Below are 55653 nucleotides of genomic sequence, written 5' to 3'. Positions count from 1 at the left end.
TGAATTGACAGCTGGAGGCTTCCTAGACCCGTTGGCCACCATCACATCTCCACATGCCTTAGAGTACAGAGCATAAAACTTCATAGCCGGATCGATCGTTTGCCAGGGGTAATCATCCCGTGCTGCTGTATCCTTAACTATGTACACCCTTCTGTGCCTGCCGCCAGGCCCGATTAAGCTCCGCTACGCTCGCGTAGCGGTCCTGACGATGGGTCTGGACGGCCTTCGCTGCGACCTTGTAAAGCTTCTCCCCAGCTTCCCATTTCTCCAGGGAACGGTCATGTTCTCCGCCGAGCAGACCAAAAGCTACCGCGCCCATAACGAACACATTCGTTATCCCATCAATGGTGGCATCAAGCCGGAATTCTTCCGGAGCCATGAAACGGCTGGAGCCCCACAACCTGCCCATCCGATTCACAAATGCTCCCTTATGATACAAGTCTATATCACAAACCGTGGTCTTATTAGAACTGAAGTTGTAAAGGATACTGCCATCATAAAAATCCACGGCCACATATCCCTGACGCTCGACATGCTCGTGAAAATCAAAAATTTCATTCTCCGAACAGACTCTCTGCATGATCGGCAGCTGCTTATATCTGTAATAAGGGGAGTCTGGATGCTCCTACTTGGCAGGTGGAGGAAACGACCAATGCGGATGGAGATTCTCCCCTTCATTCCATTCGAACACGGCAGCGTATCCTTGACCGGCTGGTCCATGGCCGCACAGCTTGATTAAAGCAGGATGATCTAAATCCTCATACACCCTAACGGCCTGCTGAAGTCGGGCAACAGCCGCCTGAACATCTCCAGAATACGCTAGCGTGGGAGCTCCGGCGTATTTGATGAATTTGTTCCCGGATGGAGTCGTTACGCCAAACGACAAATTGCCGGAGTCCTGCTGGTCAAACACCGCAAACACCTTTCCCAAAGCCACCAGCCATGCAAAATCGTGGGGCGCCCTAAGCTGCCAGGAGACGCCGTCCATAGAGTAAGTTACCGTATGCACAGAATCCTTCAAAGAAACCACTCCTTATTGGGCTCAGCCATTTCCGTCTACAGACTGTAATCAATACTCACCCTCCGCCCTTCTGCGGAAGATAACAGCATCGCATCCATCACCAGCTGCACCTGATGACCTTCCAGGAAAGTGGGGACATCCCTCTGACCCGAAGTGTCCGTCTTCGCTCTGGTCAGCGCATGGTAGATTCCCTGGGCCATCTGGGATAATCCGTTATAATATAGATTTGCCGGTGAGGACAGAGACTTAGGAAGATGACAGGTGGGTACAGAAACCTCCCGGTAATCGCCGCCGGTACTGATCCAAATCTCCCGGTCGTTCTTCATATGCAATGTCCCTCGGGTGCCGAAGATCTCCATTGACCAACCGTTCCCCTGAACAGCCGGATAGAACAATTCCATGGCAAAAGACACTCCACTCTCAAATCGCCCTAAAGCGCTAAAAGCATCATCGGCATCCCGGATTTCGGTAGCGTTATTCCCTTCATATCTTGGGACATGCGTATTTAGCTCGGCGTAGACGGTAGTAATCCGCTCTTCCATCCACCACATCAGAGAGTCAATCATGTGTGAACCTATGGCATAGAGCATGCCGCCACCGGATGATCTCCTTGCCTCCCATCCTCGTGGGGCAAAGACCAGGCTCTGATATCCTGAGAAGCTCCCCTGATACTTGATGTGCTGAATCTCCCCCACAGCCTTCTGACTCAGCAGTTCCTTGATCCGCTGTCTCACCGGGGTCAGCCTCCATTGAAAGTTAACAAAGCCTTGCATTCCCGATTGATTCAGGCCTTGAAGCATGCTCTTGGTCTGGTCAGCGCTGAGTCCGAGAGGCTTCTCACACAGAATGTTGACCCCCTGTTGGAGGGCGGCCAAGGCCATTTCACAATGTCGGTCCGGCGCTGATGCAATGGTGACCAGATCCAGGTTCTCCTGCTCCAGCATTTGACGCCAGTCCGGATACAGCTTCACGGCCGCAAGGCCTCTTTCTGTCATGTCGGTGATTCCCCGGTGTACACTGGCCACCGATTTCACTTCAAAGCCTTCATGCAGGGCGAATATAGGAGCATGTACCGACGCTCCAAATCCTGTGCCTATGATACCAACCCGAATTTTAGCCATACGGTCTTCCCTCTCCTTCCACTTGAGCATTCTTACCTGACTGTACTCCGTCCCATACCAATGATCAGAGCAGCGTGGTTGTGACCAACCATGCACACAGACCAACAAGGAGCGCGATCCATCTCCTTTGCCAGGGAAATGAACGGTTAAACAGGAAGTATAATAAAGACAGCAGAAGCGAGAACACGTATATCGCGTAAACAAATAACATAAGAGGAAGGGACGCAAACAAGGTGAGTTCGCTGAGCAGTTTATTTTTAAATAGATTAAACCCCACGACCAGCACACTTCCGGACACAGACAGGATAAGAACAAGCTTATATAAAAGCTTGGCTCTGAACTCTTTAACCAGAGGATCCATAGTTCACCTCGTTCCTAATGGCGGTCAATACCCCTAATTTCCTAATCAGATGATGACGAGGAATCTGCGTTCCTGGCGTTCTAACGAGGTTTATTTCCGGCCAACTCATCCAGCTTATTCTCAATCCGCTCCTGCCTTTGGCTGCTATCTCTGGAGATCCTTGACCGATTTCTAAGGGTCCTGACTAAGACCACAATCAGTAAGGCAGCCAATACTAGGAAAATTAAGGTAATCACCGCGCTCTCCCAGACAAAGCTCATATCAAACCACCCTCCTCCTCAGACTCTTTTTCCAGTATGTTATGCTTGCTTAACTTGCCTACTCCCAGCCCTCGCTTACAAACCACATGGAGCTGTGATCTCTGCGCACTGCTTCAGCCACATAAGGTATGGTATCCACAGGAAGCTCATGAATGTTGAACCACCTAAGATCCTCGCATTTATGGGGCTCGCAGTTCATGATTTCTCCTTCCCAGGCGTGGACCTTGAGGTAAAAGTCCACCCACTCGGAGCTTCCATTGCGTCTGTGCATCACACCCACAACCTCGATCCCGGACGGGTCAATAACCACTCCGGCTTCCTCCTTCGCCTCGCGGACTGCCGCGACCTTTACCTCTTCTCCCCCATCCATTCTACCTGCAACAACACTCCACTGCCCATCGGCATACCCTGTTCCAGCCCGTTTGAGCAGAAGGACCTCCGTTCCCTCATTGCGATAAAACAGAAGCAGCACGGCTCCATAAATAATAGGTTCTGTCATCAAGCTCCTCCACCATTCCATAATGTATGTATAATTTCTTGTACGCCGCCGAATCCATTGTGCTTCACCGCCTAGTTACAGTAAGGCTTTGATAACAGCAAGATACTCCCGAATCAAATTCATCGGCTTTAAATATAGCGGGGACTCTCCAGCCAAGCCGTATACCTCGTTGTACCCTAACGATCTTGCGATATACTTCGCTCTGAACATGTGAAAATCACTAGTCACAATCAGAATCTTAAGGCTCTTCCCGCCCCGGCCCTGGATGATCGTTTTGGAGAACAATAGATTCTCCTTGGTGCTGGTAGAGCGGTCTTCCAGCAGAATGCGTTCTTCGGATATTCCCCTATCCACCAAATACCTCTTCATGGCCTCCGCTTCCGTGATGTCCTCCCCCGGTCCCCTTCCGCCCGATACAATCACCGGGACGGCCTTATGCTGGTTCAGATAGGGTAGACTGGCATCCAGACGCTGCTTCAGCGTTAACGACAACTCCGTTCCCTTCAGCCCTGAACCTAAGATAATCACATAATCCACTCCTCCCGCAGGCTCGTCATGTGTCCCAAACCCAGAAAAAACGAAAGCTTCCACGACTAGAAAAGAAACCGCCACGAGTACCGCTGATGCGGTCACTGCCCTCCGCAGAATCACATGCCGCTTCCAATCTATCATCCGCACGACCAACACAATTAGGGCAGCCACACAGATAAACGCGGCAGTGAAGTTCTCTCTGAACAGTACGGCAAGGATCAGACAGACGACCGCAAGGGGAACCTCGATGTACAAGTTCGGACGCGCATCTTCAGGCCAAAATTTCATCCTTATTCCCCTCCACACCGTGTTCATTCTGCTCTACGATAGCACACGACCCAGCCTGATTGGTCATCCTAGGCTGGGTCTTATAGTCACTTCCAATATTATACACCCCTCGATGCAAAAGAGGTAATTCCATAGGATTAGATAGCTAAAGCTTCATTAATTCACTCCGGTAGTTCAATATATTCAGAAACTCTCGATTTCAAAATCTCCACGAGCTCTTCATCCATGAATGGGTACTCGTCAGGAATATCCAATCGGATGACTTTTTTGCCGTAAAGCTCTGCCCCAAATTTCTCTTGAAGCCTACGGGCATGCTTTTTCTCCATGACAAAAATAAGATCAGCCCATCCAATGTGACCAGCCGTCACTCTGATTCTTGCACTCTCTTCCGTGCCCGCCGATCTGACCTGATACTGATCATGCCGGCTAAATATTTTCTCAGCTGTCAGGCTTCTCCACTTATTGCGACTGCAAACAAATAAAAGCTTAATTCCAATCAACTCCAATGAGTAGAAATTAGAGGAAGAGATCTTTCAGCTCCTGATCACTTGAATCGAACAACTCCAGCAGGGCTTGATAAGGGTCGCCGGATAGACCCAGCAGCTCAGCAAAAGCGGGTTCCGTCTTAACTCCCCCAGCCTTCAATCTTATCACATCTTGCTTAAAGTCCTCCCCGTATAGCCGCAGCATCCGGTGCTCAATAAGCATGTGCTTATATCCATTCTGCTGCCTGGTAGGCACAGGCTGCCCAAAAATCTCTACAGGCCAAGCCTCCACTTGAAAGTTTGCTTTTATCCGCTTAAGTCCGTTCACCGATCTTCTAGACAGAGTAAATCCGTGGTAATGCTGAAAGCTCTCCATCAGCTCTTGTTCAAACCGGTCAAGGTCATATATCTCGCAAATGATATCCAGATCACTGCCATCCACCTCGATCCCTAGCGGAATCGTGCCGACTAGAATAGGAGTATACTCTTCCAAAATTTTAAGAAATCGGCCAGTCTGCAGGATTTCATATACTTGTCTCTGATTCTCGCCACCCTGCCGCAGATAATCTAGATTTAGCCAGTTGATAGGCTCCGCCCGATTCACGTTAGATACCCCCTTTGCTCAAAGTATATAGATGTGTGTACACAGTACATTCAATGAGCAGCACATCCCGTGACCCTGCACCTTCGTGTTAATTCAGGGCCGGGCGTCTTTGAGCTTATTCCACATTTCATTGAAGAAATCAGCTCCTCCCAGGAGCCAGTAGCGCTGGGCCTTCGGGACCCTCTCCATGAAATCCTGGTACAGCCCAGTCCAGCCTTCAGGAATGTAGTGCTCAAAGGACATGGGTTCTGGGAACTGGGAGCAGAGCAGCCTTTCATCAAAATTTACATAAATCGCTGGGATAAACTCAAGCACTTCATCAAAGCTGGCAAAAGCCTCCCTCAACGCCTCCAGAGTCTGTGATAGTTCAAGGGAAGTTACACGGCAGTCATCGATCCGATTCAAGAATTGCTCCGCCGTTGTTTCGTCCAGCACTTTAATGCCGAAACGGTCTTCCATCTCCACGTTCAGGAACCAATACTCCCTCTCCGAGACATACCAGCCCCATGTTCCGTGAAATGTCACTCCCACAATAATTGTTTGTGCATACTCAGGCATCAGCTTCATGTTGTATCTCCTAACACAATGGTTTTCACCTACTGGACATCTGCTGAATATCTGCCGACAAGCTTTTCAGCGGCAACACCAGGACATTACCAAAACTGGTTAATAGTCCCCTACACTCTCGCACTCCCCTTGCCGCAAAAATTCATCCAGCGTATACCTCGTGGAACGATCCGAAGGGGTGGAGTCCGGACGAAGGCATTTGTGGTACCGGTTGCTGCCCGGCACGGCCTTCTCTTCCTCCTCCTTGGTCATTGGTACCTCTACCATAATGCTGTCAATCCGCTCAGGCACCTTCTTCTGCCACTCGTAGAGAGTTCTGAACGCCTGCTCCATGTCTGCCGGATTCTTGGAGGGGATGGCTACCCTGAGCTCCTGAACCATGCAGTCTTCACGGTGAGCGCAGCCATAGGCCCCAAAGAAGGAACTGCCAGAGCCTGAGCTGTAATCAATCCGGTCAGGGGCCTGGAAGTTCTGTGCCAGCAGCTCCTCCTTATATTTATCATGAAGGTTGTACATTTTGCTGTTAGTATAGGAACGCGGGAATTCAAAAGGATCGACTTCCCCGCTTCTATTATCTACTAGGACTCTAAATACAGTTTGGTAGGAGTCATGAAGATGTCCGGTGACCTCATAGGCGAGATATCCGCCATGCATGAACACCTTGTCGATTGTGACACTCTCGTGGTATTTCTCCTGAATGAAGGCTTGCGCCAGCTCTCCCGCCTTCTCCTCACTGACCGGGCTGTAGCTGTACCAGACGAAAAATCCGACGATGAGAAGCACGGGTATAGCAAGGATTACACCAGAAATAATGGTTATAGTTCTAATGGATTTCATAAGTTCAAAACCTCTATTCTTGCATGCATTGTACAGTTCTCTACTTGAACAAGCGCTTTTGCCCGCTCAGTTATTCTCTTATATCCATGATGGGATGCCCCATGCCTCGGTTTGCCGTCACTCGATTAACATGAACTCCCCGATCTCCAAAGTGTAAAGAAGCTGATACCATTCAAGCACAACCGGAGGGACCCGCTTAAACTTGGCGTCCACAAACAGCTGCAAGTCCGGGATCACCTGATTATACTGATCCTGGATGTAATCAACGATAGAGCTAAGCTGGGTATATGCATCTAGGCCCGAGAGATCAAATCCCTTGTCCGCCAAAGAGGCGAATACCGGCTCGCTCAACAGATACAGCTTGGAGAAGTCGACGGTCAGCTTCCGGTTGCTGACATCAAACTCCTCTTTTGCGTGTTTGAACCGGTTAAAATAATCGCCTATGCCCATATAGATCTGATGCCTATACCCTTCATCATCCGTACACCAGATTTCAGCACGGCACACATCACATATGATCAAGCCCACCCTCCCGTGTCTTGAACCCGTGTAATGATACATCCCTCCAATCTGGTTCCGGCAGGCCAAGCAGTAGGCCGGTGTAATCTCCGTGTCCACCACCACACGCCCATTATTATAGAATTTGACGTTCACATCCAGAGCAGCGATTTCATCTGGATCGGTTAGCTTGGAAATTCCCATGTTACCACCTTTTCATGATCAGGAACGAGACCTGACTTCTAATTTTCTTTCTAAAGAATCGGGCTGGCAGTTGGCTTCATAAGGGGCCGCCCAGCTCAGAGTGGATGTCCCGGAGCCTCCACCTACAGGAGCCCCAATACAGCTTGCTCACATGCCGCCAGCCACATCCCCATTAATGAGCTGATGCAGGGTTTGGAATAACATCCGGTAGTACTCCCGGGAATGGGGAGCAAGGTCTTCCCTACGGATAGTCCGGACAACGCTGGGCAGAGATGATGTATCCATGTCCACGATCCGTCCTTCCGAACGAATAGTGTCACGGCGCCCCTCCAGAAGCTCCTCCAGCTCGTTGACCTGAGCGAGGAACAGGGCTGATACTTCACTGAGCTGACAGCGGTATTGATCAAGGGGCTTGTCACATTCCAAGATATAGACACGGCTGAACTCCCGGTCGATCAGCTTATCCGAGATCAGACTCTCTTCGGCCGCAGACCCGCAGTACACCAGCTCTTGAAAAGAAACCTTCAAGCCCAGTTCTTCCTCCAGCTCACGAACCCCTTCCCGGGCGGTCTCACCTGCCATAAGATGCCCCGCACAAGAGATGTCAAGCATGTCCGGATAGGTATCCTTGTTCTTATGTCTTAACTGAAGCAGCAGAGCAGGACCTCCTTCGGCTGCCCTGTTCAATACCCAGCAGTGGAATGTCTGGTGCCACAGCCCTTCCTCATGGGCTTGTGTACGGCTCGCCGTTCCAAGATGGTTCATCTCTGCATCATAGATGTCCAGCATTTCATCGGCCATGGATAACCGCCCCAAGTCTGACCAGCACATCTTCCCAGCGGTGCTTCATTTCTTCCCGTGCTTCCATGCCGGGAAGCTTCTCTTGATGGAAGCTGATGGTCGTGTTCTCCCCCTTTGAGATCGTCCGAATCTGTAAGATGGAGGGATGGCTCCAGGCTTCTTTTTTCCAAGTCAAACGCAGGTTAACAAGCTCGTTCACTACACGAACTTCACCGGTTATTCCCTCATCGGTACGATACTTAGAGCCGGGGTGAAGATCAAGTTCCTGATCAATTCCCCCAAGCCAAATCTCCATCCCCTCCGGTGAAGCAATCAACGCCCAAGCCTCCTGAACCGGAAGCACAAACGTGCGTCTAACCCCCACTTGGAAACCGCTTGAAGCCGTCTGCCCTATAATCCGCTCACTCATTCATTTCCCTCCCATATTGATGTCTGACTTGCTGGCTGGGTGGTTGGTTGCCTTACCCTGCACAAGCTGACTCTCTAACGTCTCTCCATGTAAATAAACGGGACCTCCTGGCCATTCACCATACTGATAACGGTCCGTTTCGACTCAAACCCGCAGCGTTCGTATACCTTGATGGCTCTATGATTAAACTCCGCCACGGCTAATCTGAACCTCACCCCGTTCGGATTGACTTGCTTCCGTATGAACTCCAACCCTTCAGCCACAAATTCAACCCCAAGTCCAGCCCCCGTTAGGGAAGGCTTAAGTCCAAGTCCAATATCAACACATGTGTCATCTTCGTATATACCGGCCTTATATCCGCTAGAAAGCCTTGCGGACTCCCCGCTGCAGAAGAATCCGGCAGTCTGACCGTCTGGGCCGAGAACATGCCAGTACTCGCCGTTCATTAACTCGTCGATCGTCTCCTCACTGTACTCAAAATTATAGAAATCGTAGGGCGGCGGATACACCCACTTAGCCATCTGCTCCGCTGCAGCTTCATCCATCGGCTTGAATAGGTATGACATTCAGGTCCCCCCTCATGCTCTTGATTGAAAAACCAAGGTCTCAACGTGTAGCTCTGGTGCAAAATCAACATTATGGCCGAAATGCTTATACAACAAGGTTAATCCATTTTAGACTTCCAGTAAATAACTGTCATCCTAGGGCAGCGGCGTTGGGAACCGCCGGGCTCATGATTTCTGATCTGCAGCCTAACCCCCATATCAACTCGCCCGGTCCGTCGTCAAAGGTCAAATAAACTGTTCTGTTTTTGAACCACCGCTACAAAACAACAGCAAAAAAGCGCAGAACAACACCCGTTCTACGCTTAATCTAAAGCTATGCTTCCACCTATGTTTTCTACTTGGAAAGTCCCCGATACCTTGCGGTTCTCAGCTCCTGGGCATACTCCTTCAGCAGCGGCATCTGCACATCCGCCGCCTCCTGAATGGCCCGCTCGATATCATAAGGGACGCGAACCAACTGAACGCTGAACGGGGCGGTCTCCCGGCTTCCATATTCCCCCTCTAATATAGCGTACGAAGCTTGAGTCATATCAAGAGGGTTGCCCACGCTTCCTGTATTGAACAACATCCTTCCCTCCAGGTGCTGCAGATAGACATTATGGATATCGCCATACCCGACCACATCGGCATCCCGCGGGTCCTTGCACAATTCTGACCCCGAGAACAGCGATAGGCGGCTCTCGTAGCTGTCCCAAGGCTGAATGCGCTCATACAGGCTCCTCGGGGAGGCGTGGAACAGCCGGATATACCGCCCGCTCATCACAAATTCGATGGAAAAGGGCAGTGAGCCCAGATATTCAAGGCGTTCCCGGCCGAGCTGCTCCTGATGCCAGTTGAGGACGGGTTCCGAGGTTTCTTTTCCAATAAAATCATCCCAGTTCCCTTGAACCACCCGTTCACAGTTCTCACGCACCAGATCCACGGTCTCATGCCCGCTGGGCCCCTTGCCAATCAAGTCTCCCAAACAGTAAATAGCGCTGACCCCGCGCTGACGTATATCTTCCAAAACGGCCTTAAGGGCCGGTACATTCCCGTGTATATCGGATATAACCGCGATTTTGTTCATTTTGTCTACCTCCGCTGCTTGATAAGGCTCCTCACCGCTGGAGTCTTGAGAACTCCGGCCCGGACCGGGGCCCCATATAAATGTATACCCGATAGAACAGAATCAATAGACCGTGTTCTCAGTTCGTATCCCCCAAATACCGCGGCTCAGTCCGATGGTTCTTCAGCTGATCTGCCAGCGAGCGTGGATAAACCCGGATATCGCCCAATTGGTCAAGGTTTATCCATTCCACGCCAATTTGTGTGTCGTCGGGGATTGCCCCATTCGCCGGCTGATCCCCGCCTACGATGCCGCATCCGAAATAAAACTCCACTTGATGCAGGTCAGAATCCCATTTTGCGAACTCATGGTTCCGGCCGATATACTCCCGGACTGCAATCAGATCCCCGGCTTCAACACGGCACCCAATTTCTTCAAGGCACTCCCGGATCACCGCTGCTCGCAGGTCTTCGCCCTTCTCCTGACCCCCGCCAGGAAACAGATAATAGACTCCCATATGGTCCTGATTCTTGGTTAGAAGAACCCATTCCTGCTCCACAATAACGGCTCTTGCCGAATTTCGAATTGGCTTCATAGATCGTTCTCCTTGGGATAGTGTTTAATTTTGCTGTATAGATGAACTACCAATACGAATGCGCCGAGAAATACAGAATAAAAGTTCAATACGTGCAGTACGTAAAATGTTCCTACGATCGCTGTTGTTCTAGAGTTTCTGGATTAAACTATTTAGGTAGAAAACCTAAAACAAAGGCGACCACTGCCGTTTCTTCGGAATCATTTTACTTTCTTTACTGCAGACCCATAGACCTTGACAGACAGCCTCTATGACCCCGGTTGATGCGCCACAATATTAACGAGCTTGCCGAACGGGTCGCGGACATAGAATCTCCGCACACCCCAAGGCTCGTTGGCAGGGCCATACTCGATCTTGAACCCGGCTCTTTGCATACGGTCGTATGCGGTATCCACATCGTCTACCTCAATGGACAGATCCGGCGTGGGTGTATCCGATCCGCCCTGCGTGGCAATGTTCACCTGAATGCTCATCTCTCGCTCTGAACCATAGGTGGTGATCCAGCCATGATCCATAAGCACGTCCAGTCCGAGCACATTCCCGTAAAAGCTCTGGGCAGCGGCAAGCTCCTCCCCGTTCGCTGAAATATTGGCAACAATCCGCTTAACCTTCATTCTTCTCACCCCTAAAACTGGCTTTGAGCAGTACCGGCATACATCCTAAGGGTTATTAGCGATGACCCCTCATCACATATGATGTCTATCTATTATGCTATATAGACTGAACTAATGGGGAATCGTCTTACTTCACACTTTTGCCTAATGGTAATTCTTAAGTTCAACTTATATAGCCTTTTTGTCCAAGCTCACTTGTCCCCGGAAAAGGTAAGCCCCTTCTTCTCTAGAGCGGCACGGATCAGCTTCATAGCATTAGGCCCGATTCCGTGCAGCTACTTAATTTCATTCTCGCTTATTCTGCTGATCTGCTCAAGGTTCAGCAGTCCCGCACTGGTGAGCGCCCTAACAGCAGGCTTGGCCAAGCCTGCCGGGAGATCATTGGACACAGGTGCTTTATTCTCATTCATACGATTCAGCCCCCGCCTCTTCTTCGTATTGATCCTCATAAAATATTAGACGGTTCCCAAACGGGTCCGTTACACGGCACTCTAAGGCCTGCCACGGAGTGGATTCCAAGTCGGGCTTCGCATACTTGTATTCCTTTTCGACAAGGTGTTGTTGAAATGTCTTGATATCATCCACCTCAATCCTTAACGCGGCGCCAGGACAACCGTCCCCATGGTGCTCACTCAGATGCAGCTCAATGCCATCCTTAGAAATCTGCATGTACTGCGGGAACCCCGGCTCATACGCATATTTCCAATCCAAGGTGAAGCCCAGAAAATCTATGTAGAATTGCAGAGCCTTCTCCTCGTCGAATATCCGGAGAACAGGGATGATAGAATTCAAAGCCATTTTTAAAATACCTCCTTGTTATCTTTTGATCCATGTGGTTCTGATGTATCCTACCTTCATGCCTGCCTGCTCCATATTCCGGTGGCTTTGGGACAAGAAAGCGCATTGGCCCACCACAAGTCTGCAGCTGCTGCGGCAGCTTCCATAATCCTGGTTCTTAGCAGGCTCCCCTGCAGCCCCAAATTTCTGAACTCCGGCAAGGTTGCAGCCAAAGTAAGGGAGGCCACGTCCCCCTTTATATACATAACTCCCGCTGCGGCGGGAATGTCGTCCATATAAGCCAAATAAAATTTCCAGCCCGGCCGGGGATACAGCACTTTATTGTTGGCTGCCACAGGCGGAATGCCTTCCTCGGGCAGCCCAAAGCTGCGGCAGTGAATGGCTGCGTAAAGATCATATTGATCTTCCTTCAGTTCCTGCACCCGGATACGCGGGTTCTCGGGCGGCCCCGTCAAATCCGCCGGGTTCATATATAAAGAGGTGTGATATCCCGCAGGGTATAGTCCATGATCATGCAAACGCTTTAGAATCTCTTGATCCGCCAGGCCCGGGACAATCTCGAGCTGGATGTTGCGTTCCCGGGCCTGGTAGAATTCCAGGATCGGATCGATCAACTCTGCATCCGCCCCGTTATTCCTTTTACCGTATTAAAACTGCCCCAAGGCATGCTTCGGCTGTAGTAGCAGATGGCCTGGCCGAATTGTTGAATCTCAATGCCTTCCGGGTTACCAGGTCTGTCTTGTATAGCGGACATCCGGTCTGACATATAACGGATCTCGGATTGTTCTATCTCCTGAATCAAATCCAGTGAAGATCGAATGTGAAGCATTTGCGTCTCACCCCTCATGTTAGGTAGATAGGTCGCATACAGCGTACGAATGCAGGTGGTTTTCTACTTCAGTGTTTTAAAAGAAATAAGTCATGAGCTCCTCATCATATCCTTGTCCCTCATACATTAGAGCATTCTTCTCGATCCCATACGTAACAAATCCAAAATTTCTGTACAGCCTGATGGCCGCAGCATTCGTAGTAACGACGGCCAGATTAACTTGCTGTAAACCTTCCAGCCCGCTGATTCTATCAAACAGCTCCTTGAATAGCGCCGTGGCAAGTCCCTGGCCCCGGTAGTCCAGCGACACATATACACCCCAGATCATTCCTTTGTGCCGGAGCTTCATGCCCTGCTCTCTTTTGAAACCAACCATCCCTACCAGCTGATCTTGGTCATTGAATGCTCCTACGATAAGACTGCCCGCTATTCTCTGTTGAATTTCAGACTCGGACAGCTGGACAGCATCCTCATAGGAGGCTCCGAACGCTTCTGGATTCGATTTCAAAGCCTCCAGCCGGAGTGCCCAGAACGCCTTAGCATCTTCTAGTTCCACACTTCTAATATGAACCATGGGGTCGCTCCCTTCAATAAACCTCAACCGTATTCGCAGGCAGCTGCCGGATATGCTGAAGATATTCCGTCATCCTTGCAGCCTCTTGAGCAGGATAGACATATCCAAAATGCTAAGGCACCTCAGCAGCCAGCTCCGGAATAAATCCGTGGTCATAAACAAGGAAATCATTCCGGATACCGATCCACCAGTTAACCATTTGATCCAGCGAGGCCCAGCTCGTATGCTCAAAAATCAGCTTGGCGTAAGGCAGCTCATCCGGCAACCTGATCCTTACGGTCCGGCTCCTGAGCCACGAGCAGATCCCCGAACTTCTGTATCCACTATCTTCTTTCCTGGCCTGCTATAATCCTCCCTTAGAAGTAAAATAGCCCCTTCCATAGATAACTTCTATCTTAGGCTGGGGCATCTAATCTCGTGACTTTTTTTGGTTATGATGTAAGGACTAGCGCTTGTTCTAAAAATCTACAGCATATTTAAGCAAGGTATGTGTGGTTAATCCCGTCCTGTCTATACCATTTCTGCGCTTCTCATTCCGTACCTCCCCAAATTCCTAAGCTTTAGGTAATTGTAAGACTATACGCCTATTTTTGATTTGTCTTTTCGTCAAGATAAATATCAAGGGCCCGTATCCCCCGCTTGGCAAGCGCAATAAATAAAAAAATCGCATAAATTCCAGCCACGATCAGAACCAAATACAGACCAAGCATAATCAACGGCATCATCTCAAGTACTCTTATAGACTCATTCATTTGAACCAGCCTTTCTAGTGGGAGGTATTATTTTTCCTTTGGTTTATACTTAGCGCACTTATCGAGCCAAACACCCACACGAGAGCTAATGCAAACATGATCCTTGTTGAACTTCATCATGAATGATCATTAATCCAGAGACTACCGCGAAGCCAGCCAGTATCTGCACGTACTCCAGATATTTCCTAAACATAATAGGAAGAAAGAACAGGATGGCGCATCCTAAAAATATAAATGGCTCCACGGCCAAACTTCCCAACTGCTATCACTCCTTAAGATCCTCAATCTGCTTCATATGATGCCTGTCATGCCAAATGAAATCTTTTAAATAGCTCTCCACGCTGAACTTGTTTCCATCCGCATCCACATATTCCTCTGTGAATTTGGAGGGCTCCTGATCCCTAATTTCAGTCACAATAGATGATCTGAACTGTCTGGTCAGCTCAATAAGCTCTGGCTTGGTGAGCTTGCTGCCTGCCTCCACTGCCTTGCGGTTGAACTCGTTGTAATCCAAGTGACGTAAGGTCAGAGGCTGGCCCTCGGATATAGGCTTGATTGCTTCCTCCAGAAAATATTTATCCCACAGGTAGATGTGACACACCACATCATGAATGGTCCACTTCCCCTCTCCCAGGGACACATTCCAATCTTGATGGGCAATCCGGTCCACAAAGCCCGACCATTCCTCAAATTCCACCAGCAAATCATCTTTTAGAGTCATGCTATTTGCCTCGCTTTCTTTTTAATATAGATAACAGACTAAGCATGTATTCCATAGTTGCAAATAATAGAGATGCCGTAATTCCAAATGCCGAAAGAGACCTTACGCCCTCCCAATTCCAATCCACACCACCAGGTAACGTTACAGCAGCACAATATATACACGTTCCAAGGAATCCGGCGGCAGCATAAGCAAGGAGTACAGTAATTAGTTGCAGCGCCTTGCTTCTAATATAGAGACGGTTATACAATGCTCCCATTGCGACAGAAAAGGACAGCCCTATAAGAAGAATAGGTAAGGAGCTATAGATCAGACCCCCCTTAAAATAGAAGCTGAAGTCATACGTTTCATTCGCAAAATATAAACCTGCCATTAGCGAAAATATAATCGGAGTTAGGAATGCTGCGGCAAATTTTGTTTTAAGAGAGCTTGTCATCTTAATAACCCCTAGCCCTTCCTAGGGAACCCGTATGCCAGAATTACAAATCCAATTAAGAATAGGAACCATACGAAGAAGTTGTCGAAAAGACCAGGGTACTTCAGGGGAACATTAAAGATGCTTCCATGGGACGCATGAGCCGCAGCAATCAGCGACCAGGATATACTTGCCGTAATTCGCTCAATCGTGTACAAAATTGCACTTACCGCCATAAATATGGAACCTAATATTTTGTAAAAGTTATTGCCCATGTAGTAGGTTTCTCGCTCCTCCCTGAAGGTGATATGGTTGGTCCAAGGGTATAACAGCTACCAGAGCTTTATGTACCCCGCTTTTCTTAGGTAAAGCTCTGAAAATGGGTTCAAATCCGAGATCGGCTCATCCAGAGAGAAGTACCCGAGCTCAAGGCTTTCATGATCATTGATCCTAGGCTCATCTTCCACATCACGCACCTCGAACATTGCGATAACATTATAAACCTCGTCTCCGTTAGGGTATTTGTAGTACATGTCTTGTCCTGAAAAGATATTAATAAAAGTAAGCGCATTCACTGTTAATCCAGCCTCTTCAAGTAGTTCCCTTCTGGCGGTATCCTCGAATGATTCCCCCGGTTCCATGGAACCTCCAATAGTTCCCCAGTCTAGGCTGTCTGTCCGCTTTTGGAGCAATAATTGACCCTCTTTGTTGAAGACTAGCACGCATGAACCCGGCATAATCAAGGGCCTCGAACCAACCTGTTCCCTTAGATCCATGATGTATCCCACTAAATTTCCTCCTAATTGTTGGTTGTCTTCTATATATATGGAACACAACCTTTTCTAAATAATGAACCGGGGATCATTGGTATGTCTCTTATGAGAACGCTTGAATGGGCGTAGAAGTTGGAAGTAATTATTCCAATTAGCCAGTTAAGCTCCAGAAAGTTCTTGGCCACCGAATATAAGCAGCTAGTTTATGAAGACAGCCTCATATTCCTGCTTTGCACACGAACTATTTGTTATTTCCTGCGTTTCTTAAGTAAAGGAGATGATCAAAGTGAGTTCAATAATTGCTGGCATTCTTATCATTGCTGCTGAGGTATTTACGATCATAAAAAAAGGCTCTACCAAAGATTCCCACTCATCGTTCCATCGTTGGGTACTCGGCATCTTAATCATACTTTTGGGTGTAATCATTATCCTGTTGCATCTTATTAGATAGGCTATCACGGGAGGAGGTTATTTCTTCATACTCTCTTTTTAGAATGCTCATGTAAATCGTATCTGAATAACGTCCATGAATAAAATTCCTCTCCCTCAATCTTCCTTCTTCCTTAAACCCGCACTTTACGTAGCATCTATACGCTCTTTCATTGAAATCGTGAACTTGCAACTGCAATCGATTTAAATTTAATCTGTTAAATACAAACTCTTGCAGTACTTTTATTGCTTCAGTACCGTATCCCTTGCCGAGATATTTCTTAATTCCAATCACGATCCCAAGCTCGGCCGATCTATTCTTCCAATCTAATCTGAATAAATCAATTTGACCTATATATTCTTCAGTATCTTTTAGAGCAATTACAAATCCTTTCTGCTCTGTTGTTCCCTCAAGTAATGAATTCAAATATTGTTCTGTTCCATTTACGGTATGTGGGAATAAGAAAACATCTGATAAGTTATCAACGATTTCCGGGTCGTTGCACCACTGTCTCATTGAATCTAAATCTTCCTTCTGATATTCTCTCAAAATAATTCGATTTCCAAGCAGCCGGGGCATGGTGACACATCCTTTAAGGTTTTATTGTCAAATCGTCGGGTTTTTATTGCACGTAGTCCAAATCGTAGAGATGCATTAGAATTAAGCGCCCAGTATCTATTTCGAAAAAAGTTGGTGGTTTACATTTCATTTCAAACTGTAACCGCATCATCCTAAGTGGTAATTTCTTCACATGAGTAAATTGCCTTATGCCAGTTGTATTAAAAGATCCAAAAAAGAAAAGCTAGACTAATTAATTCAGCCTAACTTTATAGTGATTTAATGCCTTGTTCAATTGATTTCCCTATTCTCTCTATATGTAACAATATGCTCACTTTTAAAAAATCCTTTGTTATTTGTTTCTATAACTATATATTACCCACGCAAGAAATACTGATAGACTAATGCCAGCAATCAAAATGTATTGATTGAAAAATAAGGTATTTGTGTATTGGTTAATCCAGCCAAAATGATAAACTGCTGAGTCTTCATCATTTGTAAGTCCTCTTAATTTTTCTCTCAATAAATTAACCTTAGTAACTTCCCCTATTATAACTAGAGTTAGAAAAACTAAGGAAAGAACAGGTATTAATATTATTTTAGGTTTGTCTGTTCTCTCCAACATTCTATAAATTTCTAAATAAGTAAGGATAACTAGTATTAAGAAAAATGCTACTCCAAAGGTTAACACTATAATTCCGGGGTTACCATTTGCTGATATACCACGATCTGGTCTTACTTTAAATGTAGTAATATCCACAAGAATTATAAATAGAATATTAATCATAAGTAATGCAATATAGACAACTTCTTTTTTATACATAACACCATACCTCACTAGATTCTCCCGCTATCTAATCATTACGCTCGACTAAATAGCGGAGAGAATAAAATTACTTATGTCTGTGGAATAGTAAGTATCATGCCAAAATCATTTACATTATTAGCCCAGTTCAGCCAGACTGTATGAGTGTTATATACTGCCCATTGTCAGGATCTTTGATACCAAAATAAGTAACACCTGATTGTTCCTTATAACCATTACCTGCTACAAAATGATAATTTGTATAAGAATCATCGCTTACAAAGTAATTATATCTAATACCTACTGGATGATTAGAGTAAATAGCACTTTTCCTACCCATGACTGATGGTACCCAGCATATTGCCAGGCAGTATACTTATTTCACATGTTTCCACCAAACTCCCGCACATTCCGGAACAGTTGACCACTGATTCTCTGCAATCTTCTTTGCCAGCTCTTCTCCAAAAAAGAACTCCGTGCAGTTCTTCGCCTCTTCAACATCACTAAATTTATAATCCATGCGTATCCACTTATGCTGAAAACCATAGTCCTCCTCAAGAGCTTTGTAGTAGTTCGTCAAGAACGCTGGAGGATTCGGGGTTTCCGTACCCGTACCCATAGTTTCAAAAATAATTATCGTTCCATTTGGCCTCAAAACACGATAAAGTTCTGAAATAATAAGCTTTAAATTCTCTTCCCAATCCAGGTTATCCGTATTTGCTAAGTAACAGATACTCCACCCCGAAACCACTACATCAATGGAGTTATCCGCAACGGGGATTACCCTATGATCAGCTACTACCTTTGTCCAATTACGGACAATTCCTTGTTCTACCAGATTAATTTCTAATAGCTCCAGCATAGAAGATGAAATATCTGTGCATATCAGTGATTTTGCATCCTTAGCAAGAACACTGGATAATCTGCCTGAACCGGCCCCTAAATCTAGGATATCCAGATCCTTGTAATCCCTAATCCCCCTTATTAGCTCTGAGAGCTCGGGCTGCTTACTAATCATTAGCTCATAAGTATGGGTTTGATTCTGATAAATTTGCTCATGCGCAGTCACTGTGAATCACTCCTTTTTAATTAACATGGAGGGAGGTATTCGTATTTTATTATGTATATTCGTGGAGGTTGATGTGTGTTGTTCTCCCTAATTTCAGGCAAGCGGGTTCATTCCCGCTTATCCTTCAAGTACTCTTCTAATAAATCAGGGGAATACCGTTTTTGACCTGGATTGTCACGTACCTTGCCCCATAATTGTGCGGCAACTTTCATGCGGTCTTTTATCTTTTTAGTCCGGGCATCCTTATTAAAATCCTTAACGAAATTGTTCCACTGATAGGTTCTCTCTTCTAAGCTGGCAAGAGGCTTCTCTCCTTCATAAATTTTTATCAAATCAGCCACTGTCATTTCCATGTCGCCCAAGCGTTCAGCCTCCCTAAGGGCTGCTGCCATTTCTTTAGTGAAAGAGAATTTCTTTTTGTTGTAATACTTTGCAAAAAACTCTCTTGCCATCTGATTGAATTTAAAACCATCCGGAATCAGTCTCGTGTCCAGCGACAGTTCCCTAAGTTCCGTTTTCTTTCTGACGCCCGTGTTAACTAACCGTCTGTCGGGGCTTGCTTCACCAGCCAACAAGTTCTTTATCCTTATCTCCAGCTCCGCTTTTGTCCCAAAGGATAGAAGTCCATGTTCTCTGCATATGCCCACCAATTCTTCTTTATACCAATAGTGCATTTCAAATTCCTGCATCGTCATATTTTTAGAAAAAAGCGGCCTTTGAGTTCTGCTCATACAAGTGGCCTCCTGAATTTGATTCGCTTCAACTGCCTTTAAGGTCGTTTGAAACTCTTCGAATATAGTTTTAGATAGGTACAGAAGCTAAACTTTTGCAGTTACATATAGAGATTCGCAAGGAAGTCTTTGGATATTTCATAAATGACATAGATGATGATGCTTACGTTGATCAGTACGCCTAACAACACTTTAGACAATTCATCCCGATCTCTTCGGAGAAGGATACGATTAATTTGGAATCCTAAAGATATACTTTCGCCAATTAAATTCACTGGCCATACTATTAAAGGGTATAAAGCTACACATTAATACATTCAAAAATACTCCCAGTATAAGAAATAGAACCATAATAATAATTTGCACTACAGGCCATAGCAATATAAGGGTGGTAATAACAGATTTACCTTCTATTATGTATCCCAGCGTAATTCCTATACCAATCAGTAGAACGATAAATACTAACGAGTACCCTATGGGTACGGCTTGATGACTAAAAAATCCCCCATCGAATCTATTAAAAACTTCTATACCTACTATAATGCTCAATGCTGTAAGAATAATAAGTATCGCAATCCTCAGAATGACTGCTGATTTATTCATATTCCACTTTTTTCCTATGTAATATTTGTAGTAACTATTTCAGCTTCACTAAAATCTTTGTACTATCCGGCAGGCTACTTCCATTACCTGTTGTTTACCACACCGTTAAATGAGTCCTCATGTCGTTATCATCAGTTATGTAATCCAGATTGCTATACCCTCTTACCTTTGCATTCTGATGCAAGCTTTCAAGTGTGCCCCCATCTTTGCAATAGACCGTAATATAAGAGCTATCAATAACTAGAAGCGCAAGCTGACAAGCGCTATCTAAATATTCCTTATACGTCCTCACCTCTGCTCCTGCTTTCCCCTTAGGAAAAGCTTTTAAATCCTGAAATATTAAATAATACTTGTTGTTCTCAATAATATCTTTAAGATGCCCCCCATCCATTCCTATAATCTCACGTGAGAATAGCGGGTTATCTAGTCTCCCCCCGTCTACTAAATAAGACTCTTCTCCGCCAATGTACCAATCGAATCCGGCTGTATCTAAGGGTTTTAATATATCCCCAAGGAAACTTCCATAATCATTTGGGATTTCAAATGTAATGCCCCTTCTCATTACCGTACCTCCTTTCCCGGTTAAGTTCGGACAAATGTTCCTAAGCCTTTCCGTCCAACCGCCAACCCAGTCATTCAATCCCGTACTGATCATAAAACTCTTTGATTAGCTTATCCTTTTTCTCTTTCCCCACTAATAACCATGTCTCATCTTGCAACCTCGTGCTTATTAAAGTTCTTGCCATACTTATCCTAATATTCTCTCCTAACGGGGTAGCATACAAATCACTAGAGCAACAAAAGAACACGGAAACAATGACCCTAAAGTTCCTAATTCCTCTTTTCATGCTTCTCGCCATCTATAACATATTTCCTCAAAATACTACGAACGTAATCTTGTAATCCTGCCCGTACTTCCAGGTGGCTCATCATCCACTTCACCTTTATGTCCAAGCCGCTTTCGCCATTCAAATAAGTTCTTTACGCATGTATATGGCTATTAATGCTTTGCATCAGCTCCCGGTATCTCGATATCAAAAGGTTTAAACCCATACTTAGTGTAGAATGCTAACCCTCTTGAATTCGTGTTATGGCAGGCTAACTGCATCATTTTGCATCCTAAATTGTTTTTAGCTTTATCAAGCATTACATCTAGTAAATATCGTGCTGCCCCTTGCCCCCTGTACTTAGGCGACACGATTACATTACCAAGCCAACCGCAGCCTTCCTCCGCATCATAACCATATATATTTGCATAAGCGACGACTTCATTCGTCCGATTATCTAGAATAACCGTAGGTTCGAACCGACCCTCTAATAAATTTAATATTTGGTCTGGAGTTAATGGATAAACAAACTTAGGGCTTACGTAGCTTAATTCCTCTTCGGTTTGCGGAAAAGAACAGATGGTTTCTAAATCTTTATGGTCAAGACTTCGGTGAGAGTACATTTTCCCCCTCCTCTTTAGGCGGTTAAGTTTCCCATTCTTGGGCTCATGAGCCTGAGGACATATGGCCCCGGCGTTCATGAAATTTGATTTTTTTACTCACTACTTATTAGGATTACTTCCATTGTGTTCGTTGTTAAATTCTTGAGCAGCATTTCGAACATCACGCATATATTTGCTTATCAAATCTCCGAATAGAAAAATAAAACCGCCAATTATACATAATGAACCTAACCAGTAATTGAGTGATAAGTTCATCTCATAGTCCTGTGGACTATATAATCCGGCAGCCGCTGCTTGGAATGCAGCCCGCCCAAGTTGAACTGCAAACTCTTCTACTATTTTTGAAACGGTAATAATAATGATACCTAGAAAGATTGATATTAAAGAGAAGATAACTCTAATATGTTTCATAGATTTCCTCACCTTTCATTTGATATCTTCGGGGGAAGACGATTCCCGCATGTCTAAATCGTCTTCTCAAAAATATACAGCCCTCCTTCCTCACCAACCTTAGAATATCCGCACTTTGTATAGAAATGGTGATTTTTCACACTCCAGCTAGGTGTGTCAAGCCACCATTTGTTACAACCTGAATAGATTCCTTCAATTTCTTCAATTACTCTCATCCCAAGTCCTTGATTCTGAAAGTTCGGATCAATAAAAATCCGACCAAGATTATGTGCTTCACTACTTTCTATTAATATCAAAACTCCCCCTATTATTTCCCCATCAAGGAGCACCTTAAAATACTCACAATTTTGCATCATCTCTTCTTGCCAGCTTGGCGAATCATAACCTGATGGGCCACCTATTTCGTTATTATTGAAATGTTTTGACTCTTCATCAAAGCTGGCCTTTTGTATCTCAGCAAGCCTTTGTGCATCATCTTTTATTGCTCGTTCTAATATCAGCATTAGAAACATCTCCATTAATGAGAGTTATATTACACTTATGACTAGATAAAAAAAGCCCTCCTGAAACATTTCTTTCAGATGGGCCATATAAGTATGTTCATAATTCCTAGACGGTATATATCTGTCCAACCTACCGTCATTTTTTCTTATGATAGTGATAGCCTGTGCACAGCCCTTTTTGCTTGGATTTTGCAGAGCATTTATGCCCGCCATTTTTATCCGTTCTTCCAGAATGAGCGTAAGCAGCAGATGAAGTTCCTACTAGTAAGGCAAGCGAAATGACAATCATAGCAACTTTTCTCATAAATCTTCCCTATACCTCCCTATACTTTAGGATCGATACATTTCCACATCATTCTACAACAGATTCCATAATGTGGGTATAGTGGGTTGCTCCGATCACCAATCTCCCCCAGCACCCACTCTCGTAAATCCCTTAAATCTGCTCCCCTGAAAAGTCAATTCCCCCGTGTCGCCAACCACCAGGATTCCATAGTCGCTTGACTTAACCTGCAGCTCTTTCCGGGTGTGATCCTCGAATTCGAACGTTATAAAGTAACTGGTGTTAGTGCTTGAATCACCAGACCCTCCCCACACCTTGGTCCTCTTATCTACAATTTTACACTGCCTTGTCAGCAACTCTGCCTGATTGTTTGAAGTCCAGGTGCTTATTCCCTTAATGATGACCGTCAAGAATCCACCAATCACTAATATAAATATAGTCCCTAAAAATAACTTGAAGAATAAAGGCACCTCACTCATGAAATCAAAAAAGCCCATTTCACCAAAACCGTTCATAACCTCTCCTTTTGGGCTTGAATCCGAGAATTCTTTTCCTTGGCCCCTTATTGTGATAGCTCATTTTTAACATCGGGCAACTATCATCCAGCCTCATTCCATTATTATACAATTGGAAGTTAGGGTGTGACAGCCCTAATTATATAGTTCTATCATTAGCAACCCTCATATGCCTTTCTTAACCCCCATATTTACACAAATTATTCTCTTCTCCCCCACGACCGCTGGTCAAGCAAGCCTAAATCAATTAAAAAAAGAGACAGCCCTCCTCCGAGAATCTGCCTCCAACCTTGTGGTCCTATCTTATCTAGCTAACTATTCAGTGCAATTCCCCAATCTAAAGATCTAAATAAGTCCTAACCCCTAATCTTTGCTCAAATGCTCCCGAGCCATCTCCTTAATTACGGATCCAAGCTCGTCTGAAAAGCCTTACTGCTCATCCCCACATATTCTTCCCCAACCTCGGTGTACCTCTTCAACTGTTCTTTACTCAAATACTCTGCCGGATTCGTGCCAAGCACCTCCTATTCAACTCACTGTTACTTTATCGTGATAACTTCTCTAAATAACCTCTCATGGTCTGGCTTCCTGACCTTCTTCCGGCAATGTTCCAAGCCACAAACATAATGAGAAAGGCCAATGGAAGCGACATCCAATATCCCAACGCCAAAAAAAACACAGGCATGAACAGAAAAGATAACATGAAATACTTCCAGCCCCCGCTGGCATCCGGTCCCGATATCCACACGATAACTTCGATGTAGTTATTCATCCAGTAATATAAACCATACCCCGTCGCAATATAGGGGATGAGCAGCAAATACCAATAATCGAGTACCCACTTGGCATACCTTATGATCCTCATTTTGGCTTTCGTCAGCCGTTCACTCATATTTCCAGCTCCTCAACATCGTCTAGCGTTAATCCTAAATCTCCTAATTCCTAATTTCTATATCCGCGAAAAAAAAACCTCCCACTATCTGTACATAAAACCCCAAATGAATAACTCACCTAAACTTTCCCATACTGGAAAATAGCCATAATTCCTAATCCGAGTACCTGCTGATTTTGAATCCTGACTCACATGGCCATACCAGATCGCTGTGCTTATCCCGTCACCAGTCATTAGCCACAATAGACATACTCAACCGCACCAAGAATGAAGGAGGCACCACATCATGGAGCAGCTCACACGGAGCAGCCGCCCGTCCCGCCGGGGCTGGAGGTTGTTCTTCAAAATATTCCTGACCACCGCCCTACTAGGCATCTGTACGATTATAGGCACGCTGATCTATCTCGCTAATACACCACTGCCAACGGCTGATTCAGATCGAAACTCCCGCCTGGTCGATGCCAGCGGGAAGACTATTGCCGCCTTCTCCTCCGGCGCCCGGAACCGGATTGGCGTGAAGCTGGATCAGATTTCCCCCTATCTTATCCAAGCCACGCTGGCCGTAGAGGACCGCAACTTTTACCATCACCTCGGTTTTGATATCAAAGGTATGGCCCGTGCCGTACTGGTAAACATTGAGCATCTGGATACCGTGCAGGGAGCCAGCACGCTGACCCAGCAGCTTGCGCGGAACCTGTATTTATCCCACGAGCGCACCTGGACCCGCAAAGCCAAGGAGGCGATGTACACCGCCCAGCTCGAAATGAAATACAGCAAGGACGAGATCCTGCAAATGTACCTCAATGAGGTCTATTATGGACGGGGAGCTTACGGCGTTGAAGCCGCGTCCCAGATGTATTTCGGCAAACCGGCAAGAGCTTTAACCTTGGGCGAAGGCGCGATGCTCGCGGGAATTCCGAAGGGCCCGACGTACTACTCGCCGTACAACTCCATGAAGAATGCCAAGGACCGGCAGCGAATTGTTCTGAAGACGATGGTTGAGACCGGGGCGATTTCCCAGAGAGAGGCCGACAGTGCTTATGCCCAGCTGCTCGATTTCAAGCCCCCTTCCCAGCGGACTACCGGAGATGAGGCTCCCTATTTCCGCGATTATGTACGCAGCATCGTGGTGAATCAGCTGGGGATTAGCGAGAGCCTGCTGGAGCACGGCGGGCTGACGATCTACTCCACCTTGGACATGCAGGCACAAAAGGCAGCTGAAGACGCCGTGAAGAGTGAGACGAGCGGAAGCCCCGACCTGCAGGCGGCCCTGATCTCAGTGGACCCGCGGAACGGATACATCAAGGCTTTTGTGGGAGGTGCGAATTATGCGAAGAATCAGTATAATCACGTCCTGGCCAAGACGCGTCAGCCCGGCTCTTCCTTCAAGCCGATTATGTACCTGACTGCCCTCTCTTCCCGCAAAATGACCGAAGCCAGCATGTTCAACAGCCAGCCGACGATGTTCCACTACGACGGGAACCGCAAGACCTACAGCCCGCGCAATTTCGGGGAAAAATATCTCGGCGAGATTGACATGCGCCAGGCTATCGCTGCGTCCGACAACATTTATGCGGTCAATACCCTGTTGACCGTAGGGGCCAAACCCGTCATCGACATGGCCCGCCGCATGGGGATCGACAGCCCGATGGAGCCGGTGCCCTCGCTCGCGCTCGGAACCTCGCCGGTGAGCCCTTTTGAGATGGCATCCGCATTCGCGGTCATCAGCAACCAGGGCAGAAGCGTCCAACCGACCGCTATCACCAAAATCATCGACAGCACCGGCGACGTTCTCTACGAGTATAAGTCGCCAGTCCAGGAACAGATCGTGGAGCCCGCCGCCGCCTATGTCATGACCCACCTTATGGAGAGTGTGTTCGAGACGGGTGGTACGGGCAACCGCGTATCGGCGGTGATGAAGCGCCCGGTCGCTGGCAAGACCGGCACCACTCACACCGATGCCTGGCTCGTCGGCTTCACTCCCGAGCTGTCGACGGCAGTCTGGGTCGGCTACGACAAAGGCAAAGCGCTGGCAACGGCAGAATCGCGCAAAGCCGCGCCAATCTTCGCACAGTTCACGGAGAAGGCGCTGGAGAACGTGCCGCCGAAGATTTTTCCCATTCCCGATGGGGTAGTGAGCGTCTATGTTGACCCGCAGTCAGGCAAGCTGGCGACGAATGAATGTGCAGAGAACCAGCGGCTTGAAATGTTTATCAAAGGGACAGAACCAACAGAGTACTGCAGCGTACATGGAGGTAAGGGAGCGCCTGTACCTGAACCGAATGAAGGGAAAGAGTCTAAGGGCCGTTCCTGGTGGGGAGATTTGAAGCGTTGGTGGATGAATAAATAAGCAAGATACAGATATTGCCTCTTGGAAGCTGGTTATATAACATAGGGATAATACACAAAAATGACCGGACCCTGAAGGAGGCATTCCACGCATGAGCACCAACCATACAGATAAAACCGGGCGGGCGGACAAGTCACCTGATCCGTCATTTGAACAACCATTTGATACGACAGCACCAGTATCTGATAAGACACCACCCGTACCAAGCCAACCATACAACTCAGAGACAGCGGGGCTTTACCCGCTGCTACCCGACTCCCTCTACCGGCTTACCGCCCTCGAAGCGGCTCCTCGTCTGCTTGGGCATACGCTTGTCCGCAAGACAGAGGATGGGGAAATCCGCTGCCGGATCATCGAGACGGAAGCCTACGGCGGTGTTGAAGACAAGGGAAGTCATGCGTTTGGTGGGCGCAGCACCGCTAGAACGTCCATCATGTTCGAACCCGGAGGCTGTGCTTACGTCTATCTGATCTACGGAATGTACAGCTGTCTGAACGTGGTGACTGGTAAACAGGGTGACCCTCAGGCCGTGCTGATTCGTGCGGTAGAGCCGCTGACCGAGCTGGATCAATTACTGATGAGGAAATACAGACAGATCAACTCGCGCAAGGCAGCAGACCTGAGCAACGGCCCTGGCAAGCTCTGTCGTGCTTTACGCATCGACCGGAGTCTGAACGGGCTCAGCATGCGGATTCCCGGCGAGCCACTTTGGCTAGAGGCCGGAACCCACACACAGGACTTCGAGATCGTGGAGTCTCCCCGCATTAACATCGATTACGCGGAGGAGTATGCCGCCAAGCCTTGGCGTTTCAACATCAAGGATCATCCCTATGTCTCGGTTAAGCCCAAATCGGTGGCTATAAATGGCACATTCCAGGAATTGTTGATCAAGATCAAGTAGGCAAGCGTTAGCCCTAACGCCTGACCTGCATTTTTAAGATTCCGCCGGGATCACTGATTCGGGATTTCAAGACCTGGTCCCACATTGAAAAATGCTTTGGTACAGCGAAATTGCCACCTGGCCCATCAGAGATTGGCTTTTGAGGGGAGCCAGATTTGTGATCTTAGGACACTTAACATAGCCAAAAGAGGGCTGCTTACACAGCCCCCTGATTCATTAATTAATCCGGCATTATCCATACAATTTCGGCAATACGAACAAAGAATTTCTTATGTCTTTCTTCAAGCACCACATGATCTTGTTTGACATCAAGGACGCAACCATCGAGCCTGCCACGGGTCGTTTCTAAAATAACTATTTTTCCCATCAGGGACATTAAGGCTTCAACCACGCAGGAGTCAACAGGGCTAACTACAACAGGACAGGGCTTGTGGTGTCCATAAGGTGCGTAGGGCATTCCAACCGGGAACTGATAACTATTCAACGAACGTACCTCCTAATGTTTTGATACCTCATTCTATGCAGATGCCTATAAAAGTTTTGGGCTCCTGCCCAGAGTTCAAAAAACAATCGTGCCAGAACCTCCGTACCAGAACCTCTCAGTCCCTTCTGCTGACCCTCGTTTTGTTCCGCACCGCTTGAGGCTCCCAGCGTGCGATGTGGCGCTGCATTACGGCTGCCAATCACGCCACATTCCACGGCCCAAGCCTAATCAGCAGTCACCCCCAGCAGGCTCTTCTGCCTGCCAAATTCACCATTTGTCCAAAATAATCCATAAAAATGTTTATAACATTCAAATAATGGTTTGAATATATGTGTAGAGTGAGGTATACTGATCTCAAACAATCAAACGAACTTTTGAATGATTCTGAAAGGAAGCGAATTTCATGAAAACTCAGACCGATGACAATCGCTTGGAAGTATGTGAAGTTACGTGTGAACATGAAGAAATCACCTCAAAGCTGCGGAGGCTGCTGCAGGAGGAAGAGATTGTGGGCATGGCCCAAATCTTCAAGTCCCTGTCAGACCCGAACCGGGTAAAGATTGCTTTTCTGCTGGATCAGGGCAAGGAGCTCTGTGTGTGCGATATCGCAGCCCTGCTTGACTGCTCGGTTGCCACAGCCTCCCATCATTTGCGCCAGTTGAAGGCTGCCCATATTACCAAGTCCCGCAAGGAAGGCAAGAATGTTTACTATTCCTTGAAAGACCATCACATCCAGACTCTGATCACAATGACACTCGAACACCAGAGGGAGAAGAGTGACCATGAATAATTCTTCTGCTAAAGCCAAAGCCGAATTTACCGTACAAGGCCTGTCCTGTGCGAATTGTGCCCGCGAGCTTCAGGACGAGATCCGCAAGCTGGAGCACGGCGAGGACGCCGCACTGCATTACAACAGCAGCAGACTGATAGTAAATCCCAGCATTGACCTGACTCGTGTTGCCAAAATTTTAAAAAGCGATGGCGCCTCGATTGTCCACACCCGCGCGCCAGGCTTATCAACCATCGGCACAGGAGGCCTGTCCGAGCAGATGGCCTCTGGCCGGGCTGAAGGGCCGCAAAGCCCTGGGCAAGCTGGACTTGAGCATCCTAAGCAAGGTCACAGCCATGCCCACGGCCACGATCATGCAGGCAGCCACAGTCATGATGGCCATGACCACACCCATACAGACAGTCATGGACATGATCACGGCCACGACCATAGTCATGGAGGGCATGGCGGCCAGCTTATCAAATGGCTGCTCAGCAGCGCAGCCATTCTGTACATTGCCACCTTTGTGCTTGGTAACGTGCTTCCTTCCTCCGGACTCATTGTTTTATACGCGGGAGCCATTATACTGAGCGGATACTCCACATTCTGGAGGGGACTTAAGAACCTTCTCAGATTGAAATTCAACATGGATACCCTGATGACTGTCGCATTGGTAGGTGCGGTGATTATCGGGGAATGGAAGGAAGCCACTCTGGTAGCCATTCTATTCGGACTGAACGAGCTGCTCGAAGGTTACGGCATGAGCCGTGCCCGCAAATCTATGGAAGCTCTTCTGAGTGCCGCGCCTAAACAGGCGGTCATACTCCTTGGCGACGGCAGCACCAAGACCATCCCGATCGAAAGTCTGAACGTAGGGGATATTGTCATCGTCCGTGCCGGCGAGAAGATCCCTTCGGACGGAACGATTACCGAAGGCGACAGCGCTGTGAATGAAGCTGCGATAACCGGTGAATCCATCCCCGTCTCCAAGAGTACCGGTGACACGGTATTCGGCGGAAGTGTCAATACCGAGGGACTCCTCAAGGTCAAGATCGAGAAGGCTTACCAGGATTCCTCGCTTTCGAAGATTATGCACCTCGTTCAGGAAGCACAGGACACCAAGACACCAACCGAGCTGTTTATTGATAAATTTGCGCGTTATTATACGCCGGCTATCATGATTATTGCCGCACTCGTGGTTCTGATTCCGCCTCTTCTGCTCGGTGCGCCTTGGATGAAGTGGGTATATGAAGGACTCGCCATTCTGATTGTCGGCTGTCCTTGTGCCCTGGTTCTCTCCTCGCCAATTGCGCTGGTCAGCGGAATGACCCGCAGTGCCCGTATTGGCGTGCTGGTCAAAGGCGGCATTCACCTGGAGCAGCTTGGCAAGATCAACATGATCGCTTTCGATAAGACGGGCACTCTGACCGAGGGGCGCCCGGCGGTTATCGAAGAAGCTATCTACGATCATGAGAAATTCTATGCCATTGCCGGAGCCATGGAGCAATCCTCCCTTCACCCGTTGGCTCAGGCTGTGGTCCGAAAGGCAGAAGAATCGGGGACTGTGGAATTTGAACAGGTTAGCGGCCTGCTGACCATCCCTGGCCAAGGCATTCAAGGGGATATTGGCGGGGTCCGTTACTGGGTTGGAAACGAGCAGCTGTTAGAGCATGTCTCCTTATCCGAAGACAGCAAGCGGCTCGTGCAGTCCGATCTGAAGCGGATGAAGGAAGCAGGGTTGACCATCGTTCTGGCAGCAGACGCTCAGCATGTGCTTGGAATTGCCGGGCTGGCCGACCAGATCCGGCCGGAGAGCCGGGATGTTATCACCAGACTGCACCAAGCCGGAATTGAGCATACCGTGATGCTGACGGGTGACCACGAGGGTACGGCCCGAGCCGTGGCGAAGATGACCGGGGTCAGCGACTGGTATGCCGGCCTGCTGCCAGAGCAGAAGGTCGACAAGATCAAGGAGCTTGCCGCCAAGGGAAGCATCGCCATGGTCGGCGACGGCATCAACGATGCCCCGGCCCTGGCCACAGCCCAGCTTGGCATCGCCATGGGCAAGGGAACCGACAGTGCCGTGGAGACCGCCGACATCGTGCTGATGCAGGATCACCTCGGCAAGCTTCCGGCCGCGATCCGGATTGCCCGTCTCTCGAACCGGATCATCCGCTGGAACATCGCGATCAGCCTGGGGCTGAAGCTGATTGCCCTGCTGCTGACCATTCCGGGCCTGCTGACGCTCTGGATCGCGGTCATGTCCGACATGGGCGCGACCATCGTTGTCACGCTGCTTGGACTTACCGTCCTGCTTGGCAAAGACAAGGACGTTTAGCTGCTCCGCTTTCACACCGCGAAGCTCCCAGCGCGCGGTGTGGCGTTGCATGACGGCTGTCAACGCATGCGGCAGCCTGAACCCATTGCGAGGTTCAGGCTGCCGCTTTATTTTTTATCGTCACTCTGTTCCAAAACCGATGAACGTACGCCGCATAAGCGGACACCTTGGGCGGATGCTGTCCTAAAAATGCTTGTTCACTGACCGAGTACCCACCAGGCTCTACAGCCAAGGAAAGTCTCGTCGTCTTTGCATGGTGACGCTGCTATAGTACACTGAAATAAGGTTGGGCTTCAGTCAAATCCTCTAATTTCGAAAAGGAGCGTCATCCCTATGAATCATCAGCAGCTGATTGAGCTCGGACTTGGTTATCCCGGTACAAGCCTGCGCTATCCTTTTGACCCGGAGCTTCCGGTATTGTATGTTGGCAGCAAAATGTTCGCCCTGCTCCGCACCCATGAGGGTGTGGAGTCGATTAACCTCAAAGTTGACCCTGACGAAGCCTGGGTTCAGCGGGAGAGCTACCCTGGAGCCGTACTGCCCGGCTACCATATGAACAAACGCCATTGGAATACCGTTGTCCTGAACGGACAAGTCCCCGATGAGATCATCGCCTCCATGCTCCTGGAATCGTATCAGCTGGTCGTCTCCAAGATGCCGAAGGCTTCCCGCCTTCTCCTGTTCCAAGGTGATTCCCCTTCATCCGTTTAGAGGTGGAAGTTAAAGCGGACTTGGCGCTTCCTTCATCTCCAATAAATATAATCCGGGTAACGCTGCCTCCCGGAATAACAGCTGTATTACGTTCAGATTCGTTCAAATTCATTCGACTGGATACTGTTCCTTCTGGCTCACTTCGGGCCTACATACATAACATAAAGAAGCCTTACCCCGGTAAATCCCGGAGTACGGCCTCTTCATTTTATAAGATTACGATCTCACGTGTTATATGGTTGCGATCGTTTTATATGGTTGCGATTCTCACGTTCTATATTGCTATAACCAATGGTACGCTGTTTAAATCACCCGATCAGGGTAACCTTGTCCCTTATACTAAACGTCCAGCGCCGTCTTCAGCTCGTCCGACGAACGGTTCCACCACTCCTCGTTATGCGTGGTCAGCAGCGTGCGAAGCGCGCGCTTGTCGTCTGGACCCAGCTCATCCAGCATGATCCGGCGCTTGATGGCATAGTCCAGCTTGTTCACATGGTCGGCCAGGATCTTCCACCCACGCTTGGCTTCTGTGTCAATCCACATTTCGCAGGCTGTCGCACCGCCGTACACTTGTCCTTCCGGCGTACGGTCTACCGCAACCCATACCAGCCATACCTGGCGGCCATTCGGTACATCCTCCTTGTTCGCGGAGAACTTGATCCCCCGCTCCACCTTGCTCTTCGCGTGCATGGCTCCGATATCAATCTTCGCCTCACCACCATCAATAATAACAGGCGATACACTGTTCAGATCGATCGAGCCGGCCCCGAAGCCCTTATGCTTATTGCTCTTCTCGCTGCTGCTGATAATATTCAAGGCAATCTGCTTCTTGCCTACCTGATTTGGATTATCCATAATTCCCTCCATATATGGGCCCACGCGGCCCTGATCTGTCACTCATCTTATAATTTTAATTTTAACTAATAATCTCCCGGATGCAAACATATACATGCCTTAGATGCTTGTCAACGGGAGGTATCCAAGTTTATGACCCCACTACGATTCAGAGTTATTCTCATTTCCATGCTCAGCCTCATCATAGTTGGCGGCGCACTGTGGTTCAGCTTCACAGCCGCTCCAACGCAGCCTTCATTTGGACCAGAATTGGGCAAGCTTCAGGCAGGCCAGCCCCCGGCACCCGAGAGTATCGGCACTCCACGTACCGAGCAGCTTAGCGACCGCGTAGCCGAATACCACATGGATGTGACCCTGAACGAATCCACCCGTACTCTCTCGGGCAGCGAGAGTGTGACTTGGACACATCCAGGCACGAAGCCGGTCAGTGAGCTTTACTTCCATCTGTATCCGAATGCGTTTGAGTCGGCCGATACAACCTTTATGAAGGAATCCGGGGGCAGACTGCGGGGGGACTCCATGCCGAAGGATGGCTGGGGCTCCATGAAGCTAACTGAAGTCCGGACTACGGACGGCATTTCCCTGCTTCACAGGCTTCAGTATGTCCAGCCTGATGACGGCAACCTCAAGGACCGCACTCTTGTCAAAATCCGCCTGCCCCGCCCAATTCAGGGCGGAGAGAGCACGACCCTGCGGATCAATTTCGAGGTCCAGCTGCCTAAAATCTTCGCCCGTATGGGAACAGCTGGCGACTTCGTCATGGCAGGCCAGTGGTTCCCCAAGCTGAGTGTATATGAACCTGCCGGCACAAGAGGCCGTGCTTCGGAAGGCTGGAACCTTCATCAATATCACGGAAGCTCGGAGTTCTACTCCGACTTTGGAATTTTTAGTGTCCGCATTAATGTGCCAAGCTCTTATATCGTAGCGGCTACAGGATTTCCGACCAAATCGCCCGTCATCAAGGCAAACCGCAAGATCTATCAGTACTATGCCGATGATGTTCATGACTTTGCCTGGTCTGCCTCACCGAACTTCGTCTATGCCGAGGAGCCCTTCTCCTCGCCGGAGGTCCCCGGTGTCCGGATCAAGCTGTACCTCGATCCCGCTCACAAGAACCTGAAGGACCGCTATTTCTATGCAGCCAAGGCAGCATTGTCCTCCTACAGCAAGTGGTACGGGCGATATCCCTATTCTACGCTCTCTATCGTCGTCCCGCCGGCAAGCGGCAACGGGGCTGGCGGAATGGAGTACCCGACCCTGGTCACCGCATTCGGGGCGTCTTCCGAATCTCCAGGATATGAGCTGGAGAGGACAGTGGTCCATGAGATCGGCCATCAATATTTCTATGGCATGATCGCAAGCAATGAGTTCGAGGAAGCCTGGCTTGATGAAGGCTTCACCTCTTACGCGGAGGACAAACTCATGGAGAGTGCCTACGGGGTTACATCCACCCTGCCGATTCAATCCAGCTTCGTGAATCAGCCTGCAGCCCTGCCGAAGGAGGCTTGGAAGTACGGCTCCGCCGATGTCTATGCCCAGAATGTGTATACCCGCGGCAAGCTCGTGCTGCTTGGCATTGAACGCCAGGTTGGGACTCCCGTCATGAACAAAATCATGGCCAAGTACGCCGCCAAATTCCGCTTCAAGCACCCGGCCACAGTGGATTTCCAGCGGACGGTTGAACAGGTGACAGGACGCTCCTGGAAGGACTATTTCAATCAATATGTTTACAGCGGCCAAATGGCTAATTTCGCTGTAGACTCCATTACCGTGAGCCCGATTACGCCAAAAGACCAATCCGGCCCTCTATATGAATCGGTTGTCAAAATCAGCAGACTTGGCGGAACCTACCCTGAGGTTCCTGTCATCTTCAGCTTCAAGGATGGCCACATCGTTCGCAAAACCTGGAAAGGCGACGAAAGCCAGATCGTCTATAAGCTGCAGTACAAGCAGCCGTTAGCCTGGGCTATGGTTGATCCCGGCTATACCCTGGTGCTCGAGAACAAACATATCAACAACTATCTCAAGTCCGAAGTGGAAGAGAAGACGGGGACCCGTTGGAATCTGGGCATAACCAAGGTGGTGGAATCACTGCTTGGCTTGCTCTCATGGTGAGGTGACAATAGATGCGATACATTCGCGGTGGATGGCAAAGTACCAAAGCTCAGTTTCCCGTTGTAATCATTCTCTTTCTGTATCAGCTGCTGTGGGGCGTCTTTCTGTACCGCCTGATTAACTCAGCCATCATTCCGCTGCTGCAGCGCTATCCGGACCCTGCCCCGAGCGAGCTCAGCCGCCTGCTGTTCTTTATCGAGGGGCAGCTTGATTTGAAATACAGCCAGGAGGTACACCAGTACCTCTGGTTGCTGGCAGGCATGCTTCTGTTGAGATTGGTGCTAACCCCGCTGATTCAAGCGGGCGTAATGTACGGACTCCGTCCGGATACGCAAGATGGAGCCGGTCTGGTCTTCTTTCAGGGAATCGGGCGGCTGTGGAAGCCGGTCACCCTCTTTTATATCATCGAGCTTATTCTCGTGATGGCACCGGGATACTGGCTGTTCCCCAAGCTGCTTGACCTGCTTGTAAAAGGGATTCAGAGCGGAGGCTCTCCTCTTCTCTATGCTGCTATGTATATTCTCGGCTGGCTGATTTATGGCTATTTGATTCACCAGCTGCTGCTGTTCGCTCAGTTTGGGTACTTATTCGGTGCCGGAATCTTCTCGGGAATTCTGATCTATCTGCGCCGTTTTCTTCCAGCGGTCGGCATCTCCCTCCTGCTGGGAGCGGTCACCCTTCTGCTGTTTGGCAGCTTCAGCACGGCTTCCTGGATCTGGACCGGATTTGCGGCTCTAATTCTTCAGCAATCCTATCCTTTCATTCGCAGTCTTCTCAGTATTTGGCATATATCCTCGCAATATCACCTGTGGGATGAAAAGAAATAAAGATGTCATAACTTCGTCCCATCCCGCGCTGCTCAAGGCCTTCACCGTTTGGTGAAGGCCTTTTGTCTTTCAATTTACGGGAAATCTCGCAATCGGCCATTGCCAAAAGATACCTACCTTGTTACAATGTGAACTATGACAGTAACAACATTGTAATTATTTTTTGGTCACAGCAGGAGTTTCGACATACATGTCGTATACATTATTATGGAACGAGCTAACTAAGTCGTTTCATATAGGTGCCAAGATGAATAAGCCGAATTCCCTGCACCGGGAAACGGGGGAACCACTTTGGGTGAATTGATCTCGCAACGGAGGGATCATAGGGGACCTTCAACCGAATCCTTAAGCTAACCTCGCAGGCATTGGAAGGAGTTTAACCGCTTTTGAAGAAGAAACTTGCAGTAGCAGCAGTGTCTATGTCCATTTTGTTCTCGATGGGAGCTGGAAGCGTTTTCGCAGACTCCAAGCTGGACAAAGTCGTAGACAAGGTCATTGGTACAGAGTATAAGTCGGGTGGAACGTCCACCAACGGTTTTGATTGCTCAGGCTTTACTCAGTATGTATTCAACAAACTGGGAATAGACCTTCCTCACCAATCGGGCTCCCAATACAAGATGGGTAAGGCCGTACCGAAAGATGAATTGAAAGCCGGAGATCTGGTATTCTTCAATACTTTGGGAAATGGTGTGTCTCATGTCGGCGTATATGTCGGTGACGGGAAGTTCGCACACGCTTCATCCAAGAGAGGCGTTACCATCAGCAAGCTGAGTGACAGCTACTACACCAACCGCTACGTTGGAGCCAAACGCATTATGAGCAATGAGAAATTTGAAGCCGTTGCCGATTCCTCTACCGACAACGATGACGTAGAATAAGTTATCCCTTGCTTGGCCCGCAATGATTCTTGCCGGAATCTTGCGGGTTTTTTGTTTGCCTTTTTAACAATTCTGTTACTAATTATTAACCGTCCCTACAGGAAATAAACCGTATACATATGTTTTTCTGACAAAAAAAGTGAGTTCTAACTTGCCAAAGCTTGGACGCTTTGGTACAATAGGCAAGGAATTAGTAACAACTTTGTCATTATTGTTGTCATTTGTCGGAGCGTCACTCACGAACCAGCCCAGAAACTCCAAGATTCGACATCATTTGCCTGGAACGCTGGGATCCTGAAGTCTCGATTCTAATCGAGCATTCAGATTAGGTGTACTAAACCAACAAATCAGCCGAATTCCCACACACCTGGGAAACGGGGGAACCAGTTATGGGTGAATTGATCCGCATTATAGGGATCATAGGGAACCTTCAACCGAATCCTTAAGCTAACCTCGCAGGCCTTGGAAGGAGTCTAACATCTTGAGAAAGCAACTTACAGCAGCCGCAACGAGCTTGGCTCTATTGTTCAGTCTAGGAACAGGAAGCGCTTTTGCCAGCTCTACCCTTACTACTACGGTAAAGAGTGTTTATGGAACGCCATATAAAACCGGAGGTATGTCTACCCGCGGTTTCGATTGTTCCGGATTTACAACTTTTGTGTTTAAGAAGATGGGCGTAAGCCTGGCCCGTCAGTCTAAAGCTCAATTTCATCAAGGTTCGCCGGTGATGGCGAAGAGTCAACTTAAAGCGGGAGATCTGGTATTCTTCAATACCCTGGGTAATGGGGTATCCCATGTTGGAGTATTTCTTGGAAACGGCCAATTCGCGCATGCCTCTTCCTCAAAAGGTATCCACATTGACCGTCTCAGCAGCAGTTACTACAGCAAACGCTACGTTGGAGCCAAACGCATTCTTAGCCAAGCGAAATATAAGAAATACGCTGTAAACCTGTAAGTTCCACTCCCTCAAATGGAGCTTACGAGATTGCCTTGCTCACTCGACCACAGACGATTCTTGCCGGAATCGGCCTGTGGTTTTTTTGCACCTAACTCTAGAACGTTGCCACTGCACAAAAGGTTTCAAAATAAAAACCTGCCGACCAACTATTTTATTCCAGCCCTGCTTATCATATATATACCCACTCTTTTAGGGGATAAACGTCCCATAGATGAGTTTCTGTAACTTTTTTCTTATTTTTTAAAATGAGGTGATCTCCATAACTCTTAACAAGCATACGGATTTCTATACCGTTCCTATGAGCGAGTCCCACGGTCAGCAGATTTGCTCCTGGGTGTATGAACCTCCCTATAATATTTACGGCTTTCTCCCTTGGGAGCAAATGAGGGCCCTAGAGATTGAGTTCGGTGATCCAATGCTTCGGGAGGAACAATATATTTCGGTGTTGACCGCAGCAGGGGAGCTTGCGGGGTTCGCGCAAATTTTCCCCATGTCGAACGTCTCCCGGTTAGGGCTTGGTTTAAGGCCTGATTTGTGCGGTCAGGGCCTGGGTAAGTCGTTTGTACGTACCGTGGTGCAGGAAACCCTTGTCCGTCGTCCCGAGTCTCCGGTTGATCTTGAGGTTCTAACCTGGAATGAGCGGGCCATTCGGACCTACCATCAAGCCGGATTCCGCATTACGGATGAATATGAACGCAGAACGCCAGATGGAATGAGGAACTTCTACTGTATGGTCTATCAGGGAACGCAGCAGAAGTGAATTTGACAGGCTGAAAGAGAAGTCATAAATTTGGCACAACTTGTTTGTTTTTTTGACACAAGTGCTATGATCAAACAAGATGTTCCGTTATAATGGGAGAAGGTATCTTACATAGGAGGGACGATTGGAATGCAAAAGTGGATCATGAGCGGTTTGTTCTTTATCGCGTGCGCTTTGGCCATCGTGCTCATGTTCACCCTACCGGGTAAAGAACAAGTGGCACAAGAGAATAAGCCTACCATGCCTAAGGTAACAGTCAACGCTGGCACAGCTGAAGCTACCGTTAAAGCGAACTGTATCAGCTGTCACGGCGATCAGCTCGAAGGTAAGGTTGGACCGAATTTGCAGAAGATAGGCTCACAAATGACGAACGAACAAATTTTTACCACAATTACCAAGGGTAATGGAAACATGCCATCCTTCAAAGACAAACTTAAGCCTGAGGAAATTGCCAACGTGGCTGAATGGCTTGCTGCAAAAAAATAAACCATCAAAACACGCCCCCTTCCACGCTGTAAGCGTATACCTGAGGGCGTGTTTTTTCATTTCCATACATATATTTGAGCTATCAGTCAGAAAGCGCGCTTATCCGATAGCAGCCAGTCTCTGGCTGCACTATACGCGGCACTGAACACGTATATGCCCGTCATTCCGAAAGACGGCACAACGCTCCCTGTCCTAGAGTCTGTGCAATGCGGCCGAAGTAGCGGGGAAGCTGCACCCATATTCCGGCCCCGCCCTGGCATGCAAAGCAGATGCCCTGTTAAATTAGGCCTCTTATTGAAGCTAAGAGGTTTAAGTTAAGGCCTTAGAGCCGGCAGCTACTCGCCGGACAGGGCTTTATCGTAAGCCTCATTGTACTGCTGGGCTTCTTTTATATCCACGGCTGTAATGCCGCCTGCTTCCCAAGAGGTCAATCGGAGCGTAACTGTCTTATGGTCAATAGTGATAAACGGGTGATGATTGAAGGCTTCCGAAATCGCAGCAACCTCATCCACGAAAGCGATCCCTTTCATGAAATTGGAGAACGTAAATTTGCGGACAATCCAACGTTCTTCCTCCATCTCCCATCCTTCCAGATTGACTAAATGCGCTTCCACTTCTTGAGGTGTAAATGGCATCCTATTTCCTCCCTATTCTCTACAACGTCCGAGCCACTCTGGCATGACTTAAATCTGGCTTTCCTGCCGATTCCTCTTATGAACTGCGACCATCTTCCTGTCCAAATACAGGGCCATGCGGCCCTCCCATATCCAAAGCAGAACTTAAGGACCAGACACTAACCTTCTCAGGCTATATTAACATGACAATTGGCTTAAATCCAATCTGGGGCTTGGGAGGATTAGATCAAATGAACGGCTGCCAATTCGTCATCTCCCGCCAGCACATTAATCCGGTGCAAATGGACATCGTGCATGACGACTCCACTGCCTACCTCAATGACCGGCTGCGTTCCCAATCCGTAGAAAAGGTCCTCCGCCAATGCCTCATGAACCTCGTGTTTGTCTTCCTCGGACAGCCGCTCCCAATCCAATGGTTCCATTTCAAAGAAGACGTAGCTGTCTTGAATAAGCCCTACGGCTTCCGTTAATTCTGCCAGAATTTCTCCGTAATCTCTAGCGTGTTTCACACCCATCTCATCTCTCCGCCTTCCTTGATCTTATTTTCTAAGACCACTCTATATATTATAACTGAAAATTCATCTTAAAAAAAAAGGTAAATCTGTCGATAAAATAGGTAAACCGTTTCTTACGAACGTTCCCGGGGAATTCCCTCTTCGTTCTGTAAGCAAACCGTCTTGACGGAAGGATGCCGAAAAGACTGAAAGGACTCAATTCTATCTCATGGACGAGGTGTATTAATGGAAATATCAACGATTATAGGACTAATACTGGGCCTTGTGGCCGTTGTTGGCGGTATGATCCTCAAGCATGCGCCGGTAATCAACCTGGTCAATAACCCGGCAGCTTACGTCATCATTCTAGTGGGAACAGCAGCCTCCCTCTTCATTGGATTCCCTGCCGCAGAGCTGAAGAAGCTTCCTAAGCTGTTCAAGATGCTGTTCGTGAAACAGAAAATGATCACCAAGCTCGAACTGATCAGCCTCTTTATGGAGTGGGCCTCCATTACCCGGCGTGAAGGGCTTCTTGCTCTGGAGAGCAAGGTGGAGGAAATTGACGATGATTTCCTTCGCGGCGGTATGCGGATGATCATCGATGGAAACGACCAGGAATTCGTGAGCGACGTGCTTGCGGAAGATATCGCCGCCACGGAGGAACGCCACCGCGCCGGTGCGTTGATCTTCTCCCAAGCGGGGATGTACGCACCAACGCTAGGGGTTCTCGGTGCCGTTATCGGTCTGATCGCGGCCTTGGCTGATATGAAAGATATGGAGAAGCTCGGACATGCGATCGCAGCGGCCTTTGTTGCGACGTTGCTCGGGATTTTCACAGGTTATGTACTTTGGCATCCAATCGCTAACAAACTGAAGCGTCTTTCGAAGAAAGAAATTGAGATTAGGCTCATGATGGTAGAGGGGCTTCTCTCCATTCAATCCGGTGTCTCCACGATTGCCATCCAGCAGAAGCTCGCTGTATTCCTAACCCCGGCTGAACGTGCGCAGCTCCAGGAGAAGGAGGAGAATGCCGGTGAGCAAAAAGAATAGACACGAACCCCACGAGGAGCACGCCGATGAATCCTGGCTCATTCCTTATGCGGATCTGCTGACTCTGCTGCTGGCGCTCTTTATCGTATTGTACGGGATGAGCTCCCAGGACGCGAAGAAATTCGAACAGATGAGTAAGGCTTTCAGCATCGCGCTGAACGGCGGTGTAAGTGTACTGGACAAGAGCTCTGTCGACGGAACAGATAATAATACTCCTCAGGACAGCTCCGCCCAGCAGAGCACCCAGAGCATGACGATGAGCAAGAACCGCAGTGAGCTCATGCGCCAGGAGCAGCAGGATCTGGAGCGTCTCAAGAAGCAGATGGATCAATACATCAAGAACAACGGACTTGCTACCCAGCTTAACACCAAGCTGAATCAGTCTCAGCTGACCATTACGATCAGTGATAAGGCGCTGTTCGCCTCCGGGGATGATACAGTCAAGCCTGAATCCAAGGAACTGGCCAAGGCGATCTCCAAGATGCTTGAGGGCTTCCCGGACTATGAAGTCATTGTCTCCGGTCATACGGACAATGTTCCGATCTCCAATTCTGAGTTTGAATCGAACTGGGATCTGAGTTCCGGCCGTGCTCTTAACTTCATGAAGATTCTGCTGCTTAACGCCAAGCTGGACCCAAGGAAGTTCGTCAGCACGGGTTATGGAGAGTATCATCCGATCGCTTCCAACGCTACGGATGAGGGACGTGCGAAGAACCGTCGTGTTGAGGTCTCCATCCTCCGTAAATATCAGAACAATACACAATCGGGTTTAACCACACCTTAATACAAGAAAGGCCTCTTGGATGCTCTACTGAGCTCAAGGGGCCTTTCTTAACGAACAGGGCTATAAGTTGAACTATAGAATAGATGTATGCAACAATCTCGGTTGCTTTGGAGCCATTCTTACTTACCCGCATCTCCTCTTTAATAAAGCTCTGAGCAGCGAACTGGTGTATAGATCCACGTATCGAGAAGTTGCCTCCCCTCTCCAAACCACTACGTAAGAGAATAATTGAGCTGGCGCCCCAGCTCCTCTTTCTCCTGCGGGGTTAGCTCACGCCATGTCCCTACCTTTTGACTTCCCAAATGAATATTCATGATCCGAATACGCTGCAGACGCTTTACCTCATATCCCAGGGCACTGCACATCCGGCGAATCTGACGGTTCTTTCCTTCGGTGAGGATAATGCGGAACACCCTATCGGACATCCGGGTCACTTCACAAGGAAGCGTCATCTCCCCAAGAATTTTCACCCCCTGAGACATAGCCTTTAGGAAGCTCGGAGTGATAGCTTTATCAACCGTAACGATATATTCCTTCTCGTGCTTACCCTCCGCACGTAATATCCGGTTCACGATGTCCCCATCATTGGTCATCAGAATCAATCCCTCGGAGTCCTTATCAAGCCTCCCTATTGGAAATATCCGCTTCTCATGCCCGACGAAATCCACAATATTACCACGTATGTGCTGCTCAGTTGTGCTCGTAATGCCGACAGGCTTGTACAAGGCCAAGTAGACATGCTGTTCTTTATCCTTAAGAGGCCTACCCTCCACACGCACATCATCGCCCTCATCCGCCTGGCTCCCGAGCACAGCAACCACTCCGTTAATGGTTACCTTACCGGCTTCAACCAGCTTGTCTGCCTCCCGTCTGGAGCAGAATCCGGACTCGCTTATATATTTATTAATCCGCACAGCCACACACCTCTTCTATACTTGTCTAACACTACCCAGATTTATATGTTACATTGCACATTTGCCCGCGGCAAGATGACCGTCACCTGGGTTCCTTTCCCCAGTTCACTTTCGATCTCCATCTGCCCTTTATGGCTCTCAATAATCCGCTGGCTGATCATAAGACCAAGCCCGGTTCCCGTTTCTTTATTCGTAAAGAACGGTTCACCGATCTTCGCTAAAGTCTCCTCGGATATGCCTTCTCCTTCATCCGTAACCCGGATCATGATCCGATCCGGTTCAGATGACCAAGTCTTAAGGTGGATCGTCCCTCCATTTGGCATCGCTTCAAGTGCATTTTTAAGCAGATTAATGAAGACCTGCTTGAGTTGATTCTCTTCACAGTGGACAAGCAGCTCCTCCACCACGAAATCCGTTGAGAATTCCACACTGTGCAGATGTGCCTGGCTGTCGAGCAAGGAGATGACATCGCCCAGAATATACCTGATATCCTTGACCTGGAAGTGTACAGCCTGCGGCTTGGCCAAGATCAGAAATTCACTCACAATCAAATTGATGCGGTCAAGCTCTGATAGCATGATATCGGTATGGCGTGAATTCAACTTCTCTGTCTGCTGCTGAAGCTGCAGGAATCCCCGGAGAGTGGTCAGCGGATTACGGATTTCGTGCGCTACACCAGCGGCCAGCTGCCCCACGGTAGTCAGCTTTTCCGACCGCCGTAGAAGCTCCTCCATCTTATTCCGCTCGGTCATATCCCTCGAGATAATGACAAAGGCCGTTATTTGCCCATCCTCGTCAAAGATCGGGGATTCACTGATGCTGACCTTTACTTCGGTTCCACTCTTGGTTGTCCGAACCGTCTCGGCAGAGAATACCGGGATCCCTTCGTTCAGCTGTTTCTTCCAGCTCAGCTCCTCCTCACGCCGTGATTCCGGCGTATTGAACAGGCAGGTGCCCTGAATCTCATCGCTAGTCCAGCCATACAGCTGTTCAAAGGCTTTATTTACCCGAATAATTCGCCCCTCTGGATCGGTTAAGTGTATAGCATCAGCGGTCTGGCGGATAATTGACTCCAGGTGCTCTTTTACCGAGCGGTTCTCATCGTTCATTTCTCTGAGGTCCTGCGTATACTGGGCCAGGTTGCCGGCCATCGCATTGATTCTCGCCGCCAGCAGCCCAAGCTCATCTTTACGTGAGACTTCAAGCTGGGTCTCAAAGTTCCCGTCGGCCATCCCGTTAACCTTCAGCAGAATATCCTGAATCGGCCGGATGAGAAGTCCCGCCAGAATATAACTTGCAAAAATGACGATCTCCAAGAGAACCAAAGAGATGGAGATCTGGCTGATCATCTGCTTGGAGAGCACCGAATGGATGGAATCATAACTGGAGATAATCCGGATAACATAGGTGCGATTCGTGCTATCTTTTATCGGAATAAAGCTCTTAATGACCCGCTTTCCATCAATATTCACATTATATTGTGCACTCTGCCCTTTCTGGATAGCTTCTTTCATTTGCTTCAGATCCGATTCAGGGCTCGGGTACTTATAGGTTCCGAAGGCAAGCGGAGTGTCTTTCATTTCAGCAAAAAGTCCTTTGTCCAAAGACAGCCCTTGATTCACAGCTTCGTCAAACCGGTTCAGATTGATACCGGTAATATCCAGAATGTTGTTATTCGTCTCCATGGTTCTGACAACAATCCGCTCCGGATCGAGAACTTCAAAGAAATTGTCCATCTCCGTATTCCGTATGAATGGATCTATCAAATAATTGCTTGTGCCGTCATAATAATATCCCCATTTCACAATGCTGTCCGGCATGGACGTTGAATATTCAAAAGGACCGGACCAGAAGTGCTGGGACTTATGCCCTTGCTTTACAGTCACGGGCTGCATGCTGAACAACTGCCGGAAGGCCACATACCAGTAGCCCCATTTGTTTGTGGATAATCCGACCTCCCTAGGCTCGGACGACTCCCGGACCACAACATCATTCGGAGTCTCTACGAATAAGGAGATTCCAGTCACTCCAGTCTTCTCGGCCAACTTCGCCAGCTGTTCCCGGGTCACTTTATTAACGTCCGGATCCAATTCCTTAGCAGCAATGATAGCAGCTGATTTTAACCGCTGCGTCATCTGCTTCTCGATATATTCTGAGCTGAATCTGCTCTGTTCGACTGCAATGGCAATTTGCTTGGCGGTCAGCATAATCTTATTTTCACTGTCTTTACGCAGATTCTCCTGAGTGGTAAAGTAGCTGAGGATAATATTCAAAGACAATAATACGACGGCCAGAAATGATATAATAATGGATAATTTCGTTTTGATGGACAATTCGCGGCTCACTCCTCGGCCTGTTTACCTTGCCGATATTTGGAATAACTCTTCTAACATCATACCTTTAACGACACTTTTTGCAAAGACATTCGACAAGCAAAGCTATGAACTCTAACCACGATTAGACTATATGGATTTAGTTACCCACAGATTGGTTATACTTATACCCAAAAATTATAAACCTGTGCATAACTCTGTTGATAACCCATGACTTATACACATATTTACACACAGCCTGTTCACAAACGAATGCCTGTTCGCAGCATAACCGGGCGCTAAAGAAGAGAGAAGGAGCATATTTGCCATGACTTATACCGATGAATACTGGATGGGGGAAGCCATTAAGGAGGCCAAAAAAGCTGAAGCGATCGGGGAGGTTCCGATTGGAGCCGTCATTGTGCGGGATGACGAAATTGTAGGGAGAGGTTATAACCTGCGTGAAACTACGCATGACCCGACAGCCCATGCAGAAATTATTGCCATACGTGAGGCCAGCAGCAGGCTTGGCTCATGGAGGCTCTTAAACTGCAGGCTCTACGTAACTCTGGAGCCCTGTCCCATGTGTGCAGGGGCGATTGTACAGTCGCGTGTGCCCCATGTGCTGTATGGGACTGCCGATCCCAAGGCTGGCTGTGCCGGCACCCTGATGAACCTGTTGCAGGAGTCCCGGTTCAATCACCAGACGGAGATGACAACAGGAATACTGCAGCCAGAGTGTGCCAGCCTACTGACGGACTTCTTCCGCAGACTGCGGAGAAAGCCACCTGAGAGCCCGTTAAGCTGAGTATTTGACGGACCTATACTCTGTCTGAAACTTGAATGACCTACATATAGAGTGAAAATAAAGAACCCGTGCCATGGCACGGGTTCTTATCGATTACAATCTTATTGAAGTCCAGCTCCGCCGAACTCTTGTTGAAGCTGCTGAATCGTAATAGTATCGGTTGGGATACCAATTTCGAATTTCTGCTTTTCGTTGATTTTGGAGAATGTGCTCTTGGATTCGATCGCAATCTTCACATTATTCTGGGTATCCGGATCGTTGATTTCCAGGTTCGCATTCAAATTCTGATATGCAGGAAAATCATTTTTGTCGATAGCCGTATTCACTGTAAACTGGTTGATCTTCAAGTGGTTCTTCATCTCGTCGATCCCTTTGCTCAGTTCAGCTTGGCTGCCGGACTGGATTTCTTTCTTCGCTTTGTCAATATCTTCTTTAGTCAGACCTTGGAACATATCACGATAATCATCTTTGCTCATGATATCCAGGACTTTAGGAAGAGCTTTGTTTACGAAGATCGTAACAGCATCCTTCACATTATCGTTAGTTACGTTGAACTGTACCACTTGCTTCGCGCTGAAGCCGTCAGGCAATGCGGCATCCTTAGCGTCCACATCTTTGAAATATTTCGCGGAGTCGTACTCGGCAAAAATGGCATTCGCCACTTCGGAAGCAAACTTCTGGGTCTTAGCAATATCCACTTTGCTTAGATCAGCTTCCCCGCCGCTTTGCGCCGCCAGTTCCTTATAGTCCAAAACCAGGAATTTACCTACTACGCTGTCTGGAATCGGGAAGAATGGCACTTTAGGAATTTTAACATACATCTTTTCCTTAGTTACCACGAAAGGAATCGTAATAGTTGTAGCTACGTCCCCTTTAAGTTTCACTTCAAGAGTAGCTTCAGTCTGCATTGGGTCTTTCTGATAGATCTGGCTGATGTTAATCTCAGCATCTTTCAGCATATTAACGACAGATCCCACCTGTTCGTTATTTTGTGCCAGCTTTACAGACAGATCTTTAATTTTAATCTCATTTTTAACTACGTATGAGTCCATCTTCAATGCATTAGAAGCAGCACCTTGCAGAGCCTCTTTCGGATCTACCTTCTTGGTACCACATCCGGATAAAACCAATACTACTGACAACAACAGTGTCAGCGTCAATCCCATTATCTTGCGCATGACTTTCTCCCCTCTTCAATTCCTCAGAAATTGTGACATTCAATACAATGATATAACATTTCGAATGGGAGAGAAACCCTTTTTTAGGATTAATGAATATCTTTTTTCTTGAACCGTCCGCCTTTGACATCATGGATGTTGCCAACTGCCAGAAAAGCACGCTCGTCGTAATGGCTTACGATTTCCTTGAGCTTGGCCTCCTCCAGACGGGTAATCACACAAAAGATAACCTTTTTCGGGTCTCCTGAGAATCCGCCCTCGCCAGCAAGATAAGTCACGCCACGACCTAGACGGCTAATAATGGCGTCCCCAATTTCATCTATATTATCACTGATAATCCAGACTGATTTCGATTCGTTAAGGCCATCAATCGTAATATCTATTACTTTGAAGGCAATATAATAAGCAAGTATGGAGAACAATGCAGCATCCCAGCCAAACACAAAGCCGGCGCCGCCGAGAATGAATACGTTGAGAATCATAATAATCTCACCAACGGAGAATGGGGTCTTACGGGATATGAGGATGGCTATAATTTCTGTACCATCGAGTGAGCCTCCGGCACGAATGACAATCCCTGTTCCTAAACCGAGCAGGATCCCGCCGAATACAAAGGCTAATGTGGTCTCTTGGCTAATGGCCTGAACCGAATGGAGGAGAAAGGTTGAGCCGGACATAACAATAATTCCGAGTAGGGTGGAAAATGCAAAGGTCTTACCGATTTGTTTGTAACCAACGATGAGAAAGGGGAGATTAAGCAGAAATAAAAACAGGCCCAGAGGCAAAGTTGTAAAATGCGAGGCAATTACGGATATCCCTGTGATTCCGCCGTCCGTAATATCATTCGGAACCAGGAACAATTCAAGGGCAACCGCGTAGCATATAGCACCTATGATAATAAACAAGCACCTCAGGAGGATACTTGCCAAAGACCGCTTGTTATGCTGGCGCTGTGGCCGAGGAATCAAGCCGGTAGTTTCTTCAATCTTAAGATTTTTCATGAGCTCATTCATAGCATCACGTTCCTTTCAGTTCAAATTATCTTTTTCCTCATCTCTCCATTTCCTAGAATACTGTCCAGCTATTCACCCATTAACCCTATTACTATTATGACATTAATCCTGCTCGATGTCTTGCTTAAATCGTTTTTTTTCTCAAAAATGACTTAATTTGCCCGAATTCGGGCAAATTAAGGGGTTTACTAACCCTGTGGGTTGTTATGGTCCACATGGTTGCGATTCTTTACTTTTTTCGAACCAGATAACGGCTCAGGGCCTCCCGAACCTTCATCTTTGCGACGGCGGCCCGTGTTCTCTTGAACTCCACGGACCGGGACCGATTTAGGCTTGTTCATCGTATCTCCCTCCCCTTAACGGTATTTGGCTGAAGCTTTTTTAATGTACCGTGAAATGGGACAGAATATTCGGCTGCATGCCACAGCCGACAATTAAAAAGGCTCATTCCTGGATAGGAACAAGCCTTAAATTTATATCTTATGTATCTCAATTAAAAGTTATGGCGGAGAGAGTGGGATTCGAACCCACGTGGGCTTGCACCCTAACGGTTTTCAAGACCGCCCCGTTATGACCGCTTCGGTATCTCTCCAGGTCAATCTAATTCATCACGATAACACGTGACAAATTAGATTATATCACATTCGTAATGAGCAAGCAAACTATTTTTTCGGAGAAATAACAGTTAGCCCACCCATGTATGGACGAAGCGCTTCCGGTATCTCCACACTGCCGTCTTCCTGCTGATAATTCTCCAGAATAGCTGCTACGGTACGACCGACAGCCAGGCCGGAGCCATTCAGCGTGTGTACGAATTCGGGCTTTGCCTTAGCTTCAGGACGGAAACGGATATTCGCACGGCGGGCTTGGAAATCCTCGACGTTCGAACAGGAGGAAATCTCACGGTACATGCCGCTTTCCGGCAGCCACACCTCAAGATCATAGGTCTTGGCAGCGGTAAAGCCCATATCCCCTGTGCACAGCGTCAGAACCCGGTAAGGCAGGCCCAGCAGCTGCAGAACCCGCTCCGCATTCTGGGTCATCGATTCAAGCTCATCATAGGATGTCTCGGGATGGACAATTTTAATCATTTCCACCTTGTTGAATTGGTGCTGGCGAATTAGCCCCCGCGTATCCCGGCCGGAAGCACCCGCTTCGGAACGGAAACAAGAGCTGTACGCAATATACCTGCGCGGCAGGTCTTCCACACTCAGGATCTCATCTCGGTGATAATTCGTAACCGGAACTTCTGCGGTAGGAATGAGATAATACTCGGTGTCACGAAGCTTGAACAAGTCTTCCTCAAACTTAGGAAGCTGTCCTGTTCCATACAAGCTGTCACGGTTAACAATATACGGCGGGAGCATTTCCTCATAACCATGCTCGTTGCTGTGAAGATCCATCATAAAGTTGATTAGGGCACGCTCCAGACGGGCACCCAGTCCTTTGTAGAACGTAAAGCGGGATCCTGTAACTTTGGCGGCCGCCTCAAAATCCAGAATGCCGAGGCTAAGGCCCAAATCCCAATGCGCCTTCGGTTCAAAATCGAATTTGCGCGGCTCACTCCAGCGGCGAATCTCCACGTTGTCTTCTTCTGAGGAGCCCACGGGAACGCTCTCATTCGGAATGTTCGGAATGGCCAGTGTAAGCTCATCAATCTTCGCTTCAAGCTCCCGAACCTCTTCATCCAGAGCTTTAATCCTGTCGCCTACCTCTCTCATCTCAACAATAAGCTCGTCGGCATCTTCCCGGTTCTTCTTGCGCTTAGCCACTTCCGCGGATACCACATTCCGCCGGTTCTTCAGCTGCTCACTTTCCTGAAGAAGCTCACGGCGCTTCTCGTCAAGCTTTGGGAAATCAGCAATAAGGTCGAGAGACTTGCCCCGCTTGCGAAGAGCATCCTCAACCCGTGCATAATCATTTCTTAATATTTTTACATCTAACATAACTAGTCCCTCCCTGGGCGGCACCTTGACTGATCAGAATGAACCTCTTTCAGAGGGCCAAGTTTTAACCAAACCCACCTTCACACGAGTCCAATCTGTGTTGAACAGGACCCTGATCTTGTCCCGCTAAAATTGAACTACATCCGGACGGAATTTCACATTCCAGCCAGATGTAGCCTGTGTTTCACCTTATTATAATATCGCAAATCGAGGTTTAACTAGATTGACGGACCATATCCGCAAAATATTGATGAAGAGAGAAGTCATCTGTAAGCTCTGGATGATAAGAGCTCACCAGCATATGGCCCTCTCTAGCCGTAACAATTTCATTACGGTAAGTCGAAAGGACTTCAACGCCTTCCCCAACGGAAGTAATGAGAGGCGCCCGGATAAAGACTGCACGGACCGGGTTATCGATTCCTTTGACGTCCAGGTCAGTTTCGAAGCTTTCACGTTGACGCCCAAAAGCATTACGGGAGACCCGAATGTCCATAAGCCCCAAGTGAGCCTCTTCCCCACCTTCGATTTCCTTGGCAAGTACAATCAACCCGGCACAAGTACCGAAGAGCGGTTTCTTCTCGGCAGAGAATTCACGAATAGGCTCGATGAACTCATACCGTCTCATCAGCTTGCCGATGGTCGTGCTCTCCCCCCCAGGAATGATCAGTCCTTGAATATCCTTCAGCTGATGGGTTTGCTTAACAGCAACCGCCTCAGCCCCGGTCTTCTCAATGCTCTTCATATGCTCAGCCACAGCACCTTGAAGTGCCAGCACTCCTATTTTCATAACCTTCATCTTCCTTCTATATCATGCCCAGCATGGTAATTTGCCGAAAAAGCCGGGGCTTACCAGCCCCGGTCACTCATACGTTCAGCCGCAGTCAACTTGGAGATTTCAATCCCCTTCATTGGTGTACCGATGTTCTTCGATACTTCGGCAATCAATTTATAATCAGTATAGTGGGTTGTTGCTTCCACAATGGCACGTGCGAATTTCTCAGGATACTCGGATTTGAAAATACCGGAGCCCACGAACACGCCGTCTGCACCCAGGTGCATCATCAGAGCCGCATCGGCTGGAGTTGCTACACCGCCTGCCGCAAAGTTAACCACCGGCAGCTTGCCGTTCTCATGAACTTCAAGCAGAAGGTCATATGGAACTCCCAGGTTCTTAGCTTCCGCGTACAGCTCGTCCTTTGACATATTGCCAACTTTACGGATTTGGCTGTTGATTAGACGCATATGACGTACAGCTTCAACAATGTTGCCTGTTCCTGGCTCACCCTTGGTACGGATCATGGACGCTCCTTCACCGATCCGGCGAAGAGCCTCGCCCAGATCTTTGGCGCCACATACGAATGGAACTGTGAATTCACGTTTGTCGATATGGTACACCTCGTCAGCAGGTGTGAGAACTTCACTCTCATCGAGGTAGTCCACGCCCAGAGACTCAAGCACTTTAGCTTCAACGTAGTGACCGATACGGGCCTTAGCCATAACCGGAATGGAAACCACTTTCATAACCTCTTCAATGATCGTTGGATCGGCCATACGGGCTACTCCGCCTGCCGCACGAATATCCGAAGGTACGCGCTCAAGCGCCATAACGGCAGTTGCGCCGGCAGCTTCAGCAATTTTTGCCTGCTCCGCATTCATAACGTCCATAATGACGCCGCCTTTTTGCATTTCAGCCATACCTCTTTTAACACGAGATGTTCCAGTTTCCATGTCCATACCTCCCGAATATATAAACAATTTTATATCTATATGACAGATTATACGCCAATTCATATAGATTTAGGTGAAAATTCGCCTTTGATCTAACTTGTTATTTTACAAGATAAGCTTTAATTACACAACTGCAGGAATTTCAAATCCCCTAGAGAATTTAGAACAAATTCTTAATGGAATTGAACAAATCCACGAAGAACTGGCCTATTGCGCGAAGCAGGAGCTTGAACCATCCAGCTTTCTCCGTCTCCTCGGCGGTAATCAGATTCACTGTCTCCTGAGCAGGTGCGGCGGTGTCGTCTGCCTTGTAGGTGTACGTAATCGTTCCTACCTTGGTGCCCTTCGGCAGTGGAGCGGTCAGCTGGTCCTTATCCAGCCATTTCACCGTGGAGGTGACCCCTTTCAGATCCGAGCCCTTCTTCACTACAAAGCTCACGGCCTTATCCGTTACCACCGGAACCTCGGTTTCCGTAGCTTTCTTGACACTGACTGTCTCGGCACCCTTGATTGTTGTTTTTGGCGCGGCGACCTGCTTGATTTCAAAATTATCAAACCCATAATCAAGCAGCTTCTTCGTCTCTACGAAGCGGGATTTCTGCGACTTCGCATCGGTCCCCATCACCACGCTGATCAAGCGCACTCCGTTGCGCACTGCAGTACCAGTAAAGCAGTTCCCCGCATTCTCGGTATGCCCTGTTTTGAGCCCATCCAGTCCTGGATAAGCATATTGTCTGAAATTGACATTCGACTTATTAGCTTCCAGCATCCAGTCCAAATTGATTAATGGCGTTTTATCACGGCTGCGGAATTTATATGATTGCAAAGTAGTAAAACGGGTAAAGTCAGGATGATCGGTTACAATATACTTCGCCAAAGTGGCGGCATCTTTCGCAGACATTACAGTTTCCTTCGGATCGCTTGGGCGGAAGCCCTCCGGCATATCTCCTACATTCAGACCTGTAGAATTTGCAAAATAGGCTGTTTTCATGCCCATCCGCTTGGCTTCCTCGTTCATCATCTTCACAAAGTTCTGCTCTGTACCCCCAACAAGCTCAGCAAGAGCTACGGTTGCATCATTGGCAGAGGCTATAGCCATAGCAATGTAAAGTTCTTCTACCGTGTGCTGATCCCCTTGAGCAAGGAATACACGTGAACCAATCTGCTTGGAGGCATTCTCTTGTACTGTGACAACCTGATCCCATTTCAGCTTGCCCTGCTTCACCTGCTCGGCCACAATGTATTCCGTCATCATTTTGGTCATACTGGCTGGAGGCATAGGATCGTCACCGTTAACAGAATAGAGAACCTGCCCAGTGGTTGGTTCCATCAGAATGGCAGATCTAACATTAAGACCCAGCTTATCGGTAGGACCCTGATTCGTTTTTGCAGCAGTCTTGCTTGGGGCTGCAATAGCTTGTCCTTCAGCAAGGGTCAAAGCAGGAATTACGGATAAGCACAACATATTAATCATTAAAATCGACGTGACACTTTTACGAAGGATACGCCGTTTAGGATTCGTGTTCAGTTCTTTAGATTTCAAGTTACCTTTAAGCTCCCCTCAATATCGTTCAATACTGTTCTATTCTAACACAGGCTATGCCGCAAAAAAAAGACAAGCAGGACGAAAACGCCCTGCTTCCCACCGGAATACTATGAATTTCCGAAAATTACAAAGAATAGTTCGGGGCTTCCTTCGTGATTTGTACATCATGCGGATGGCTTTCACGTAGACCTGCTCCAGTGATGCGTACAAATTCCGTCTCTTCACGAAGCTCGTCCAGATTAGCCGTACCGCAATAGCCCATTCCAGAGCGTAAGCCGCCGATCAGCTGGTGAATCGTATCAGACAATGGTCCTTTGTAGGCAACCCGGCCTTCAATCCCTTCTGGGACCAGCTTCTTATCATCGTCCTGGAAGTAACGGTCTTTACTGCCCTGCTTCATGGCAGCCAAGGAGCCCATACCCCGGTACACTTTAAAGCGGCGGCCTTGGTAGATTTCTGATTCCCCAGGACTTTCTTCCGTTCCTGCGAACAGGCTGCCCAACATAACCGCGTGAGCACCGGCCGCAATCGCCTTAGGAATCTCGCCGGAATACTTGATTCCGCCATCGGCAATAATTGGCACCCCATATTCTCTTGCTACGGTTGCACAATCATAGATCGCCGTGATCTGAGGCACCCCAATCCCGGATACAACACGGGTTGTACAGATAGAACCAGGTCCAATCCCTACCTTAACTACAGAAGCGCCAGCCTCAATCAAATCGCGGGTAGCATGACCAGTAGCCACATTACCTGCAATAATGGTGAGCTTCGGATAACGGGCCCGCAGCTCCCGTACCGCGTCCACAATGTTAATGTGATGTCCGTGAGCTGAGTCCACCGTAATCACATCAACCCCAGCATTAACAAGAGCCTCCGTCCGCTCGAAAGTATCCTTGGAGATCCCCACAGCCGCACCGACCAGTAGACGCCCCTGAGCATCCTTCGCCGCATTCGGGAACTGGATCGCTTTCTCAATGTCTTTGATCGTAATCAGTCCTTTGAGGACATTATTCTCATCGACCAATGGAAGCTTCTCGATCTTATGCTGCTGCAAAATAACTTCTGCCTCCTGAAGAGTCGTACCTACTGGTGCAGTAACCAGATTCTCATGAGTCATGACATCCTTAATAGCCGTATTGTAATCATGGATAAACCGCAGATCGCGGTTCGTCAAAATACCAACCAGCTTCTCGTGCTCATCTACAATCGGCACCCCGGAAATGCGGAACTTGCCCATAAGCCGTTCTGCATCAGACACCAAATGATCCGGTGTCAAGGAGAACGGGTTCGTAATAACGCCGCTCTCCGAGCGCTTCACACGATCAACCTCTTCAGCTTGCTTCTCCACCGGCATATTCTTATGAATCATCCCAATTCCACCTTCACGGGCAATGGCAATAGCCAATGCTGCTTCGGTGACCGTATCCATTCCCGCACTGATCAATGGAATATTGAGCTTAACACTGTCGCTCAATCGCGTGGACACATCCACTTCCTTTGGCAATACACTGGACTTTCTCGGAATCAGGAGCACATCATCAAATGTAAGACCTTCTTTAGCAAATTTACTTTCCCACACCAGGGTTTTCCTCCTCAGCTCTATTGTCCCAGCGGCCTAATCCCTATCTCTGGAAGGCCGAGATCTCTTCTTACGGGAATATATTTGTACCATCTTAGCAAAGGGGATATGGGCTGTCAACACGTAAGGGCCCATAACCACCTGGCTTATACGTTAAAAATTGCTAATCAGAAATTGTTCTCTCTATCCTTACTAAAAGCCTTTACTGATTAAAATCCTATACCAAGCTAATATCTGCAAAAATCCAAATTATAAACAAAGAAGCACTGCCTTAGGCAGTGCTTCNGGGTTTCCCCATTCGGACACCCCCGGATCAAAGCTTGCTTACAGCTCCCCGAGGCAGTTTCGTTGTTCGCCACGTCCTTCTTCGGCTCCTAGCGCCTAGGCATCCTCCGTGTGCTCTTAGTAGCTTAACCATTGCTCCGGTTGGTTGACCAACCTTCGCGCTACCTTAGATACTTCACTTGCTTGCACAAGTTCAGCTTAAAGGAATTCTAATTTACGCAATTTCGTTTCGTTATCTAGTTTTCAAGGATCAATTCCAACCTTGCGGCCGGAAGAATATCATATCAAATCCTCATTCGCTTGTCACCAAGCAAGTTCTGGAAGCGATACGTGAGAGTTGAACTCTCAAAACTGAACAACGAGTGAGGTGTTGCTATTGAAGCCATTGGCTTCTCATGAATGTTACCGTTGCAGGTAACGATTCTCCATAGAAAGGAGGTGATCCAGCCGCACCTTCCGATACGGCTACCTTGTTACGACTTCACCCCAATCATCTACCCCACCTTCGGCGGCTGGCTCCTTGCGGTT

At 48.1% G+C, this 55653-nt stretch carries 65 protein-coding genes, 1 tRNA gene, 1 rRNA gene, 1 pseudogene, 2 riboswitches and 1 other annotated feature; of the genes and pseudogenes, 14 read left to right on the top strand and 54 right to left on the bottom strand.

What is annotated here, in order from left to right; genetic code table 11:
• Positions 1-133: 133 nt before the first annotated feature.
• The 38 genes and pseudogenes from BN6628_RS00595 to BN6628_RS00410 form a co-directional block, all read right to left on the bottom strand.
• Positions 134-1021, bottom strand: a pseudogene (locus BN6628_RS00595) (serine/threonine protein kinase).
• Positions 1022-1056: 35 nt separating this feature from the next.
• Positions 1057-2142: a Gfo/Idh/MocA family protein gene (locus tag BN6628_RS00590; protein ID WP_068612806.1), complete on the bottom strand. Its 1086-nt coding sequence runs from the start codon at positions 2140-2142 to the stop codon at positions 1057-1059.
• Positions 2143-2583: 441 nt separating this feature from the next.
• Complete coding sequence (locus BN6628_RS00580) at positions 2584-2763, bottom strand: hypothetical protein (protein ID WP_068612800.1); 180 nt, start codon at positions 2761-2763, stop codon at positions 2584-2586.
• Positions 2764-2821: 58 nt separating this feature from the next.
• The gene (locus BN6628_RS00575; RefSeq protein ID WP_068612797.1) at positions 2822-3262 is read right to left on the bottom strand and encodes an NUDIX hydrolase; all 441 of its coding nucleotides are present in this window, start codon (positions 3260-3262) and stop codon (positions 2822-2824) included.
• A 75-nt stretch (positions 3263-3337) separates the two neighbouring features.
• Positions 3338-4081 (bottom strand): YdcF family protein, encoded by a 744-nt coding sequence (locus tag BN6628_RS00570; protein ID WP_204249252.1) that lies wholly within the window; start codon positions 4079-4081, stop codon positions 3338-3340.
• A 161-nt stretch (positions 4082-4242) separates the two neighbouring features.
• Positions 4243-4572 carry a low molecular weight protein tyrosine phosphatase family protein gene (locus BN6628_RS00565; RefSeq protein ID WP_187386155.1) on the bottom strand — a complete coding sequence of 110 codons (330 nt, stop codon included), beginning with the start codon at positions 4570-4572 and terminating at the stop codon, positions 4243-4245.
• Between the two features lie 25 nt (positions 4573-4597).
• Positions 4598-5170, bottom strand: a complete 573-nt coding sequence (locus BN6628_RS00560; protein WP_068612794.1) for a DUF4269 domain-containing protein — start codon at positions 5168-5170, stop codon at positions 4598-4600.
• 93 nt (positions 5171-5263) lie between these two features.
• Positions 5264-5737 (bottom strand): hypothetical protein, encoded by a 474-nt coding sequence (locus tag BN6628_RS00555; RefSeq protein WP_068612791.1) that lies wholly within the window; start codon positions 5735-5737, stop codon positions 5264-5266.
• Positions 5738-5836: 99 nt separating this feature from the next.
• The gene (locus BN6628_RS00550) at positions 5837-6574 is read right to left on the bottom strand and encodes a PepSY domain-containing protein (RefSeq protein WP_068612788.1); all 738 of its coding nucleotides are present in this window, start codon (positions 6572-6574) and stop codon (positions 5837-5839) included.
• A 117-nt stretch (positions 6575-6691) separates the two neighbouring features.
• Positions 6692-7276, bottom strand: a complete 585-nt coding sequence (locus tag BN6628_RS00545; protein WP_068612784.1) for a hypothetical protein — start codon at positions 7274-7276, stop codon at positions 6692-6694.
• A gap of 147 nt (positions 7277-7423) precedes the next feature.
• Positions 7424-8077, bottom strand: a complete 654-nt coding sequence (locus BN6628_RS00540) for an NUDIX hydrolase (RefSeq protein WP_068612781.1) — start codon at positions 8075-8077, stop codon at positions 7424-7426.
• Positions 8067-8486 (bottom strand): SRPBCC family protein, encoded by a 420-nt coding sequence (locus tag BN6628_RS00535; RefSeq protein ID WP_068612779.1) that lies wholly within the window; start codon positions 8484-8486, stop codon positions 8067-8069. Before BN6628_RS00535 ends, BN6628_RS00540 begins: the two co-directional genes overlap by 11 nt.
• A gap of 74 nt (positions 8487-8560) precedes the next feature.
• Complete coding sequence (locus BN6628_RS00530; RefSeq protein WP_068612776.1) at positions 8561-9052, bottom strand: GNAT family N-acetyltransferase; 492 nt, start codon at positions 9050-9052, stop codon at positions 8561-8563.
• A 334-nt stretch (positions 9053-9386) separates the two neighbouring features.
• Positions 9387-10118, bottom strand: a complete 732-nt coding sequence (locus tag BN6628_RS00525) for a metallophosphoesterase family protein (protein WP_068612770.1) — start codon at positions 10116-10118, stop codon at positions 9387-9389.
• A 118-nt stretch (positions 10119-10236) separates the two neighbouring features.
• On the bottom strand, positions 10237-10692 hold the full coding sequence (locus BN6628_RS00520; RefSeq protein WP_068612767.1) for an NUDIX domain-containing protein: 456 nt from the start codon (positions 10690-10692) through the stop codon (positions 10237-10239).
• Between the two features lie 248 nt (positions 10693-10940).
• The gene (locus BN6628_RS00515; protein ID WP_068612764.1) at positions 10941-11306 is read right to left on the bottom strand and encodes a VOC family protein; all 366 of its coding nucleotides are present in this window, start codon (positions 11304-11306) and stop codon (positions 10941-10943) included.
• A gap of 275 nt (positions 11307-11581) precedes the next feature.
• Positions 11582-11716 (bottom strand): helix-hairpin-helix domain-containing protein, encoded by a 135-nt coding sequence (locus tag BN6628_RS26880; RefSeq protein ID WP_316245780.1) that lies wholly within the window; start codon positions 11714-11716, stop codon positions 11582-11584.
• Positions 11709-12104 (bottom strand): glyoxalase superfamily protein, encoded by a 396-nt coding sequence (locus BN6628_RS00505; protein ID WP_068612761.1) that lies wholly within the window; start codon positions 12102-12104, stop codon positions 11709-11711. Before BN6628_RS00505 ends, BN6628_RS26880 begins: the two co-directional genes overlap by 8 nt.
• Before the next feature lie 56 nt (positions 12105-12160).
• Complete coding sequence (locus BN6628_RS00500; protein ID WP_316245779.1) at positions 12161-12718, bottom strand: hypothetical protein; 558 nt, start codon at positions 12716-12718, stop codon at positions 12161-12163.
• Positions 12715-12933: a hypothetical protein gene (locus BN6628_RS26875; protein WP_316245778.1), complete on the bottom strand. Its 219-nt coding sequence runs from the start codon at positions 12931-12933 to the stop codon at positions 12715-12717. Before BN6628_RS26875 ends, BN6628_RS00500 begins: the two co-directional genes overlap by 4 nt.
• Before the next feature lie 76 nt (positions 12934-13009).
• The gene (locus BN6628_RS00495) at positions 13010-13507 is read right to left on the bottom strand and encodes a GNAT family N-acetyltransferase (RefSeq protein ID WP_068612758.1); all 498 of its coding nucleotides are present in this window, start codon (positions 13505-13507) and stop codon (positions 13010-13012) included.
• Positions 13508-13619: 112 nt separating this feature from the next.
• Complete coding sequence (locus BN6628_RS25980; protein WP_235847543.1) at positions 13620-13772, bottom strand: aminoglycoside 6-adenylyltransferase; 153 nt, start codon at positions 13770-13772, stop codon at positions 13620-13622.
• Positions 13773-14091: 319 nt separating this feature from the next.
• A complete protein-coding gene (locus BN6628_RS26265; RefSeq protein ID WP_162272643.1) occupies positions 14092-14232 on the bottom strand; it encodes a hypothetical protein in 141 nt (46 codons plus the stop codon).
• A gap of 292 nt (positions 14233-14524) precedes the next feature.
• The gene (locus tag BN6628_RS00490) at positions 14525-14980 is read right to left on the bottom strand and encodes a DinB family protein (protein ID WP_068612755.1); all 456 of its coding nucleotides are present in this window, start codon (positions 14978-14980) and stop codon (positions 14525-14527) included.
• A 1-nt stretch (position 14981) separates the two neighbouring features.
• On the bottom strand, positions 14982-15416 hold the full coding sequence (locus BN6628_RS00485; protein WP_068612751.1) for a hypothetical protein: 435 nt from the start codon (positions 15414-15416) through the stop codon (positions 14982-14984).
• A gap of 11 nt (positions 15417-15427) precedes the next feature.
• Positions 15428-15670, bottom strand: coding sequence for a hypothetical protein (locus tag BN6628_RS00480; protein WP_068612747.1), 243 nt, complete (start codon positions 15668-15670; stop codon positions 15428-15430).
• 57 nt (positions 15671-15727) lie between these two features.
• Positions 15728-16183: an NUDIX hydrolase gene (locus BN6628_RS00475; RefSeq protein WP_068612744.1), complete on the bottom strand. Its 456-nt coding sequence runs from the start codon at positions 16181-16183 to the stop codon at positions 15728-15730.
• A gap of 385 nt (positions 16184-16568) precedes the next feature.
• Positions 16569-17177 carry a GNAT family N-acetyltransferase gene (locus tag BN6628_RS00470; RefSeq protein WP_068612739.1) on the bottom strand — a complete coding sequence of 203 codons (609 nt, stop codon included), beginning with the start codon at positions 17175-17177 and terminating at the stop codon, positions 16569-16571.
• A gap of 331 nt (positions 17178-17508) precedes the next feature.
• Entirely contained in the window at positions 17509-17979 is a 471-nt protein-coding gene (locus tag BN6628_RS00465; RefSeq protein ID WP_068612736.1) for a hypothetical protein, read from the bottom strand.
• 358 nt (positions 17980-18337) lie between these two features.
• Positions 18338-19030 carry a class I SAM-dependent methyltransferase gene (locus BN6628_RS00460; RefSeq protein ID WP_187386097.1) on the bottom strand — a complete coding sequence of 231 codons (693 nt, stop codon included), beginning with the start codon at positions 19028-19030 and terminating at the stop codon, positions 18338-18340.
• Between the two features lie 107 nt (positions 19031-19137).
• On the bottom strand, positions 19138-19761 hold the full coding sequence (locus tag BN6628_RS00455) for an SAP domain-containing protein (RefSeq protein ID WP_068612733.1): 624 nt from the start codon (positions 19759-19761) through the stop codon (positions 19138-19140).
• Between the two features lie 697 nt (positions 19762-20458).
• The gene (locus tag BN6628_RS00445; protein ID WP_068612725.1) at positions 20459-20926 is read right to left on the bottom strand and encodes a DUF2691 family protein; all 468 of its coding nucleotides are present in this window, start codon (positions 20924-20926) and stop codon (positions 20459-20461) included.
• A 438-nt stretch (positions 20927-21364) separates the two neighbouring features.
• Positions 21365-21814 carry a GNAT family N-acetyltransferase gene (locus tag BN6628_RS00435; protein WP_235847542.1) on the bottom strand — a complete coding sequence of 150 codons (450 nt, stop codon included), beginning with the start codon at positions 21812-21814 and terminating at the stop codon, positions 21365-21367.
• A gap of 99 nt (positions 21815-21913) precedes the next feature.
• Positions 21914-22225 (bottom strand): hypothetical protein, encoded by a 312-nt coding sequence (locus BN6628_RS00430; protein ID WP_068612717.1) that lies wholly within the window; start codon positions 22223-22225, stop codon positions 21914-21916.
• 53 nt (positions 22226-22278) lie between these two features.
• Positions 22279-22728: a GNAT family N-acetyltransferase gene (locus tag BN6628_RS00425; protein ID WP_068612713.1), complete on the bottom strand. Its 450-nt coding sequence runs from the start codon at positions 22726-22728 to the stop codon at positions 22279-22281.
• Between the two features lie 136 nt (positions 22729-22864).
• The gene (locus BN6628_RS25975) at positions 22865-23032 is read right to left on the bottom strand and encodes a YHYH domain-containing protein (protein ID WP_148449249.1); all 168 of its coding nucleotides are present in this window, start codon (positions 23030-23032) and stop codon (positions 22865-22867) included.
• 95 nt (positions 23033-23127) lie between these two features.
• Positions 23128-23526: a DUF2500 domain-containing protein gene (locus BN6628_RS00415; protein WP_082926727.1), complete on the bottom strand. Its 399-nt coding sequence runs from the start codon at positions 23524-23526 to the stop codon at positions 23128-23130.
• A 544-nt stretch (positions 23527-24070) separates the two neighbouring features.
• Positions 24071-24418: a hypothetical protein gene (locus tag BN6628_RS00410; protein ID WP_068612707.1), complete on the bottom strand. Its 348-nt coding sequence runs from the start codon at positions 24416-24418 to the stop codon at positions 24071-24073.
• A gap of 286 nt (positions 24419-24704) precedes the next feature.
• Here BN6628_RS00410 and BN6628_RS00405 point away from each other — a divergent pair, with 286 nt between their 5' ends.
• Entirely contained in the window at positions 24705-26768 is a 2064-nt protein-coding gene (locus tag BN6628_RS00405) for a transglycosylase domain-containing protein (protein WP_068612704.1), read from the top strand.
• Between the two features lie 244 nt (positions 26769-27012).
• The gene (locus tag BN6628_RS00400) at positions 27013-27669 is read left to right on the top strand and encodes a DNA-3-methyladenine glycosylase (RefSeq protein WP_068621792.1); all 657 of its coding nucleotides are present in this window, start codon (positions 27013-27015) and stop codon (positions 27667-27669) included.
• A gap of 220 nt (positions 27670-27889) precedes the next feature.
• On the opposite strand, the gene BN6628_RS00395 is transcribed toward BN6628_RS00400, so the two are convergent.
• On the bottom strand, positions 27890-28126 hold the full coding sequence (locus BN6628_RS00395) for a DUF2642 domain-containing protein (protein WP_068621790.1): 237 nt from the start codon (positions 28124-28126) through the stop codon (positions 27890-27892).
• A gap of 430 nt (positions 28127-28556) precedes the next feature.
• Between BN6628_RS00395 and BN6628_RS00390 the strand changes: the two genes are divergently transcribed.
• The 3 genes from BN6628_RS00390 (at position 28557) to BN6628_RS00380 (ending at position 31971) form a co-directional block, all read left to right on the top strand.
• On the top strand, positions 28557-28943 hold the full coding sequence (locus BN6628_RS00390; RefSeq protein WP_068612700.1) for an ArsR/SmtB family transcription factor: 387 nt from the start codon (positions 28557-28559) through the stop codon (positions 28941-28943).
• Positions 28936-31260: a heavy metal translocating P-type ATPase gene (locus BN6628_RS00385; RefSeq protein ID WP_068612697.1), complete on the top strand. Its 2325-nt coding sequence runs from the start codon at positions 28936-28938 to the stop codon at positions 31258-31260. The genes BN6628_RS00390 and BN6628_RS00385 overlap by 8 nt, the downstream gene beginning before the upstream one ends.
• A 333-nt stretch (positions 31261-31593) precedes the next feature.
• Positions 31594-31971 carry an MmcQ/YjbR family DNA-binding protein gene (locus BN6628_RS00380; protein WP_068612694.1) on the top strand — a complete coding sequence of 126 codons (378 nt, stop codon included), beginning with the start codon at positions 31594-31596 and terminating at the stop codon, positions 31969-31971.
• 339 nt (positions 31972-32310) lie between these two features.
• Here BN6628_RS00380 and BN6628_RS00375 read toward each other — a convergent pair whose 3' ends face one another.
• Complete coding sequence (locus BN6628_RS00375) at positions 32311-32826, bottom strand: YwhD family protein (protein ID WP_068612691.1); 516 nt, start codon at positions 32824-32826, stop codon at positions 32311-32313.
• A 132-nt stretch (positions 32827-32958) separates the two neighbouring features.
• On the opposite strand from BN6628_RS00375, the gene BN6628_RS00370 reads away from it, so the two are divergent.
• From BN6628_RS00370 to BN6628_RS00345, 6 genes are all read left to right on the top strand, one after another.
• Complete coding sequence (locus tag BN6628_RS00370; RefSeq protein WP_068612687.1) at positions 32959-34941, top strand: M1 family metallopeptidase; 1983 nt, start codon at positions 32959-32961, stop codon at positions 34939-34941.
• Positions 34942-34952: 11 nt separating this feature from the next.
• The gene (locus BN6628_RS00365) at positions 34953-35768 is read left to right on the top strand and encodes a hypothetical protein (protein WP_068612684.1); all 816 of its coding nucleotides are present in this window, start codon (positions 34953-34955) and stop codon (positions 35766-35768) included.
• A 244-nt stretch (positions 35769-36012) separates the two neighbouring features.
• Positions 36013-36148: riboswitch (cyclic di-AMP (ydaO/yuaA leader) on the top strand.
• Between the two features lie 6 nt (positions 36149-36154).
• A complete protein-coding gene (locus BN6628_RS00360) occupies positions 36155-36646 on the top strand; it encodes a C40 family peptidase (protein WP_068612682.1) in 492 nt (163 codons plus the stop codon).
• A gap of 339 nt (positions 36647-36985) precedes the next feature.
• A riboswitch (cyclic di-AMP (ydaO/yuaA leader) is annotated at positions 36986-37123 on the top strand.
• 4 nt (positions 37124-37127) lie between these two features.
• Positions 37128-37601 (top strand): C40 family peptidase, encoded by a 474-nt coding sequence (locus tag BN6628_RS00355; protein WP_068612679.1) that lies wholly within the window; start codon positions 37128-37130, stop codon positions 37599-37601.
• Positions 37602-37902: 301 nt separating this feature from the next.
• Positions 37903-38364: a GNAT family N-acetyltransferase gene (locus tag BN6628_RS00350; RefSeq protein ID WP_068621787.1), complete on the top strand. Its 462-nt coding sequence runs from the start codon at positions 37903-37905 to the stop codon at positions 38362-38364.
• Positions 38365-38493: 129 nt separating this feature from the next.
• Positions 38494-38850 carry a c-type cytochrome gene (locus BN6628_RS00345; protein WP_068612676.1) on the top strand — a complete coding sequence of 119 codons (357 nt, stop codon included), beginning with the start codon at positions 38494-38496 and terminating at the stop codon, positions 38848-38850.
• 335 nt (positions 38851-39185) lie between these two features.
• Here the strand turns inward: BN6628_RS00345 and BN6628_RS00340 are convergent, their stop codons facing one another.
• Both BN6628_RS00340 and BN6628_RS00335 read right to left on the bottom strand, forming a co-directional pair.
• Positions 39186-39485, bottom strand: a complete 300-nt coding sequence (locus BN6628_RS00340; protein WP_068612672.1) for a 4a-hydroxytetrahydrobiopterin dehydratase — start codon at positions 39483-39485, stop codon at positions 39186-39188.
• Positions 39486-39706: 221 nt separating this feature from the next.
• Positions 39707-40000, bottom strand: a complete 294-nt coding sequence (locus tag BN6628_RS00335) for a hypothetical protein (RefSeq protein ID WP_068612669.1) — start codon at positions 39998-40000, stop codon at positions 39707-39709.
• A gap of 225 nt (positions 40001-40225) precedes the next feature.
• Between BN6628_RS00335 and motA the strand changes: the two genes are divergently transcribed.
• Positions 40226-41029, top strand: a complete 804-nt coding sequence (gene motA, locus BN6628_RS00330; RefSeq protein WP_068612666.1) for a flagellar motor stator protein MotA — start codon at positions 40226-40228, stop codon at positions 41027-41029.
• Positions 41013-41813 (top strand): flagellar motor protein MotB, encoded by an 801-nt coding sequence (gene motB, locus BN6628_RS00325; protein ID WP_082927060.1) that lies wholly within the window; start codon positions 41013-41015, stop codon positions 41811-41813. Before motA ends, motB begins: the two co-directional genes overlap by 17 nt.
• Before the next feature lie 212 nt (positions 41814-42025).
• Here motB and BN6628_RS00320 read toward each other — a convergent pair whose 3' ends face one another.
• On the bottom strand, positions 42026-42727 hold the full coding sequence (locus BN6628_RS00320) for a pseudouridine synthase (protein ID WP_068612660.1): 702 nt from the start codon (positions 42725-42727) through the stop codon (positions 42026-42028).
• A 41-nt stretch (positions 42728-42768) separates the two neighbouring features.
• Complete coding sequence (locus tag BN6628_RS00315; RefSeq protein WP_068612656.1) at positions 42769-45060, bottom strand: sensor histidine kinase; 2292 nt, start codon at positions 45058-45060, stop codon at positions 42769-42771.
• A gap of 307 nt (positions 45061-45367) precedes the next feature.
• On the opposite strand from BN6628_RS00315, the gene tadA reads away from it, so the two are divergent.
• Entirely contained in the window at positions 45368-45847 is a 480-nt protein-coding gene (gene tadA, locus BN6628_RS00310) for a tRNA adenosine(34) deaminase TadA (RefSeq protein WP_068612652.1), read from the top strand.
• A 101-nt stretch (positions 45848-45948) separates the two neighbouring features.
• Here tadA and BN6628_RS00305 read toward each other — a convergent pair whose 3' ends face one another.
• From BN6628_RS00305 to BN6628_RS00265, 10 genes are all read right to left on the bottom strand, one after another.
• Positions 45949-47025: a DUF6612 family protein gene (locus tag BN6628_RS00305; protein WP_068612649.1), complete on the bottom strand. Its 1077-nt coding sequence runs from the start codon at positions 47023-47025 to the stop codon at positions 45949-45951.
• 89 nt (positions 47026-47114) lie between these two features.
• Complete coding sequence (locus BN6628_RS00300; protein WP_068621786.1) at positions 47115-48026, bottom strand: YitT family protein; 912 nt, start codon at positions 48024-48026, stop codon at positions 47115-47117.
• A 200-nt stretch (positions 48027-48226) separates the two neighbouring features.
• Positions 48227-48379 (bottom strand): small acid-soluble spore protein P, encoded by a 153-nt coding sequence (locus tag BN6628_RS25435; protein ID WP_082926724.1) that lies wholly within the window; start codon positions 48377-48379, stop codon positions 48227-48229.
• Positions 48380-48541: 162 nt separating this feature from the next.
• A tRNA-Ser gene (locus BN6628_RS00295) sits at positions 48542-48630 on the bottom strand.
• A gap of 70 nt (positions 48631-48700) precedes the next feature.
• A complete protein-coding gene (serS, locus tag BN6628_RS00290) occupies positions 48701-49984 on the bottom strand; it encodes a serine--tRNA ligase (protein WP_068612645.1) in 1284 nt (427 codons plus the stop codon).
• Positions 49985-50198: 214 nt separating this feature from the next.
• A complete protein-coding gene (pdxT, locus tag BN6628_RS00285; RefSeq protein ID WP_068612642.1) occupies positions 50199-50771 on the bottom strand; it encodes a pyridoxal 5'-phosphate synthase glutaminase subunit PdxT in 573 nt (190 codons plus the stop codon).
• 59 nt (positions 50772-50830) lie between these two features.
• Positions 50831-51712: a pyridoxal 5'-phosphate synthase lyase subunit PdxS gene (pdxS, locus tag BN6628_RS00280; RefSeq protein WP_068612638.1), complete on the bottom strand. Its 882-nt coding sequence runs from the start codon at positions 51710-51712 to the stop codon at positions 50831-50833.
• Between the two features lie 160 nt (positions 51713-51872).
• Positions 51873-53255, bottom strand: a complete 1383-nt coding sequence (locus tag BN6628_RS00275; protein ID WP_068612635.1) for a D-alanyl-D-alanine carboxypeptidase family protein — start codon at positions 53253-53255, stop codon at positions 51873-51875.
• Between the two features lie 127 nt (positions 53256-53382).
• A complete protein-coding gene (gene guaB / locus BN6628_RS00270) occupies positions 53383-54840 on the bottom strand; it encodes an IMP dehydrogenase (protein WP_068612631.1) in 1458 nt (485 codons plus the stop codon).
• 261 nt (positions 54841-55101) lie between these two features.
• Positions 55102-55209, bottom strand: a sequence feature (23S ribosomal RNA rRNA prediction is too short).
• A gap of 347 nt (positions 55210-55556) precedes the next feature.
• Positions 55557-55653, bottom strand: a 16S ribosomal RNA gene (locus tag BN6628_RS00265); the annotation flags it as partial.

It is taken from the genome of Paenibacillus tuaregi (genome assembly GCF_900086655.1).
In the GTDB taxonomy this organism is placed as follows: Bacteria; Bacillota; Bacilli; order Paenibacillales; family Paenibacillaceae; genus Fontibacillus; species Fontibacillus tuaregi.
The sequence above is the reverse complement of the archived record's forward strand: the minus strand, read 5'-3'. Positions and strand labels throughout refer to the sequence as shown.

What these genes read in the sequence shown, in the direction of transcription:
- BN6628_RS00525 (WP_068612770.1), bottom strand. Translation starts at nt 10,118, where the DNA reads ATGAACAAAATCGCGGTTATATCCGATATACACGGGAATGTACCGGCC.
- BN6628_RS00345 (WP_068612676.1), top strand. Translation starts at nt 38,494, where the DNA reads ATGCAAAAGTGGATCATGAGCGGTTTGTTCTTTATCGCGTGCGCTTTG.
- BN6628_RS00575 (WP_068612797.1), bottom strand. Translation starts at nt 3,262, where the DNA reads ATGACAGAACCTATTATTTATGGAGCCGTGCTGCTTCTGTTTTATCGC.
- motA (WP_068612666.1), top strand. Translation starts at nt 40,226, where the DNA reads ATGGAAATATCAACGATTATAGGACTAATACTGGGCCTTGTGGCCGTT.
- BN6628_RS00555 (WP_068612791.1), bottom strand. Translation starts at nt 5,737, where the DNA reads ATGAAGCTGATGCCTGAGTATGCACAAACAATTATTGTGGGAGTGACA.
- BN6628_RS00540 (WP_068612781.1), bottom strand. Translation starts at nt 8,077, where the DNA reads ATGGCCGATGAAATGCTGGACATCTATGATGCAGAGATGAACCATCTT.
- BN6628_RS00365 (WP_068612684.1), top strand. Translation starts at nt 34,953, where the DNA reads ATGCGATACATTCGCGGTGGATGGCAAAGTACCAAAGCTCAGTTTCCC.
- BN6628_RS00490 (WP_068612755.1), bottom strand. Translation starts at nt 14,980, where the DNA reads ATGACTCTAAAAGATGATTTGCTGGTGGAATTTGAGGAATGGTCGGGC.
- BN6628_RS00305 (WP_068612649.1), bottom strand. Translation starts at nt 47,025, where the DNA reads ATGCGCAAGATAATGGGATTGACGCTGACACTGTTGTTGTCAGTAGTA.
- BN6628_RS00530 (WP_068612776.1), bottom strand. Translation starts at nt 9,052, where the DNA reads ATGTCATACCTATTCAAGCCGATGGATGAAGCTGCAGCGGAGCAGATG.
- BN6628_RS00550 (WP_068612788.1), bottom strand. Translation starts at nt 6,574, where the DNA reads ATGAAATCCATTAGAACTATAACCATTATTTCTGGTGTAATCCTTGCT.
- BN6628_RS00435 (WP_235847542.1), bottom strand. Translation starts at nt 21,814, where the DNA reads ATGTACTCTCACCGAAGTCTTGACCATAAAGATTTAGAAACCATCTGT.
- BN6628_RS00545 (WP_068612784.1), bottom strand. Translation starts at nt 7,276, where the DNA reads ATGGGAATTTCCAAGCTAACCGATCCAGATGAAATCGCTGCTCTGGAT.
- BN6628_RS00465 (WP_068612736.1), bottom strand. Translation starts at nt 17,979, where the DNA reads ATGTATAAAAAAGAAGTTGTCTATATTGCATTACTTATGATTAATATT.
- BN6628_RS00335 (WP_068612669.1), bottom strand. Translation starts at nt 40,000, where the DNA reads ATGGGTGTGAAACACGCTAGAGATTACGGAGAAATTCTGGCAGAATTA.
- BN6628_RS00520 (WP_068612767.1), bottom strand. Translation starts at nt 10,692, where the DNA reads ATGAAGCCAATTCGAAATTCGGCAAGAGCCGTTATTGTGGAGCAGGAA.
- BN6628_RS00480 (WP_068612747.1), bottom strand. Translation starts at nt 15,670, where the DNA reads ATGGGCAATAACTTTTACAAAATATTAGGTTCCATATTTATGGCGGTA.
- BN6628_RS00455 (WP_068612733.1), bottom strand. Translation starts at nt 19,761, where the DNA reads ATGAGCAGAACTCAAAGGCCGCTTTTTTCTAAAAATATGACGATGCAG.
- pdxT (WP_068612642.1), bottom strand. Translation starts at nt 50,771, where the DNA reads ATGAAAATAGGAGTGCTGGCACTTCAAGGTGCTGTGGCTGAGCATATG.
- BN6628_RS00590 (WP_068612806.1), bottom strand. Translation starts at nt 2,142, where the DNA reads ATGGCTAAAATTCGGGTTGGTATCATAGGCACAGGATTTGGAGCGTCG.
- BN6628_RS00375 (WP_068612691.1), bottom strand. Translation starts at nt 32,826, where the DNA reads ATGGATAATCCAAATCAGGTAGGCAAGAAGCAGATTGCCTTGAATATT.
- BN6628_RS00390 (WP_068612700.1), top strand. Translation starts at nt 28,557, where the DNA reads ATGAAAACTCAGACCGATGACAATCGCTTGGAAGTATGTGAAGTTACG.
- BN6628_RS00495 (WP_068612758.1), bottom strand. Translation starts at nt 13,507, where the DNA reads ATGGTTCATATTAGAAGTGTGGAACTAGAAGATGCTAAGGCGTTCTGG.
- BN6628_RS26265 (WP_162272643.1), bottom strand. Translation starts at nt 14,232, where the DNA reads ATGATGCCGTTGATTATGCTTGGTCTGTATTTGGTTCTGATCGTGGCT.
- serS (WP_068612645.1), bottom strand. Translation starts at nt 49,984, where the DNA reads ATGTTAGATGTAAAAATATTAAGAAATGATTATGCACGGGTTGAGGAT.
- BN6628_RS00485 (WP_068612751.1), bottom strand. Translation starts at nt 15,416, where the DNA reads ATGACAAGCTCTCTTAAAACAAAATTTGCCGCAGCATTCCTAACTCCG.
- BN6628_RS00580 (WP_068612800.1), bottom strand. Translation starts at nt 2,763, where the DNA reads ATGAGCTTTGTCTGGGAGAGCGCGGTGATTACCTTAATTTTCCTAGTA.
- BN6628_RS00370 (WP_068612687.1), top strand. Translation starts at nt 32,959, where the DNA reads ATGACCCCACTACGATTCAGAGTTATTCTCATTTCCATGCTCAGCCTC.
- tadA (WP_068612652.1), top strand. Translation starts at nt 45,368, where the DNA reads ATGACTTATACCGATGAATACTGGATGGGGGAAGCCATTAAGGAGGCC.
- BN6628_RS00300 (WP_068621786.1), bottom strand. Translation starts at nt 48,026, where the DNA reads ATGAAAAATCTTAAGATTGAAGAAACTACCGGCTTGATTCCTCGGCCA.
- pdxS (WP_068612638.1), bottom strand. Translation starts at nt 51,712, where the DNA reads ATGGAAACTGGAACATCTCGTGTTAAAAGAGGTATGGCTGAAATGCAA.
- BN6628_RS00385 (WP_068612697.1), top strand. Translation starts at nt 28,936, where the DNA reads ATGAATAATTCTTCTGCTAAAGCCAAAGCCGAATTTACCGTACAAGGC.
- BN6628_RS00470 (WP_068612739.1), bottom strand. Translation starts at nt 17,177, where the DNA reads ATGCCCCGGCTGCTTGGAAATCGAATTATTTTGAGAGAATATCAGAAG.
- BN6628_RS00405 (WP_068612704.1), top strand. Translation starts at nt 24,705, where the DNA reads ATGGAGCAGCTCACACGGAGCAGCCGCCCGTCCCGCCGGGGCTGGAGG.
- BN6628_RS00515 (WP_068612764.1), bottom strand. Translation starts at nt 11,306, where the DNA reads ATGAAGGTTAAGCGGATTGTTGCCAATATTTCAGCGAACGGGGAGGAG.
- BN6628_RS00380 (WP_068612694.1), top strand. Translation starts at nt 31,594, where the DNA reads ATGAATCATCAGCAGCTGATTGAGCTCGGACTTGGTTATCCCGGTACA.
- BN6628_RS00340 (WP_068612672.1), bottom strand. Translation starts at nt 39,485, where the DNA reads ATGCCATTTACACCTCAAGAAGTGGAAGCGCATTTAGTCAATCTGGAA.
- BN6628_RS00535 (WP_068612779.1), bottom strand. Translation starts at nt 8,486, where the DNA reads ATGAGTGAGCGGATTATAGGGCAGACGGCTTCAAGCGGTTTCCAAGTG.
- BN6628_RS00570 (WP_204249252.1), bottom strand. Translation starts at nt 4,081, where the DNA reads ATGAAATTTTGGCCTGAAGATGCGCGTCCGAACTTGTACATCGAGGTT.
- BN6628_RS00395 (WP_068621790.1), bottom strand. Translation starts at nt 28,126, where the DNA reads ATGCCCTACGCACCTTATGGACACCACAAGCCCTGTCCTGTTGTAGTT.
- BN6628_RS25435 (WP_082926724.1), bottom strand. Translation starts at nt 48,379, where the DNA reads ATGAACAAGCCTAAATCGGTCCCGGTCCGTGGAGTTCAAGAGAACACG.
- BN6628_RS00350 (WP_068621787.1), top strand. Translation starts at nt 37,903, where the DNA reads ATGAGCGAGTCCCACGGTCAGCAGATTTGCTCCTGGGTGTATGAACCT.
- BN6628_RS00505 (WP_068612761.1), bottom strand. Translation starts at nt 12,104, where the DNA reads ATGGCTTTGAATTCTATCATCCCTGTTCTCCGGATATTCGACGAGGAG.
- BN6628_RS25975 (WP_148449249.1), bottom strand. Translation starts at nt 23,032, where the DNA reads ATGAGAAAAGTTGCTATGATTGTCATTTCGCTTGCCTTACTAGTAGGA.
- BN6628_RS26875 (WP_316245778.1), bottom strand. Translation starts at nt 12,933, where the DNA reads ATGCTTCACATTCGATCTTCACTGGATTTGATTCAGGAGATAGAACAA.
- BN6628_RS00415 (WP_082926727.1), bottom strand. Translation starts at nt 23,526, where the DNA reads ATGAACGGTTTTGGTGAAATGGGCTTTTTTGATTTCATGAGTGAGGTG.
- BN6628_RS00425 (WP_068612713.1), bottom strand. Translation starts at nt 22,728, where the DNA reads ATGCTGATATTAGAACGAGCAATAAAAGATGATGCACAAAGGCTTGCT.
- BN6628_RS00445 (WP_068612725.1), bottom strand. Translation starts at nt 20,926, where the DNA reads ATGAGAAGGGGCATTACATTTGAAATCCCAAATGATTATGGAAGTTTC.
- BN6628_RS00410 (WP_068612707.1), bottom strand. Translation starts at nt 24,418, where the DNA reads ATGAGTGAACGGCTGACGAAAGCCAAAATGAGGATCATAAGGTATGCC.
- BN6628_RS00430 (WP_068612717.1), bottom strand. Translation starts at nt 22,225, where the DNA reads ATGAAACATATTAGAGTTATCTTCTCTTTAATATCAATCTTTCTAGGT.
- BN6628_RS26880 (WP_316245780.1), bottom strand. Translation starts at nt 11,716, where the DNA reads ATGAATGAGAATAAAGCACCTGTGTCCAATGATCTCCCGGCAGGCTTG.